This is a genomic window from Desulfonatronum sp. SC1 (genome assembly GCF_003046795.1).
In the GTDB taxonomy this organism is placed as follows: Bacteria; Desulfobacterota; Desulfovibrionia; order Desulfovibrionales; family Desulfonatronaceae; genus Desulfonatronum.
Genome location: NZ_PZKN01000013.1, coordinates 57,184 through 98,222 on the forward strand (window position 1 = coordinate 57,184; position 41,039 = coordinate 98,222).

General features: G+C 61.2%; 36 protein-coding genes and 2 pseudogenes (1 of these 38 running past the window's edge). 15 read left to right on the forward strand and 23 right to left on the reverse strand.

What is annotated here, in order from left to right:
- From C6366_RS08940 to C6366_RS08955, 4 genes are all read left to right on the forward strand, one after another.
- Window positions 1-39, forward strand: partial view of an amino acid ABC transporter substrate-binding protein gene (locus C6366_RS08940; protein ID WP_031387883.1) — the final stretch only. 975 nt of this gene lie to the left of the window's left edge; 39 of the gene's 1,014 nt are visible here — the last part of the coding sequence; its start codon lies beyond the left edge, outside the window; its stop codon occupies window positions 37-39.
- 205 nt (window positions 40-244) lie between these two features.
- On the forward strand, window positions 245-1,459 hold the full coding sequence (locus C6366_RS08945; RefSeq protein WP_107737180.1) for an amino acid ABC transporter permease: 1,215 nt from the start codon (window positions 245-247) through the stop codon (window positions 1,457-1,459).
- Between the two features lie 3 nt (window positions 1,460-1,462).
- Window positions 1,463-2,902 (forward strand): amino acid ABC transporter permease, encoded by a 1,440-nt coding sequence (locus C6366_RS08950; protein WP_107737182.1) that lies wholly within the window; start codon window positions 1,463-1,465, stop codon window positions 2,900-2,902.
- A 63-nt stretch (window positions 2,903-2,965) separates the two neighbouring features.
- A complete protein-coding gene (locus C6366_RS08955) occupies window positions 2,966-3,727 on the forward strand; it encodes an amino acid ABC transporter ATP-binding protein (protein ID WP_107737184.1) in 762 nt (253 codons plus the stop codon).
- Between the two features lie 161 nt (window positions 3,728-3,888).
- Here the strand turns inward: C6366_RS08955 and C6366_RS08960 are convergent, their stop codons facing one another.
- Window positions 3,889-4,791 (reverse strand): DMT family transporter, encoded by a 903-nt coding sequence (locus C6366_RS08960; protein ID WP_107737186.1) that lies wholly within the window; start codon window positions 4,789-4,791, stop codon window positions 3,889-3,891.
- Window positions 4,792-4,934: 143 nt separating this feature from the next.
- Between C6366_RS08960 and C6366_RS08965 the strand changes: the two genes are divergently transcribed.
- The gene (locus tag C6366_RS08965) at window positions 4,935-6,041 is read left to right on the forward strand and encodes an alanine dehydrogenase (protein WP_107737188.1); all 1,107 of its coding nucleotides are present in this window, start codon (window positions 4,935-4,937) and stop codon (window positions 6,039-6,041) included.
- An 86-nt stretch (window positions 6,042-6,127) separates the two neighbouring features.
- On the opposite strand, the gene C6366_RS08970 is transcribed toward C6366_RS08965, so the two are convergent.
- From C6366_RS08970 to C6366_RS09030, 13 genes are all read right to left on the reverse strand, one after another.
- Window positions 6,128-6,934, reverse strand: coding sequence for a class II fructose-bisphosphate aldolase (locus C6366_RS08970; RefSeq protein WP_107737190.1), 807 nt, complete (start codon window positions 6,932-6,934; stop codon window positions 6,128-6,130).
- A gap of 114 nt (window positions 6,935-7,048) precedes the next feature.
- Window positions 7,049-8,416 (reverse strand): ATP-binding protein, encoded by a 1,368-nt coding sequence (locus C6366_RS08975; protein ID WP_107737192.1) that lies wholly within the window; start codon window positions 8,414-8,416, stop codon window positions 7,049-7,051.
- Complete coding sequence (locus C6366_RS08980; RefSeq protein ID WP_107737230.1) at window positions 8,409-9,539, reverse strand: FIST N-terminal domain-containing protein; 1,131 nt, start codon at window positions 9,537-9,539, stop codon at window positions 8,409-8,411. The genes C6366_RS08975 and C6366_RS08980 overlap by 8 nt, the downstream gene beginning before the upstream one ends.
- Before the next feature lie 562 nt (window positions 9,540-10,101).
- Window positions 10,102-11,262, reverse strand: a complete 1,161-nt coding sequence (locus C6366_RS08985; protein WP_107737194.1) for a UxaA family hydrolase — start codon at window positions 11,260-11,262, stop codon at window positions 10,102-10,104.
- A gap of 3 nt (window positions 11,263-11,265) precedes the next feature.
- Window positions 11,266-11,550 carry a UxaA family hydrolase gene (locus C6366_RS08990; protein WP_107737195.1) on the reverse strand — a complete coding sequence of 95 codons (285 nt, stop codon included), beginning with the start codon at window positions 11,548-11,550 and terminating at the stop codon, window positions 11,266-11,268.
- Window positions 11,551-11,725: 175 nt separating this feature from the next.
- Entirely contained in the window at window positions 11,726-12,523 is a 798-nt protein-coding gene (locus C6366_RS08995; protein WP_107737196.1) for a ThiF family adenylyltransferase, read from the reverse strand.
- 6 nt (window positions 12,524-12,529) lie between these two features.
- Window positions 12,530-13,804, reverse strand: coding sequence for a nickel-dependent lactate racemase (gene larA / locus C6366_RS09000; protein ID WP_107737197.1), 1,275 nt, complete (start codon window positions 13,802-13,804; stop codon window positions 12,530-12,532).
- Between the two features lie 4 nt (window positions 13,805-13,808).
- A complete protein-coding gene (locus C6366_RS09005) occupies window positions 13,809-14,084 on the reverse strand; it encodes a MoaD/ThiS family protein (protein ID WP_199221471.1) in 276 nt (91 codons plus the stop codon).
- 94 nt (window positions 14,085-14,178) lie between these two features.
- Window positions 14,179-16,050: an aldehyde ferredoxin oxidoreductase family protein gene (locus tag C6366_RS09010; protein WP_107737199.1), complete on the reverse strand. Its 1,872-nt coding sequence runs from the start codon at window positions 16,048-16,050 to the stop codon at window positions 14,179-14,181.
- A gap of 48 nt (window positions 16,051-16,098) precedes the next feature.
- The gene (locus C6366_RS09015) at window positions 16,099-17,409 is read right to left on the reverse strand and encodes a TRAP transporter large permease (protein WP_199221472.1); all 1,311 of its coding nucleotides are present in this window, start codon (window positions 17,407-17,409) and stop codon (window positions 16,099-16,101) included.
- Between the two features lie 17 nt (window positions 17,410-17,426).
- Window positions 17,427-17,933 carry a TRAP transporter small permease gene (locus C6366_RS09020; RefSeq protein ID WP_199221473.1) on the reverse strand — a complete coding sequence of 169 codons (507 nt, stop codon included), beginning with the start codon at window positions 17,931-17,933 and terminating at the stop codon, window positions 17,427-17,429.
- Window positions 17,934-17,964: 31 nt separating this feature from the next.
- On the reverse strand, window positions 17,965-18,963 hold the full coding sequence (locus C6366_RS09025; RefSeq protein ID WP_107737201.1) for a TRAP transporter substrate-binding protein: 999 nt from the start codon (window positions 18,961-18,963) through the stop codon (window positions 17,965-17,967).
- A gap of 104 nt (window positions 18,964-19,067) precedes the next feature.
- Window positions 19,068-19,928, reverse strand: coding sequence for an NAD(P)-dependent oxidoreductase (locus tag C6366_RS09030; RefSeq protein ID WP_107737203.1), 861 nt, complete (start codon window positions 19,926-19,928; stop codon window positions 19,068-19,070).
- A gap of 283 nt (window positions 19,929-20,211) precedes the next feature.
- Here C6366_RS09030 and C6366_RS09035 point away from each other — a divergent pair, with 283 nt between their 5' ends.
- Both C6366_RS09035 and C6366_RS20025 read left to right on the forward strand, forming a co-directional pair.
- Entirely contained in the window at window positions 20,212-21,828 is a 1,617-nt protein-coding gene (locus tag C6366_RS09035) for a sigma-54-dependent Fis family transcriptional regulator (RefSeq protein ID WP_233248439.1), read from the forward strand.
- Entirely contained in the window at window positions 21,825-22,136 is a 312-nt protein-coding gene (locus C6366_RS20025; protein ID WP_233248440.1) for an ORF6N domain-containing protein, read from the forward strand. The genes C6366_RS09035 and C6366_RS20025 overlap by 4 nt, the downstream gene beginning before the upstream one ends.
- Window positions 22,137-22,160: 24 nt before the next feature.
- Here C6366_RS20025 and C6366_RS09045 read toward each other — a convergent pair whose 3' ends face one another.
- On the reverse strand, window positions 22,161-23,897 hold the full coding sequence (locus C6366_RS09045) for a cation:proton antiporter (RefSeq protein ID WP_107737207.1): 1,737 nt from the start codon (window positions 23,895-23,897) through the stop codon (window positions 22,161-22,163).
- A 369-nt stretch (window positions 23,898-24,266) separates the two neighbouring features.
- Here C6366_RS09045 and C6366_RS09050 point away from each other — a divergent pair, with 369 nt between their 5' ends.
- The 5 genes from C6366_RS09050 to C6366_RS09070 all read left to right on the forward strand — a co-directional run bounded on the left by C6366_RS09050 (window position 24,267) and on the right by C6366_RS09070 (window position 30,271).
- A complete protein-coding gene (locus C6366_RS09050) occupies window positions 24,267-25,784 on the forward strand; it encodes a lipopolysaccharide assembly protein LapB (protein ID WP_107737209.1) in 1,518 nt (505 codons plus the stop codon).
- Between the two features lie 229 nt (window positions 25,785-26,013).
- Complete coding sequence (locus C6366_RS09055; RefSeq protein WP_107737210.1) at window positions 26,014-26,571, forward strand: hypothetical protein; 558 nt, start codon at window positions 26,014-26,016, stop codon at window positions 26,569-26,571.
- A gap of 100 nt (window positions 26,572-26,671) precedes the next feature.
- Complete coding sequence (pgl, locus tag C6366_RS09060; protein ID WP_107737212.1) at window positions 26,672-27,409, forward strand: 6-phosphogluconolactonase; 738 nt, start codon at window positions 26,672-26,674, stop codon at window positions 27,407-27,409.
- Window positions 27,410-27,579: 170 nt separating this feature from the next.
- Complete coding sequence (locus C6366_RS09065) at window positions 27,580-29,823, forward strand: NADP-dependent isocitrate dehydrogenase (protein WP_107737214.1); 2,244 nt, start codon at window positions 27,580-27,582, stop codon at window positions 29,821-29,823.
- A gap of 82 nt (window positions 29,824-29,905) precedes the next feature.
- On the forward strand, window positions 29,906-30,271 hold the full coding sequence (locus C6366_RS09070; protein ID WP_199221474.1) for a DUF4258 domain-containing protein: 366 nt from the start codon (window positions 29,906-29,908) through the stop codon (window positions 30,269-30,271).
- A 6-nt stretch (window positions 30,272-30,277) separates the two neighbouring features.
- On the opposite strand, the gene C6366_RS09075 is transcribed toward C6366_RS09070, so the two are convergent.
- The 8 genes and pseudogenes from C6366_RS09075 to C6366_RS09115 all read right to left on the reverse strand — a co-directional run.
- The gene (locus tag C6366_RS09075; RefSeq protein WP_031386998.1) at window positions 30,278-30,625 is read right to left on the reverse strand and encodes a DMT family protein; all 348 of its coding nucleotides are present in this window, start codon (window positions 30,623-30,625) and stop codon (window positions 30,278-30,280) included.
- 34 nt (window positions 30,626-30,659) lie between these two features.
- The gene (locus C6366_RS09080; RefSeq protein ID WP_107737216.1) at window positions 30,660-31,163 is read right to left on the reverse strand and encodes a GNAT family N-acetyltransferase; all 504 of its coding nucleotides are present in this window, start codon (window positions 31,161-31,163) and stop codon (window positions 30,660-30,662) included.
- The gene (locus C6366_RS09085) at window positions 31,160-32,179 is read right to left on the reverse strand and encodes a D-alanine--D-alanine ligase (protein WP_107737217.1); all 1,020 of its coding nucleotides are present in this window, start codon (window positions 32,177-32,179) and stop codon (window positions 31,160-31,162) included. The genes C6366_RS09080 and C6366_RS09085 overlap by 4 nt, the downstream gene beginning before the upstream one ends.
- The gene (locus C6366_RS09090) at window positions 32,176-33,297 is read right to left on the reverse strand and encodes an ATP-grasp domain-containing protein (protein ID WP_107737219.1); all 1,122 of its coding nucleotides are present in this window, start codon (window positions 33,295-33,297) and stop codon (window positions 32,176-32,178) included. The genes C6366_RS09085 and C6366_RS09090 overlap by 4 nt, the downstream gene beginning before the upstream one ends.
- The gene (locus C6366_RS09095; RefSeq protein ID WP_233248441.1) at window positions 33,294-34,637 is read right to left on the reverse strand and encodes a KamA family radical SAM protein; all 1,344 of its coding nucleotides are present in this window, start codon (window positions 34,635-34,637) and stop codon (window positions 33,294-33,296) included. Before C6366_RS09095 ends, C6366_RS09090 begins: the two co-directional genes overlap by 4 nt.
- A gap of 530 nt (window positions 34,638-35,167) precedes the next feature.
- Entirely contained in the window at window positions 35,168-36,361 is a 1,194-nt protein-coding gene (locus tag C6366_RS09100; protein WP_107737221.1) for an ABC transporter ATP-binding protein, read from the reverse strand.
- A gap of 242 nt (window positions 36,362-36,603) precedes the next feature.
- The gene (gene serS, locus C6366_RS09110; protein WP_107737224.1) at window positions 36,604-37,884 is read right to left on the reverse strand and encodes a serine--tRNA ligase; all 1,281 of its coding nucleotides are present in this window, start codon (window positions 37,882-37,884) and stop codon (window positions 36,604-36,606) included.
- Between the two features lie 130 nt (window positions 37,885-38,014).
- Window positions 38,015-38,530: pseudogene (locus C6366_RS09115) on the reverse strand (hypothetical protein); the annotation flags it as partial.
- An 11-nt stretch (window positions 38,531-38,541) separates the two neighbouring features.
- On the opposite strand from C6366_RS09115, the pseudogene C6366_RS09120 reads away from it, so the two are divergent.
- From C6366_RS09120 to rpe, 3 genes and pseudogenes are all read left to right on the forward strand, one after another.
- Window positions 38,542-39,272 (forward strand): annotated as a pseudogene (locus C6366_RS09120) (fructose-bisphosphatase class II family protein); the annotation flags it as partial.
- A 180-nt stretch (window positions 39,273-39,452) separates the two neighbouring features.
- Complete coding sequence (locus C6366_RS09125) at window positions 39,453-40,268, forward strand: phosphoribulokinase (protein ID WP_233248444.1); 816 nt, start codon at window positions 39,453-39,455, stop codon at window positions 40,266-40,268.
- 18 nt (window positions 40,269-40,286) lie between these two features.
- Window positions 40,287-40,958 (forward strand): ribulose-phosphate 3-epimerase, encoded by a 672-nt coding sequence (rpe, locus tag C6366_RS09130; RefSeq protein WP_107737228.1) that lies wholly within the window; start codon window positions 40,287-40,289, stop codon window positions 40,956-40,958.
- Window positions 40,959-41,039: the final 81 nt, after the last annotated feature.

Sequence of the window (41,039 nt, forward strand, 5' to 3'; positions counted from 1 at the left end):
ACCCGCGGCGGCCTGCTCTACGCTCCCCCGATCCGTTAATACCGATGCGATAATCCGCTACTAAACGTACACGTGCCCGTACGCGTACTCGTACACGAAAAGAGTTTTTCGATGACCATGAAAAAAGATCCATTCCGTGAACGAAAACGTGAACGGGTACGTGCACGTTAAAATGAAACCTCTTCTTGCGGCAGGGGCGAGGCACCTGTCGCCCCTTTGCCTCGTACTTTGAGCTCCGCCCCATATGTCCGCCCCCGCGCCCAAGACAACCCTTAAAACGGTCCCCCCTTCCCGGCTCGCCGCTTTAGCCGGGCTCGCGAACAACCCCGCGTTCCGGTCCGCGCTGGTCCAGTTGCTGGTCTTTGCCGCGGTGGTCGCGGGGCTGATATGGGTGGTCTCCACCACGGCGGACAACCTGAAGCGGGCCGGAATCTCCTCGGGCTTCGGTTTTCTGGGCCAGACCGCGGGTTTCGAGATCAGCCAGACCCTGATCGAGTACTCCCGGTCCAGCACCTATGCCCGGGTGTTCTGGGTGGGCCTGCTGAACACCCTGCTGGTCTCGGTGATCAGCATCACGGCTTCCACCCTGATCGGCTTCGTGGTGGGCGTGCTCCGGCTCTCCTCCAACTGGCTGGTTTCGAGCCTGGCCGCGGCCTATATCGGCCTGATCCGGAACATTCCCCTGCTCCTGCAGATTCTGTTCTGGTACATCGCCATCCTGATGCCGCTGCCCGGCCCGCGTCAGTCCTACAGCCTCTGGGAGACCTTCTTTCTCTGCAACCGGGGGGTGATCCTACCCCGACCCGAATTTCATCCCGGATCGTGGCTGATTCTCGCCTTCGCCCTCCTGGCCGTCCTGTCCGTGATCGCCCTGGTCCTCTGGTCCAGGCGCCGCCAGCGCCTGACTGGCCAACGATTTCCGACCTTCGCGGCCTCCCTGGGCCTGCTGGCGGTCCTGCCTCTGCTGGGCGCGTCCCTGGCCGGATTCCCCCTGACCTGGGTGATTCCGGAACTGCGCGGCTTCAATTTTCAGGGCGGCATGACCCTGCTGCCCGAACTGATCGCCCTGATCCTGGCCCTGACTCTGTACACCGCCGGATTCATCGCCGAAAACGTCCGTGCCGGGATCCAGTCCGTGGACAGGGGTCAGGAGGAGGCCGCCGCGGCCCTGGGGCTGCGGCCCGGCACGATCATGCGCCTGGTGGTCATCCCCCAGGCCATGCGGGTGATCATCCCGCCCCTGACCAGCCAGCACCTGACGTTGGTCAAGAATTCCTCCCTGGCCGTGGTTATCGGCTACCCGGATCTGATCTCGGTCTTTGCCGGCACGACGTTGAACCAGACCGGGCAGGCCGTGGAAATCATCGCCATGACCATGCTCTTCTATCTGACCGTGAGCCTGCTCATTTCCCTGTTCATGAACTGGTACAACAAGCGGATGGCCCTGAAGGAGCGGTAGTCCATGTACGTGAAGACCACCCGTCATCCGGACCTGCCGCCGCCCCTGTCCGAGGTCGGGGTTCTGGGCTGGCTGCACAAGAACCTGTTCTCCTCCTGGCTGAACTCGCTGATGACCCTGGCCGCGGCCGGCCTGCTCCTGGCAGCCCTGCCGCCGATTCTGAACTGGGGCCTGTTTTCGGCCAACTGGATCGGCCAGACCAAGGACGCCTGCCTGCCGCCCCAGGGCAATCCGGACGGAGCCTGTTGGGTGTTCATCCGGGTCCGCTTCGACCTGCTGATGTACGGCTTTTATCCCTTGGCCGAACGCTGGCGGGTCGTTTTGACCTTCTTGCTGCTGGTTGGGCTGGGCGGACCGTTGATCCTTTCCACTCTCCTGCCTTTCCGGGAGCGGATCAAGCAAAGCCTGTTGCTGCTCTTGCCGCTGGCCGTGGCAGCCTACAGCCTCGTGTTCCACGGCATTCTCCCCGGTCTGGCGGCCTTGGGTTTGCTCCTGGTTCCGGAACTCCTCGGCCGGGCGTTCAAACGCAAGCTGCTCCCGCCGACCATGCCCCCCTGGCTGCGTCAGGCCGTGCTCATCGGTGTTCCGATCCTGGTCTGGTTTGTCGTGAGCAGGTCGATGCAGAGCCTGGACCCCGGCGCGGCCGGCCCCATGGCTCTGGCCGCGGGAAGCCTGGCCTTTCTCATCTTTGCCCTGTCCGGCCGGTCCGTGACCTCCTGGCGGTTCGCCCTGCTGTTCACCCTCTACCCCTGCGCCGCGTATCTGCTGCTCCTGGGCGGAGGGCTGGGCCTGCCCCTGGTGGAGACCGACCGCTGGGGAGGCATGTTTTTGACTCTGGTCATCGCCGGGATCGGCATCGCCGTCTCCCTGCCCGTGGGCATCCTCCTGGCCCTGGGGCGGCGCAGCCGGATGCCGGTGATCAAAGCCCTGTGCGTCAGCTTCATCGAGTTCGTACGCGGGGTACCCTTGATTTCAGTGCTGTTCATGGTCTCGGTGATGCTGCCCCTGACCCTGCCCCAGGGCGTACATTTCGATAAATTGCTGCGGGCCCTGATCGGGGTATCCCTGTTTTACGCGGCCTACATGGCCGAGGTGGTCCGGGGCGGTCTCCAGGCCATTCCCAAGGGCCAGTACGAGGCGGCCGAAGCCCTGGGCCTGCGCTACTGGAAATCCATGCGCCTGATCATCCTGCCCCAGGCCCTGCGGCTGGTCATTCCGGGGATCACCAACACGTTTCTAGGCCTGCTCAAGGACACCACCCTGGTGGCGGTGATCAACCTGATGGACATTCTGGGGATACTGAAAAGCGCTCTGGCCGACAGCAACTGGCTGGGCTACACCAAGGAAGCCTATGTCTTCGCGGGCTTGGCCTTCTGGCTGCTCTGCTTCGCCCTGTCCCGCTACTCCATGCACCTGGAGAGGCGTCTGAAGACCGACAGATGACGGGCAGATGACGAAGCGAACCGTCGTCGCGGAAGATGAAACGTTGAGGAACGGAAGAACGCAATGAAAATGAACGAACGTGGGACAGCGGACATGGTCATCCGGATCGAAGGGCTGCACAAGTGGTTCGGACCCTTTCACGCCCTGAAGGACATCCATCTGGACGTGGCCCGGGGCGAGCGGGTTGTGATCTGCGGTCCCTCGGGCTCCGGCAAGTCCACCCTGATCCGGTGCATCAACCGCCTGGAAATCCATCAGCGCGGTCGGATTCTGGTGGACGGGATCGAGTTGACCGACGATCTGAAACGCATCGACCGGGTGCGCCGGGAAGTGGGCATGCTGTTCCAGAACTTCAACCTTTTCCCGCACCTGACGATCATGGAAAACTGCACCATGGCCCCGCTCTGGGTGCGGCGCATGCCCCTGGAAGAGGCCCGGAAACAGGCCATGCACTATCTGGAACGGGTGCGCATCCCGGATCAGGCGGACAAGTATCCGGCCCAGCTCTCCGGCGGCCAGCAGCAGCGGGCGGCCATTGCCCGCTGTCTGTGCATGAGTCCGAAGATCATGCTCTTCGACGAGCCCACCAGTGCCCTGGACCCGGAAATGATCAAGGAGGTTCTGGACGTAATGGTGGATCTGGCCAAATCCGGGATGACCATGCTCTGCGTGACCCACGAAATGGGCTTTGCCCGGGAAGTGGCCGACCGGGTGGTCTTCATGGACGGCGGAGAAATCATCGAGGCCAACACGCCGCTGGAATTCTTCAGGAATCCGCGCACGGACCGGGCCAAGCTGTTTCTTTCCCAGATCCTTTCGCACTGAGGCAATTTTGCTTTCAAGAAGATATCTCTTGGGCCAATCGACATTTCGAAATCGGTATCGAAATCGGAATCTATCAAAAAAAGTCAGTCATCACTAGATATTGAAATGTTTTTGTTCAAGAGCGATTTCGATTTCGAGCAAGAGCCCGCCGCGAATCTCCGTCAGAACGCCTGGCCGTTGAAAATGCAGGCCGCTCCGATCACCGCCAAAATCGCCCCCAGCCAGGCCGGACCGGCCGGGCGTTGGCGAGTGGCGACCCAGAGAATTGGCAGGATCAGCACCGGGGAGGTGGCGGACAGGGTGGACACCACCCCGGCCGTGCCCCGGGCCAGGGCGGCCAAAAGGAAGGTCATGCCTAGGGCCATGCCCACCAGACCGCTGAGCGCGGTCAGACCGGCTATTTTGGGCGTGATTTTGGCCGGGGAATGGAACATGGAAGACGGTAGAAGCAAGGTTGCGGAGAGGGCCAGGGCAGCGGTGCCCACGCGCAGGGCCGAGGCCGCCACCGGGTCCACGCCCGAGGCCAGAACCGGCTTGGCGATGATCGTGGACACGGCCTGGCACAGGGCGGCCCCCAGGCCGATGAGCACGCCCACGGCCAACCGGCCGCGAACCTCCTCGAAAGCATGCCGCGCCGCCGCCTCGCTCCTGAAGTGGATGGCCATGACCACCCCGATCATCACCAGGATGCATCCGACCAGGGTGAGCGGGGACATTCGCTCGCCCAGAATGAGGATGCCCAGCAGCGCGGTCATGGGGGCGTTGGTGGCGAAAAGGATTCCGGAACGCCTCGGTCCCAACCGGCGCAAGGCCGCGAACAGGGCCGTGTCCCCCAGGAAGATGCCCACCATGGCCGAGACAACCAGCACGGAGGAGTGTTCCAGGGTCAGGCTCCACCAGCCCCCGGTGACCAGGGCGGCCACGGCGAGCATCACGAAGACCATGGACATCCGCAGGCGATTGAAAGGCAGAGCACCCAATTCACGGGCCGGAACCAGGGCGATCAGTCCACCGAAGGACCAGCACAAGGCGGCGCAGAGCGCCAGAATTTCAGCGGGAACCATGTCGATCCTTTTCGGGCCCGAGAAGCTACGGGGGAAGCCGCCGGGGTAGCAGCGGGGGGAACCGCGTTACATATCAGACTTGAAAATCCGGGCTTCGTACGCCCAACCACATCAACCGTCAACGACGCTTTCGCGAGGAAACAATGCGGATCGGCATTCCCAAGGAAATCAAACCCCAGGAAGGACGGGCGGCTCTGCTGCCCAGACAGGTTCAACGACTGACGCGGGCCGGACACGCCGTGCTCGTGGAATCCGGCACGGGCTTGCTGGCCCGCGCTTCAGACCAGGATTACGAGGCGGTCGGTGCCACGGTGCTGCCGACGGCCAAGGAAATTTTCGACTCGGCCCGGTTGATCGTCAAGGTCAAGGAGGTTCTGCCGCCGGAGTACCCGCTGCTCCGGCCTGAACATATCATCCTGACCAACATCCACGCGGCCATGAACAAGGAGGAGCTGGACGTCTTTCTCCGGGTCGGCCTGATCGCGATATCCGCGGAGAACACGCACCGCTTCGGCTCGCCCAACTGCGTCCTGGCCGGAGAAGTGGGCGCGTTGGAGGCCGTGCGGCTGTGCCTGGCGACCTACGGCGGCACGGGGCGGCATTTCATGGGCCACTTCGGAGAACCCGCTCTGAAGGCGTTGGTTCTGGGGCTGGGCAACGTGGGACGCGGGGCCGTGCGCACCCTGTTGGGGCTGGGGGCCACGGTGATCGGACTGGATGTTTTCGAGGGCGCGCGCAAGGCCGCGGCCCTGGACTGGCACGACCGGAACCTGCTTGTGGGGGATGTGACCGAGCTGGAACGCCACCTGGAGGATGTGGACGCGGTGGTCAACTGCGTGCTCTGGCCCAAGGAGCGGCCCGACCACCTGATCACCCGGGAAATGCTGGGCCGACTCAAGCCCGGGGCCGTAATCGTGGACATTTCCTGCGACCGGGCCGGGGCCATCGAGACCAGCCGCCCCACCACATGGGCCGATCCGGTCTACGAGGTGGACGGGGTGCGCCATTTCTGCGTGGACAACATCCCGGGCGCTGTCCCGGTCACGGCCTCGGCCGGGTACGGCGAAGCCCTGCTGGACAAAATATTGGCCATCGCGGGCAAGGGCGTGGTCCAGGCCTGCAAGGACGACCCCTGGCTGGCCCGGGGTCTGACCTGCGCCGGGGGAACGCTCCTGTTGGAAGAAGCGGCCCGCTACCAGCAGCGGGACTTCACCCCGGTGCAAACCTGGCTTGAGGCCCAACCGGCGTAATCCCGGCCCAACGAAGCAGACGCCCGGCACGGACTCGGAGCGCCATCCAGCGGCGCTCCGAGTCCGAAGTAGACGTCAAGCAGGGCTCATGGCCCGGAAAGACCGGAATAAAGTCGGATACGCTCGCGCACCACGCATTGGACTTCCTCGGCGGCCGCTTCCAGCCAAACCAGGGGATTCTCCGCGCTCTCCCGGCTCTGTCCCCGCCGAATCCCCCGAGCCAGGGCACGCAGTATTTGCGTATGCACGTTGATCTTGCGCACTCCCTGGCGCAAAGCTTGAAGCAGCAAATCTTCCGGCAAGCGGCTGGCTCCGTGCAGGACCACGGAGGCGGGCGTCCTGACGGCGAGTTCGGCCAGCAGGGAGATGCGTTCGGAGTATTCGGAATGAGGGAGCCCCTTGGGGACCGAAAAGGCCAGAAAGTCGACTTTGGTCCGCTCCAGAAAATCCAGCACTGAAGGCAGATCCTCGAATTGAACGAGGAGTGGGCCGTATTCGCCTTCGATCTCGGCCCCGGCTTCGTGGGCCAGTTCACCGGCTTCGCGGGTCAGCCGAACATTCTCTTCCATGGCCAGGCCGGAACCGTCGAACATCACCGTCGGCAGGCCCAGCTCCAAGGCTTCCCGAATTCCGGCCAGACTCCGGCCGTGGTTCAGATGCACGGCCACAGGCACGACCGCGTTCCGGGCCATGAACAAGGCGGCGTGGGCCAGGGGACCGAATTTGCCATGCCCCAGGTCATGCCCATCCAGGGAAGCAACGGCGGGCTTGCCCTCCGCCTCCGCCGCAGCCACCACGGCCAGAAGGCTTTCCAGATTATAGACGCTGAAACAGCCTACCGCCGCTTCCGGGGGGAGGGTGTTCAGGCATTGGCTGAGATTGCAAAGCGGCATGAACTACCTCGTGCAGAGGGGAGTGGAAATCCAGGTTCCGAGGGCCTGGGGGGGCTTGGCACCTTCATGGTGCCGGGGGGGATGACGTAGAGCGGCAACTCCACGTTCCAGCGATTAAAAATGGCCTGTATGGCCCCATCCTGGCGCATCTGGGCCAGAGTAGTCCAGCACCTCCCGGACCTTGGCTTCCAGTTCTCGAAGCCGATACGGCTTGCCGATGTATCCCTTGGCTCCGGAGGCCAGGGCTTGCTTGGCCTGTCCATGAGCCGAGTAGCCGCTGGCGATGAGCACGCAGGCCGCCGGGTCGAGATGCAGGAGTTCGCGCAGGCATTTGTGACCGCCCATGCCGGGCATGTTCAGGTCCAGCAAAATCAGGTCAATGGTCGGCCGGTGCTTATGGAACGCATCCAGAGCCTCTTCCCCGCTGGCCACGCCGAGCACGGTGAAGCCCATATCCTCCAGGGCCTCTCTGGTCAGCTCCAGAATATCAGCCTCGTCGTCCACCACAAGAATTGTCTCACCGCCGCCTCGGAGAGGAGGTTCGGGCTCCTGGTCCTTGGGCGTCTCTTCGACCGGGTCCGCGACCGGAAGATAGATTCGGAACGTCGCGCCCCGGCCCGACTCCGAGCAGCAATGGATATGCCCCCCGTGCCCCTTGACGATCCCGTAAACCGAAGCCAGCCCCAGACCGGTGCCCTGGCCCACTCCTTTGGTGGTGAAGAAGGGGTCGAAGACATGCTTGAGCGTCGCGGAGTCCATGCCGCATCCCGTATCCGTGACGGTCAGCAACACGTGTGGACCAGCGACCGCGTCGGCGTGGAGTTGGACAAAGTCCTGGTCCAAATCCACGCTGGAGGTTTCGACGACCAACCTGCCCCCCTCAGGCATGGCGTCCACGGCGTTGTTGATTAGGTTGAGCAAAACCTGCTCGATCTGCACCGGATCCCCTGATACCGGTCCGATTTTCGGTGCGAGATGAAGCTCCAGAGAGACCATCTTAGGGATGGTCCGCTCCAGCATCCGGACCACCTCACGCGCTTCCCGGTTCACATCCACCGCAACCTTGCAGGATTCGGCTTTGCGGCTGAAGAGCAGCAGCTGCCGGACCAGCTCGGCGGCGCGGTCCTGGGAGCGGATCACGGCTTTGAGGCGCTCCCTGCCCTGGGAACCTATGGACATGTCGCGAGCCAGCAGTTCGATGTTGCCGCGCATCACATGAAGCAGATTGTTGAAGTCGTGGGCCACGCCCCCGGCAAGAATACCCACGGCTTCCATCTTCTGGGCCTGGTACAGGTCGTTTTGTAGTTTCCCCAACTCGGCGGTACGCGCCTCGACATGCTTTTGAAGCAGAATATTGTGCTCAAAAAGGCCAAAATCGCTGCCGCTTTTGTCAACGGAGCGTTCCACGCGATCCATCAGAACCTGGTTGACCTTGCGCAGTCGCGCGACTTCCCGCTCCAGTTCATTGGTACAATCAGACACCGCCGCCTCCCAGGGCCAGACCGGTCAAGGTTTGGTTGACGTGAATCCCGTTGAACTGTTCTCCATACGTGCAAAACCCGATGTAGGGAAAACGGCTTAGGAGTTCAGCGAGATGCCGGTCCTCCTGGCGCTGTTGCACCTCGATGCGCCGCAAAATGCAGTCGCACCCCAGAATAAGCTGGATGTCCGGAATGTCTCGGGCCAACTCATGCAGTTGAATTTCCAGGTTCTCCAGGAGGTCCACTCCCCTGGCCAGGGTCAGCACCAGGCCGTTGTCTATGGCGCAAAAGAAGGTCAGGCTGCCGTCCGAATTGGCCCTGCAAATGGACCGGACAAAATATTCGCCCCCGATGCGCACCATGACCGGATTCGCGGCAAAGACCTCCGGCGACAACTCAGCCGCCGACACGCCTACAATTCGGGCGTATTCCTCGGCTGCCGGCACCCCGTTGATTTCCATCACCGTGCGCGAGCCGGGGTCGGCCTCGGTGATCACCAGCTTAGCCTCGGACGGCACGAAATGCTGGATACGAAAGGCCTTGAAAGGCAATGTAGTCGTGAACAGAGCCACGGTTGCGGCATTGTCATGAAAACGGCCCTCGTGATAGACGTAGGTCCGTCGAAAATTGAGCCCGTCCCCGGCCGAGCCCCCGATCAGCGGAACGCCGGGCAGATGTCCCTGCACAGCGGAGACCACACGTTCTTCAAGCAACGACAACCCGTCAATGAGCATCAAAGCGAAACGCTTGCCCATCCTGGCCGATCCGAACTGCTGAAAAGCCGTGGGATCGCCCTGGCCCAAAAAATCCGTGAGCGAGGGGATGAACACGGGGGTCATGGCGATATCCGGCGAGGCAAAGCCGACGCCCACCAGGCTGTCCCGGACGTACCCCTTGTCAGCGACAATCTCTCCGGCAGTGGTGCAGCCGACCACCGGACAGTCAAAGCGCTCCCGCACGGACCTGCCCAAGACGTCCAGGTCGTAGGAAGGGCTGCAGAAAAAAGCCACCGCGTTCAACTCCACTCCACCCAACTGACCGGCCAGATCGTCAACAGCCCGACGTGCGTCGGCGTGAACGCTAAATCCTCGACGAACGGCCCTGTTCCAGTGATTCTCAGGCATTTTTTGATCCCCCTTTGGTTCTGCCTCCATCACCGTTTCCGGATTTTAGTGGAAAAGAATGATTTTCCATAATCCCAAGAGATTTCGTCGTATAGCCGGTGGCTTCAACCACCGGTAAAGGTGCTCCAATTCGGTGAGAACATCCACCAAGAGCGAGTCAAATGCCGAATTGATCAATTCGAGATCGTTATGGATGAAGGTGGGCATTGAGGAAAAAACTTGAAAGAGAAGTGATGAGGATCTCAAAAACGTCAATTTTCAATCTATATACAGACACTTACAGACCTAAGGGCACTGCTGAATATCTCAGGCGCGAGATAATGACAAGTCAAAATTGCCCACTAGGGGGCCATTGGCTATGGTTCGGCGAACGTTCGTGTTTCTTTTGAAAATCGGTTCCATGGCTCCATGCTGCATCCCCACTGCGGGTCTCTTCAACGTTCAACACTTCCGGGGGGAAGGCGTTGGGAGAGTTTGCAAAGCGTCATGCAGGGCCTCAATAAAAAACGGGGCGACGGTATAAACCGTCGCCCCGTGCTGATTTGAACTGATTATAGGCTGGTTACGCGCTCTCGTACAACCGGGTGAAGATAAACTCCCGGTGTCCCAGGGCTTCGGCGGCGGTCAGGCGGCCATTGGCCGTGCGCAGGGTCATGTCGATGAGTTTGTCTCCGGCCTGATCCATATTGATCTCCCGGCGCACCAGGCCGGACACGTCCACGTCGAAGTGTTCGCTCATGGTCCGCAGGGTCCGGGGGTTGGCGCAGAGCTTGATCACCGGGAGGATCGGGTTACCGATGATGTTACCCTGGCCCGTGGGGAAGTGATGGACCACGAAGCCGGCGGCGGCGCACAGGGTGACCATTTCCGCGGCCGCGGAGGAGGAGTCCATGAACCAGAGGCCGGGGCCGGTGGGCGTCTCAGCCTTGTCCAGGCAGCCGACCACCGGAGCCTTGGTCCCGATCTTTTGGATGTTGCCCAGGGCCTTTTCCTCGATGGTGGTCAGGCCGCCCTCGATGTTGCCCTTGGTGGGCTGGGAATCGGACAGGTCGCTGGTCTTGTTGTCGTCCACGACCTTGGCGTAGCGGTCGAAGAAGTACTGGAACTGCTTGCGCACCTCGTCGTTGGCGCAGCGCTCCAGCACCAGGTGCTCGCCGCCGGTCAGCTCCGTGGTTTCGCCGAAAAGCAGGGTCGCGCCCTGTTCGTAAAGCTTGTCGTAGGCATTGCCCACCGTGGGGTTGGTGGCGATGCCGGACGTGGTGTCGGACTCGCCGCACTTGGTGGAGACCCACAGCTCTTTTACGTCGCACTCGGTGCGCTGGATTTCGCTGGCCCACTGCACGTATTCCATGGCCTTGCGGGACGCGGCGCAAATGGTGTTGAAATCCCCGTTCTGCTCGATGGCGAATCCGGTCACGGGCTTGCCGGTCTTGGCAATGCCTTCCACGACCCGGTTGGTCCACTGGGGCTCAATGCCGATGACCACCACAGCGGCCACGTTGGGGTTGGAGCCGGTACCGATCAGGGTCCGGAAGTGCAGTTCCAGATCCTCGCCGAACTGCAATCGGCCGTAGGCGTGGGGCAGGGCCAGGGTGCCCTTGACGTTGTTGCCCACGGCCTCGCAGGCCGAATTGGACAGGTCGTCCAGGGGCAGGATGATCACATGGTTGCGCACTCCCACCCGCCCGTTTTCACGACGATATCCGAGAAACTTGGTCTCCATGATTTACCACCTTTTGGTTTTGATGTTGTGAACGTGGGCATGTTCGCCTTTCTTGATGGGCGCGACCACTTTTCCGATGTCCGTGTTGTACTTGATGACCGTGTCGCCCACGGCGAAATCCTTCAGAGCCAGCTTGTGGCCGATGGGGATGTCATTGAGGACCTTTGTCTTGACAGTCTGATCTTCCTTCATCACCCAACCGGTGATCTCCTGACCGGCCTTCACTCCCTCCACCACAACGACGCCCACGCCGTCCGCGGCTTCGTGCACAAGATAATCGATAGCCATACTGGCCTCCTTCAAGTGGTTGATACATCATTCCCGCGAGTAGGGCGTTACGCCCCACTCTCCTGCCGGCCATCCGGCTCCATCCTTTCCATAATGTTCCAACGCCTCACCCACCGGTGAAGCCGCGTCGTCTCGCGACGCCCTTGGCCGTGCCCTGGGTCTGGCCAAAGAAATATCAACTGTCCCGGGTATGCAGGCTGACCGTGGAGAAACGCATTTCAAGCAAGTCGGCCATCAGCAGGTTGCCGCGCAACGCGGAGGGAATCCCGAGCAGGATATGAATCAGCTCCGTTGCTTGCAGGGAGGCGGCCAGGGCCACTGTGGAGCAGGGATTGCCCTGAAGCTGCTCCACCGAAGGCCCAGCGCCGTTGCTCATGAATTCACCCAGCCCCGGTTCACCGGGCCATGTGCTGCCCACCAGCACGTTCCAGCCGGACACCGCGCCGGAAACCAAGGGGATCTCGGCTTGAGCGGCCATGGTTTGCAGAGCGCAGCGATGCAATGCCCCTCCCAGACAATCGGCCACGGCCTGAGCCCCGTGCAGCCGGTCCAGGGTCACTTCCTCGGTCACGGCCAGAACCTCGACCAAGGGGTTGATCTCCCCGGCTCGGGCCTGGGCAGCCTGAGCCTTGGACCGGCCCATGGTCCGAGTTGTGGCCAAGAGTTGGCGATTGGCATTGCTCGGTTCAAAAACGTCCGGGTCGATGGCCGTGATCCGGCCCACTCCGCTCCGAACCAGGGATTCCAGGACGTGGCCGCCCAATCCACCGCAGCCGACCAAAACCACATGCGCCCGGGCCAAGGTGGCCTGATCCGAAGGGCTCAGACACTGACCGTTGCGCTGGTAGCGCAAGGGCATTTCTCCGTGCTCCAGGGCCAGCAGCACTTCCTGGCGGATCGTTCGACCGGACGCACGGGCGCGATCCAGAATGACGCTGTCCGTGAGCTGGATTTGCGTGTCGGATCGCGTCATAGCCTCTTACTCCTCCCCCGCCGTGGACCGATAAAAGTAGGTGGTGTTGGCGTTGGGCACCACGGCAATGCGTGGAAATAGGCCTTCCGGATATGTTGCCAGCCACCCGTCCAACGCGGCTTGCGCCTCGCCCTTGGTCAGGTGGCACGCGGCCAACGTCTCGGCGTCCAGTTCCGAGTGCACCACTACGGTGAACCGGGTCAGGGTGCGGCTGAACAGAAACGCCTTGTGCGCGCCCATGCGAAATCCCTGTTCCGCGAACTCGCGCATCTGTTCCACCGGACACGAAAATCGCCGGACGTAGTTCTCGTAGTGCGGGTCCCCCACGCCTTGGCTGCAAGCGGCCAGAAGCAGGATTTTTCCGCCAACCTCCGCGCACTGGGAGGCCATGTTCAGCCCTTTTTGAGCCTGATACAGACAGATGTCCTTGGGGTCCCCGCCGCAGGATGCGATGACGATCTCAAAGGGCCGGTCCAGGGGCAGACCGTAAACCTGCTCCGTGACAGCGGCTCCGGCCCGCAGCGCGGCCTCGCATTCTCCCACGAACAGGCCCACGGCCTGTTTGGCCGGATTCAGACAAATGTTCACGGCCAGGTCGATCCCGATCATCCGCCCGGCCTCGTTCAGGTCCAGCCGGGTCGGATTGTCCGCGATGTTCCCGACCCGGGCCGCGGGATCGGCCATCAGGGAATGGTTGCGCTCGATCATGGCCTTGGACGCGCAGCCGATCGTGATGCCTTTGGAGCCGCCGGTCATGCCCTGGAACTGGTGCGGATCGACCATGCCCACCACGATCTTCAAGTCCGCCTCGCCGATGGCCGCGTTGACCTCCACCGGTGTTCCTCTGGAGGTTGTCCCGAAGGAGGTCATGGGCGAGGTCAGGGCGTCGTGGGCCACTACGGCACAGCCGTGCAGATCCTCCGGCAGGATGCGGGCCATCTGAGCCTCGTCCGGGGCCGGATGCAGCCCGCCGCCCACCACCACGGACACGTTCTCCGAGCGCAGTTCCGGCCAAACTTGAAAAATCCGCTTGAGCAGCACCGGGAGCAGCTTTTTCAACGGCGCGGGGCGGGTCTCATCCGGAACGGCAATGGCCACACTTGAGGGCATGGGCCGTTGCTCCAGGGGCAGGGCGTCCATTGGGGCATCCAGGGCTTGGTGCAGGGCCACGGCTGAATCGCCGATCACCGGCAGATCCCGGGGGGTCATCACCACCACTTCGGCTTGGTCCGGCAGCCGAAGCGTTCTGGTTCCTTTTCCGTACTTGAGCTGAATCTCCATGATCTCATCCGCCGCAAATGTACGGGCAAAGCGAAACAGAGGCCTTGTCCGGAAGTCTGGTTTGCAATGTGGCCATGTGACCGTTGACAAAGGCGAACATCACCTGATCCTCACGCAGTCCCAACTGGTGAATCAGCTCCGCTAGGGTGCAGCCTTCCGGAATCGGATACGCTTCCGGATTCGCCGGAGCATGATCCGCCAGAATCGACTCCAGCCGCACCCTGACCGTCACCTCCGCTTCACCGGCTCGCCCTGCTCCTTGTCCAGTATCGCCCATCATTCCCTTTCCTCCGCAGAGACGCACTCCATACTCCCCCACGCCTTCTCAATCCTGACTCCTGAGTTCTGACTTCTGTTTTCTGAACTCTCTCCCCTCACACCAGCCAATCCAAACTCAGCCTGTACAGCGTCCCCTTGCTCGGCACACCGTTCTCGTCCCAGCCCATCATGGCGTAGTAGAGATCCACGGCCTGCTGGAAAGAATCCGGGTCAATGGTCTGGCCCTTAAGCACGCCGTCGGGCAGCGGCTCGAACATCCGCCGGAAGAGCTTGTCGTCCTTGCTGGTCATGCCCTCGCGGACATTGAACATCCGGGCCAGGACTATGGAGCGCTCGGCCACCAGCATCAGTTCATGCAGGCTGGTGCGCCAACCGGTGATGGCCTCCACGGCCTCGCCCAGCTTGTCGTAAGTCATGGAAAACAGGGGAGCGACCACGAAATTGCACAGACCCAGGGTGTTGTTCATGGCCCAGGTCTTTTCCCCGGCAATGAAGTAGCGGACCTTGTCCGGCCCGTTGTCCAAAGCCTGAGGCGCGACGAAGATGCCCAGCGGGTTGACCAGCTTCACGCCCTCGCCCTGAAAGGGCACTTCATGTGGGGCTTCGATGTGGTCCGCTCCGGTGGGAGACAATGCGAAACCCAAACCCACGCCGGTCTTGCCCCGGGGATCGTGAAAGGCCGGTTCCTGGCCCTTGACGTGAAAGGCGTATTTCTCCGCGCCCTTGCCGATGCGCTGGGCCGCGCGCTTGACGCCTTCGGCCAGAATGTCGCCGATCCCGTCACGAGACGCGATCTTCTCCACCAGCTCCAGCATGCCGGGGCCGTCGCCAAAGGTGATGGCCCTACCGCCCAAGTCATCGGCGGTCAGAATGCCCTTTTCCGCCAGTTCCATGGCCATGGCCACCACCGCGCCCGTGCCCACGGTGTCCAGCCCCAGAGCGTTGCAGCGTTCATGGCCCTTGCAGACCGCGTCCAGATCGCCCACCCCGCACATGGAGCCCAGGGCGGCCAGGGTTTCGTATTCCGGTCCGCCGTAGCGCTTCTCCGAGGTGTTGTTCACCTTGCGCTTGCAGGCCACGGAGCATTTGTAGCAGGTGTGCGTACCGTCCTGGATCTTTTCGTAGCCGTCCCAGCCCAGTTTGGCCGCGTCCTCGAACTGGCAGTCCTTCCAGTTGCGGGTGGGCAGAATGCCGGAGTTCTGCTGGGCCATCAGGTGCTGGACAGTGCCGAACTTACGCATGTTCACCGAGGGCATATGCTCGACGATGCGGGCCCGGTGCCATTTGTTCAGTTCCTTGAGAGCCTCCGGGTCGGCCAGGGTCATGTTTTCCACGTCCCCGCGAACAACCACGGCCTTCAGGTTCTTAGAGCCCATCACCGCGCCCATGCCGCAGCGGCCGTTGGCATGGGCCAGCTCGTTGATCACGCAGGCCAGGCGGACCATGTTTTCCCCGGCAGGCCCGATGGAGGCGATGCGGACCTTCTTGCCTTCCGATGCTTCTTGGAGCTCCTCACGGATGGCATCCAGGGCCGGAGCATTTTCCAGCCCCCAAATCCCACCGGCGTCCCGCAGCTCCACCTGGCCCTTGTTGATCCACAGATAGACCGGTTTGGGGGCTTTGCCGGTGAAGACCACAGCGTCGAATCCGGCATGCTTCAGCTCCGGTCCGAAGTACCCGGCTGCCTCGGATTCACCGAAACCACTGGTCAAGGGGTTCATGGCCGAGACGGTGTAGCGGTTGAAGCCCGACAAGCCGGACCCGCACAGCACGGATGCGGCGAAGACCAGGACGTTGTCCGGTCCCAAGGGATCAGCTTTGGGCGGAATGTGCTTGAGCATGTACCAGGATGCGAGGGCTCCGCCGCCCCAGTAAGTGCGATACCAGGCCTCGTCATGCTCATCCACGGACCAGGTTTGATTGGTCAGATCCACGACGAGAATTTTTCCATTGTAACCAAACGGCATGTGCGGACTCCTTGAGTATTGTTTTCGTTCCGGGTTCGTTGCGTACTGTTATCTGGCGACGTACCCCAGGAAGATTTCGGGCAAGATGGTGGAGATTTTCGGGAAAAAGGAAATCAACAAGATGCAGGCGAACAGAGCCACCAGATACGGCAGCACCCCCACCGCGATCCGCTCCACCGAAACATTGGCTATTCGCGAGGCCACAAAGAGGTTCACCCCCAGTGGCGGCGTGGACAAGGCCACCTGGTTGGTCAGCACGAGGACCACCCCGAAGTGAATCGGATCAATGCCCAGCATGTGGATCATGGGCATGAGCACCGGCACGAGGATGATGATCGTGGACAGCGTTTCCATGAACATGCCCAGGATGACCAGCACGCCGACGATCATCATCAGAACCATGAACGGATCTTCGGAAACCCCCAGGACCAATGCGGCAAGACGCTGCGGCGCCTCTTCGAAGGTCAGGATGCGACCGAACAGGGTGGAGGTGCCCACGATGAGCAGCACCGCGCCGCAGATCAGGGAGCCTTCCAGCAGTGATTTGTAAACCGCGGAGAATGTCAGGGCGCGGTTGATCACGAATCCGACGAACAGGGCCCAGGCAATGGCCAGGACCGAGGCTTCCACGGGCGTGGCCAGCCCGGTGTAGATGGAGCCCAGGATGATCACCGGCGTGATCAGGGAGAAAAAGCTTTTCAGGCAGGTGCGCAGAAAATTGCCGAGATTGAAGGGTTGAATATCCTCATTGCTACCGAACCCTTTTCTTCGGGCCACCAGCCACGCGGTCATGCACATGGAAAAGCCGACGATGAATCCGGGCAGAAAGCCGGCGGTGAACATGGCCGTGACCGAGACGTTGCCCAGGATGGCGTAGATGATCATCGGGTTGCTGGGCGGGATCAGCAATCCGATGGTTCCACCCGAGGAGGCCACGGACGCGGCGTAATCCTTGCTGTAGCCGCTCCGGATCATCGCTGGGACCAGGATGGTGCCCACCGCGGCCACCGTACCCGGACCGGACCCGGAAATGGCCGCGAAAAAGGTGCAGGCCAGGATGGTGGTCACGCCCAGGCCGCCGTGCATCCGGCCCACCAACTGCTTGACCACGTCCACGATCTGTTTGGTGATATTGCCATATTCCATTAGGGTTCCGGCGATCACGAAGCAGGGAATGGCCAGCAGAGGGAATATGTTCAGGCCGTCAAAAATAGAGTTGTGGATCACGGACATGGGCAGATACCCGCCGTAGATCAGGGCCACGGCCGAAGCCACGGCCAGGCTCATGAACACGGGCATGCCCAACAGGAACATGGCTCCCAGGGACAGGAGGACCATTGCCAAGACACTGATTTCCATGTCGTCTCCTCCTTATCCTATTGAACCTGTTCCACCAACGACAGGAGCGTCCCCCGCCGCCAATGCGTGATGTAGCCTTCAATGATCCGCCAGCTCATCAAGACGAAGCCGAAGGGAATGATCATTTCCACATAGGCCCGGACAATGCCCAGGACCGGCGAGAGTTCCGGAAACAGCAAATTGCCCTGGATCACGTTCCAGCTCAACCAGGCAATATAAAGGTTGAAGCAGACCCAGAGCAGGTCCGTGAACATCCGAAACGCCAAGCGGACTTTCAGGGGCATGAGCAGGTACTGGGCCGTGATCCGCACGTGGGTGCCGTGCTTGGCCACCAGGGCCGCGCCCACGAACACCGTCCACAAAAAGGAATACCGGCTCAGCTCTTCGGTCCAGGCCATGCCGGACCCGGTGGCCCAGCGCACCCCGACCTGGATCATCAGACAGGCGACCATGGTCCCCACGCTCAGGGCGCAGAATACTTCCTCGAAATTGTCATAGACGTAACGTAGACTTTTCAAAAACATGGCCGCCTGCCTCCTTGTTCGACGATTTTGATTAGTCGGCCATGACCGCCAGGGCCTCGTTGATCACTTCCTCGCCGCCCACCTGTTCGTGGAACTTGGGCCACAAACCTCGGGCTCGCTCCATCCAGACGTCCTCGTCTTCCAGCTCATGGAATTCCATGCCGTTGTCCAGGCACGCCTGCAAAGCGAGTTGATCCTGCTCCGCGGCCCATTCCCACTCATATCGAGCGGCATCAGCGGCAGCCTTGGTGATCAGGTCTTTCACGGGCTGATCCAAACCCTGAAACCAGGCCTCGCTGACCAGCATCGGGCCGACCCAGAGCAGATAGTGCAGTTGAGTGATGTACTTCTGGACTTCCCAGAATTTCTGATCCCGGTTCACGGCGTGAGGGTTTTCCTGGCCGTCGATGACTCCCTGCTGCAAGGCGTTGAAGGTCTCAGTCCAGGCCAAGGGATGCGGCTCCACGCCCCAGGAGCGGAAGCTCTCCATCTGAATTTCCACCGGGGGGGTCCGAATCTTCAACCCCTGAAGGTCGTCGATGGTGGTCACCGGGCGCACGGAGTTGGTCAGATGCCGATACCCGCCGATCAGCCAGGACAAGGGCCGGGTGCCGCTCTGCTGGGCGATCTTGTCGGCCATCTTGGCGTTGAATGCTTCATCGCTGAGCAGGGTGTAGGCCGTGTCGATGCCCGGGAACATGTAGGGCAGGTAGTAGATATTTGCCTGAGGAGCGAAAGGGGTCAGATTGCCCACGGCCAACACGGCCAAGTGGATTTCCTGGGTCCGCAGCTGGCGGACATTGGCCTGCTCGTCGCCCATGGAGCCTCCGTAAAAGGTCTGGACCTTGATCTTGCCGTCGGATTCGGCCTCCACGATTTCCTTGAATTTGTTGATGGCCGTGACGTGCAGGCTGCCGTCAGGGTTGGCCGTGGCCGCCCGGATGGTCATGCTCGGGTAGTCGGCCGCTGACGCCGGGAATGCGCCAAACAACAGGGCCAGGGACACGATGGTCAGAAGCACTCGTTTCATTCCGTCTCTCCTTCGGTTGGGGGGTTGCTATGCCTTTCCACCGGACCGGCACGCGCCGATCCGGAATTTCGCCATTGTCAGCAAGAGACAGGCGGGGCAGGTCCCTACTTGCCGACGGCCTTGATCACCGCATTGCAGTCCTCTTTGCCGAATCCCTCGGCGCTGGCCTGCTTGTAGTATTCCAGGGCCGCTTCCATGGCTTTCAAATCCTGACCCCAGGCCCGAGCCATTTCCAGACCGAGGCGAACATCCTTCAGGGCCAGATCCAGGCCGAAGCGCGGCGCATAGTCGTCATTGGCAATCCACGGGCCGCGGACATCCATCTGAAAGCTGCGCGCGCCGGTGTCCGTGAGCAGTTCCAGCAGCAACTTGCGATCCAGTCCGGCCTTGTCCCCGACCCGGATGCCTTCGGCAAGGACGGCCAGATTGGTCATCCCGATCATGTTGGAGATCAACTTCACGGCACAGGCCGCGTCAACGGAGCCCACGTAACTGGGAATGCCGATGATCTTGAAAATGTCGCCGAGTTTGTCCACCAGGGCCTTGTCCCCGCCGATGAACATGGGCTCCTCGGCCTTTTCGGCATGGGCCGGGGTCTTGCCCAGGGTGCACTGGATGTAGCCCAGGCCGTGCTTCTCAGCCGCGGCCTTCAACTCGTTGGATGTGCCGGGATCGATGGTGGACAGCTCAATGTGCGTGGCCCCCTTTTTCATTTTGGCGTACAGGCCGCCGTCTCCGAGCATCACGCCCGTGACGTGTTGGGGCAGGGGCAGACTCGAGAAGACCACGTCGCAACCGCTCAGATTCGAAATATCCGTGGCGGCCTTGCCGCTTGGCCCCGCGTCCAGGGTCCGTTGAATGGCCTCGGCGCTCAGGTCGTACACAAGAACGTCCTTCCCGGCGCGAATCAAGTTCCTGGCCAAGGGACCTCCCATGAGGCCGGCACCGATGAATCCAATCTGCATGATACTCTCCTTTGTCGGATGAAATGGTTTATTTCCGTGATAAGCGCACTGGACTCCGGGCGTCCACGTCACATGCATTTACGAAAGCATTACAGCAAAGACCATTCCAAGCTGAACCTTTTGTAATATTTCTATTAACAGCTTGATATAAAAAGATAAAAACAATTAACAGCGCAACAACTTCATCTTTTTTGTGCCCACATATGGACGAGACAGCCCATTTATGGGTAGGAATGGGCATCCATTCAGGACAATCCGCCACATTGCAGCAAAAAGAGGCAGCGTGCAGAAAAGCAAAACCCAGCGTCTCGTCGTTTCCCACGTCTTGAGCAAGGAACTGGTCATGGAACTCGCCCGGGCCACCTCCCGATCGACCTTTTTCCAATCCCTCTCCCGCCTTCTCCAACAGCAGTTCAACTTTGACCGGCTGTGCATCAATCTTTATGACCCCAACAGCGAAATGCTCAGCTATTTTTCCGCGGCCGAGGGCACGATGGTCAACTCCCTGTCTCCGGTGCGCAAGGCTGAGCAAAACACCGTGGCCGGACACGTGATCGCCACGCGTAAGCCAGTGGTGATCACGGACATTGCCCAGCATTTCGCCGAATCCGTGCTCCACCCCATGGCCGAGGCCGGGCTAACCACGACCATGGCTTTTCCCTTGCTCCTCAACGATGAAATCGTCGGCACCCTGCACTGCTCGTTTGTGCGCAAGCCGGACAATCTTTACGGAATCATGGAGTTGTTTCTGGAACTCAGCCCGTATGTGGCCGTCTGCTTAGGAGCCTTGCTGGCCTTGGAACTCCTGGAACAGGGAGGAGTGCCAAGCCCCTTGCACTTGTCCTGTCCGCTTCCCGAAGCCAACGAGACCTTCATTTTCGAGAGTCCAAAGATGCGGCGATTCATGGCCATGGTGAACAAGGTCGCCCAACTGGACATCCCGGTGTTGCTACTGGGCGAAACCGGGACCGGGAAAACCCATCTGGCCCGGTTCATTCATGCGGCAGGCAAGCGGGCAAAACAGAATTTTGTTCGGGTCAACTGCCCAGCCTTGTCCACGAGCCTGTTTGAAAGTGAGATCTTCGGGCACGCCAAGGGCGCGTTCACCGGCGCGTCCACCAAGCGGATCGGCAGGATCGAACTGGCCCACGACGGGACCCTGTTTTTGGATGAAATAGCGGAATTGAGCCAGGAGATGCAGAGCAAGCTCCTGCATGTTCTGGATGAACAGTGCTTCGAACGGGTGGGGGAAAGCGTGTCCCTGTCCGTGGACGCCCGCCTGGTGACCGCGACCAACGTGGACGCCAAACAGGCCGTAGCCGAGGGCAAACTGAGAGGGGATTTCTACTACCGGCTCTCAGCCTGCACCCTGGAACTGCCGCCTCTGCGCGAACGACGAGAGGACATTCCGGTGTTGGCCACTTTCTTCATCAACCAGCTTTGCGCACAGCACGGACTGCCTAAACCGCGCCTGACCACGGAGATGACGGACTGTTTGCTGGACCACGGCTGGCCGGGAAATATCCGCGAACTGCGCAACGCCCTGAGCAAAATCCTGCTCCGGAACTGCATTGCCGGAGAATTAACCACAGAGGACATCCGCAAAATCCTGCCCGAAGAGAGCGACGGCATTCAGAAGCGGGAAAGCCTCCAACCTTCCTCCGAGGAAGCCGCTTCCGGAAGCGATTCACCCCGGACGGCATCGGAGTCCACCCGTTCCGCGCTGGACGGTCCGGCACGACTGGAAGACCTGGAACGTCAACATATCCTGGAAACGCTCCGCCGAACCCGCGGCGTGGTCTCCGGCCCCAAAGGCGCCTCCGCCCTGCTCGGCCTGCCACGCTCCACCCTCCAGCATCGCATGCGCAAGCTGGGGATTGATTTGAATAAAATGCGGTGAGTTGGATATGTCGTGGATGGAGCGCGGAAGACCGATCTTTGCCTTGGCCAACTTTCCTGAGGCGGATAACCAGGGATAACGGTTACCCCCTGGCCGAGCTTTACAAGGCCGAAACCAGGGCATTGAAACAGGCCGTCAGGAGAAACATCAAACGGTTCCAGAAGATTTTTTGTTTGAATTGTCACTCGATGAGGATTTTGTGGGGGGGGCAGGCTCGCTCCTGGCGTGATCTTTCCATGGGAAGAAGCGGACCCGAAAGCCAAGCGCATGGACATGTCCACCTCGCAACACCTGCCGACCCTACGTGAGTGGGATTTACTGGCAGACCGCGGCTACGGCAGGACCTCGTGGCGTTCCCGCAGTTCGCGGGCCTCGTCAGCCCCCTGGGCGGCCATATCTCCGTTCAATCCGGCCAGGACGGCCAGGGCCGCCTGCCTGGCCGAGTGCAGGCGGGGCAGGAACACGTAATCCGCGCCCTTGTCGTAGAGCTTCAAGGCGCCGGGAATGGTGACCGCGGCCAGCATCACCTGAGCCCGAGGGTACAGCCGTTTCAGGGAACGCAGAAGCCGGAGGTTGGTCGTACCATGAAGCAGGGTGTCCGGAGTCGTGCCGATCAGCGTCTTGGCCTGGGAAAAATTGGCGTGGCTCAGGGTGTCCATGTTGGTTATGTCGCCGTAGACGCAGGCCACTCCATGTTTTTTCAGGAGGCCATGGACGCGGATGTTGGCATCCATGACCAGCACCCTGTCCAGGACACTGGGGATGCCCGCGGCAGGGGCTGCCCTGACCAACTCTTCCAAGAGGGAGCTGGTCACGGAAGAAAACCCAAGGAAAACAATGTCCTTTTGGGCGACGTCCTTCGGGGGGGCCTGCTCGTCATGCAGGTCTCTCAGCCCCAGGGCGCGTAAAGCCCTGGCCAGCACGCCCTGCACCTGATGGCTGTACTGGATGGCATAGGTGGACAGCACCGAGGTGAGGGCAAAGACGATAATCACCAGGCTCAGCAGACGTTGATCCACATGGCCCAGTCCCAGGCCCAGGGCCAGGATCACCAGGGAAAATTCGCTGATCTGGCTGAGGTTGACGCAGGGTATCAGGCTGGTGTGCAGGGACCTGGTCATCCCGAAAAGGACCGGGAAAATCGTAACGAAGCGAATGAACACCAGCCCGGCCGAGGCGGCCAGGGCCGTCAGCAGCAGTTGGGCGTCAGGCATGGGAATCAGCATGCCCAGGCCCACAAAAAAGAGGATCACGAAAAAATCCCGAACCGAAGTCACCTTGGCGATGACATCCACGTTGTACGGAAACGTGGACAGGCTGACTCCGGCGATGAGCGCTCCCATTTCCATGGACAATCCCAGTACTTCGGCCACTCCGCTGACCAGAAAACACCAGGCGATGGCCAGCACCAGCACCAATTCCGGCTTGTTCGCCGCGGATGCGAAAACCCACGGCAGGATAAACCGGCTAGCGGCCAGGCTCACGGCCACCAGTAACACGCCCTCGGTCAGGGACCAGGCCAGGACGCCCAGCGCGGGATTGCTCAGGTTCGGAACCAGTGCCAGGAAGACTATGGCCCAGATGTCCTGAAAAACGAGAATGCCCAGGGTGATCTGGCCGGGCAGGGTGGTCATTTCGAACTTGTCGTAGAGCAGCTTGACCACGATCATGGTGCTGGACAGGGACAGGGACACGGCCAGGTACAAGGCGTCGAAACGTCCGCCGCCCAGGGTAAAACCCGCCAGCAGCGCAAAGCCCAGGGCCAACGCGACGCAAAGCAAAAACTGCGAAATACCCGCGGCGATAATAATCCGGCCCGAGGCCAGGAGCTTTTTGAGATCGATCTCCAGACCGATGACGAATAGCAGCAGGATCAGGCCGATATCCGCGATGGTCTCGATGGTGTGCTGACATTCCAGCAAGCCCAGCCCCAGATTCGCCCCCAGCATCACCCCAGCGGCCAAGTAGGCCAGAATCAAGGGTTGCCGCAAAAGGTTGGCGACCAGGGCGAACACCCCGCCCGTAATGATGTACAGGCCGATTCCGGTGACGACGTTGATTTCGTTCATGGCGGTCAGGCTTCAGGTTAAGTTGACTTCACGCACCGGCGTGGGCAGACGTACAAGCCCACGATCCCGTCCCGGCGCTTCGGGCGATTTACGCTGTCATGTTCATCGTATCCCGTCCATTCTTGCCCATCCACTTGTTTGGAGCAAGCCGTTTTGACCGGCCATTCGCCTGGCGGTCGATTGCAACAGCAGACAACGATCCATAATCTGGGTTCGAGGACAGGGCCATGATTATCGCTACAGCGCAACTTTCGGGAGCAACCAAGCCAGCAAGGCCACTTGATGCCGCTCAAAACGTCCGGGCAGGCCCGACCTTATCGAGCAATTGCACCACACGCCGCCAACATGCCTCAATGCCTGGAGAAAACTATGAAACGACATTCGCTTTGGCTCATCCTGGTCACGGTACTGTGCCTTCTTGGGTGTTCAGCTGAAAACAGGGTCGAGCTTGACGACGAGTTGCCGCCACCGCTGACGACCGCGATGACGCTGGCTTATCGGGCCGGCAGCGATTACGACCGTGTGGAGGGTTTCTTGCTGGTCTCCGGAGTCTTGCTGGACGGAGGCAGGGTGCGACAGGCAACGACCCTGCTGCACCATGCCCAAGGAGTCGCTGAAAAGATCGAGATTGCGGAAATCCGGGCAAGACGATTGAGCGGGATAGCCCAGCAGTATGCGCAAGTCGGGGAGATTGACCTTGCAAGAGCCACTCTGGAGAGCATTGATCCGTCACCTGCATACATGCGGGGGGTCGGCGACGTTGTCGAGGTTCTGGCGAAGGCTGGGGAAATCGAAGTTGGGCGTCAGGTCCTTGATGATGCTTTGTCGCGGATAGGCGAGGTGCATGAGCAGTCTCGGCCCGATGCGCTCAGAATCCTGGCCGCGGCATATCGTCAGGTGGGGGATGCAAAGACGGCAAGCAGCCTGCTCGACCGGGCGATTGCCGCGACCGTGGGGATCGAGATGCTGGACGTCCGAGCGTGGGCAAGGTTCTGGATCGCATCCGAGTACGTTCATCTGGGCGACCTTGGCCAGAGCCTTGCCGTGGCCAAGGGGATCGAGGACGACAATGTCCATGGCAACACTCTGTATGAAATTGGTCGTCTGCACCTCGCGTCCGGTGACCCCGACCTTGCCCTGGATACGCTGGGTCATATGACGGGAGAGGGGCGGATACAGTATTGGCATGCCTACCTTTTGGCCGAAACCGCGATAAGGCTGGCGGAACTGGAAGACTATTTTCAGGCGTTCGCCCTGCTCAAGCAATTTGACATGGCGTATGACTGGCATGCGGCGCGAGCCATGGGACAAGTCGCCGCCATTGCCTGGAATGAACCGGCGTTCAGGGCGCAAGCGGTTCTGGCGTTGAACGACGCATCGGCTATCGTGCGGAACTTGGCTCCCAACAGCCAGGCGTTGGCGTACGCCGCGATCGCGAAACGCTTCGTAGAAATCGAGGATCATGCCCAGGCCGCAAAGCTGCTGGACAAGGCGTTTGAAAGCGCCGCACGGCTGACCAAGCGCACGGAGCGCAACACCGTTTATCAGCTCCTGGCCACGACCCATGCCGATATGGGCGACTATTCCCGCGCCCTTGCTGTTGCCAGCGAGCTGAAACCGGGAGCGTCCGGCCACTCGAGAGCATTGCTTCGCACAGCCACTCTCCAGGCCGGGTCCGGCGACTTTGTTGCCGCCCTGAAGTCGGTTCAGCGGATCGACAGTACCGTGTATCGCATTCGGGCTCTGACGCGACTGGCCCCATATTATGCCGAATGGGAGCATGCGCCTGACCAGGAGGAGGCCGCCATCCTTCGCGGTCTGGAGCGGAGCGCCCTGTACAGGCACTGGGGATTCAGGCTGTTATACCTGCTTGATCTGTTATTCTGACGTAACTACTCAGCACAGAGTAATTCTGATGCCGGGGTCGGAATCGGGATCGGGATCGAGATCGGGATCGAAAACGTTGCTATGCGTTCAAAAATCTTCCTGTTCCGACTCCGATACCGATAGCGAAGCGCCGACTCCGACCCCGATTGCCGGAGCAAGAGCGGACACAAAATGTGCTGAATAGTTACATTCTGACAACGAAACAGACGCACCACAAGGAGAACGGAACTTGGAGACCAACAACGACCAGCACGATACCGGCGGCCCCCAGGGCCATGTCCAACGGCTGTGCGGCTTCGCCCTGGAGCGCGAGGACATCAAATGGCTGGTGCAGGGGCTGCCCAAAGACGGAGCCGTGGACCCGAACACGGCGGAATATGAACTGCAACTGCTCAAGATCGTGAGCATCGGTTGGGGCATCTCCTATTTTTTACAGGAGGACCCGCTCAAGGACGAGATTTTGGAGCCGTACTGGCGGGCAGTCCGGGAATTCGCCGAAAACCTGTCCCAGACCACGTCCCTGCTCATCGGCAAGGACATCGAGTATTTCGAGGCGATCAAGGCCCGGCTGAACACCTATGTCCAGGCCATGACCGCACTGACCGGCGACGCCGATCCGACCCAGGCCATCGGTCCGGCCTTCGCGCGGTGCTGCGGCCGCGAGGACGATCCCTTCGCCGTGCTGGCCGGCGCCAAGCTCTTCGCCAACACCATGGCCCACACCCGAACCTACCTGGCCAAGGCGGTCAGTGAAGACGAGCAGGCGAGGGCGGAGCAGACGCAGTAGCCCCCCGCCCGGTTGAACGAGATTCACTATCCGAGGTCGGTGCGAAATAATACATCCCGTTGACGCATCGACCGGATCTCTTCTCGATTTAGGAGGACGAATGATTCCCCGAGACACGGTCCATGACTTCCCTAGCGCAGAAGCGGCCTACGCCCATGCGGCCGAGCGCATCGCCGCCGCGCTGCACGTTCCCGGTTCGCGACGGATCACCCTGGCCTTGAGCGGCGGGCGCTCGCCCATCAAGCTCTTCGAACTGCTCCGTTCCGATTCCCAGAGTCTTTTCAAGAACATCCCCTGGGAGCGAGTGGTCGTCTGCTGGGTGGACGAACGCTTCGTTCCCCCGGACCATCCGGAAAGCAACTTCGGCCTGGCCCGCAAATGGCTGCTGTCCAGTCTGCCCATTCCCGAGGAGCAAATTTTCCCCATGCCCACGGATCGGCCCTCGCCGGAACAGGCGGCCCAAGACTACGAGCAGACCCTGGGTCGGCTGTTCGCCTCACAGAATGACCCCATCAACTCCTTTCCCCGCTTCGATCTCGTGCTCCTGGGCATGGGTCCTGACGGCCATGTGGCCTCCCTGTTTCCGGGCAAGCCGGCCCTGGACGAACGCGAGCACTGGGTCACCGACGTGCCCGAGCCGGGCATGGAGCCGAACATCCCGCGCATCACCCTGACCCTGCCCGTGCTCAACCACGCCCGCTCCACCGTGGCCCTGGTCACCGGAAGCAAAAAACAGCCAGCGTTCCAGGAAGCCCGGACCGACCCGCGAAGCACCCTCCCCGCGGCCCTGCTGGCCCCTCAAGGGAGCATGGCCTGGGTGACCTGCTTTTCGGACTGAACGGGAGGAGGTTCCGCGCCCGACACCGCGACCTTCCAGCTTTTCAACCGCCCCCTAGTCATGTACATCCGGCCCTTTGCCGCGAAACGGATATCGTGTCCGCATGGCGGCATTTTTTCATTGCCCGGCCGACATGCATCAAGAGAATCCATTCTTCAGGAGTACGGAATATGACAAAGGCAAAAAACGCAGAAATCATCTACACCCTTGTGGATGAGGCCCCGGGATTGGCCACGCGGTCTTTCCTGCCCGTGGTCACGGCCTATGCCGGGGCGGCCGGGATCAATGTCGCGATCCGGGACATTTCCCTGGCCGGACGCATCCTGGCCAAGTTCCCGGATCGGCTTTCCGAGGAGCAGCGCATCCCCGACGACCTGGCCGAGCTGGGCACCCTGGTGCGCGAGCCCGATGCCAATGTGATCAAGCTGCCGAACATCAGCGCCTCCATCCCCCAGCTCAAGGCCGCGATCAAGGAACTGCAAGGCAAGGGCTACGACCTGCCGGACTATCCGGAGGAGCCGAAGACGGACGAGGAAGTTGAGATCAAGGCGCGGTACGACGCGGTCAAGGGCAGCGCGGTGAATCCCGTGCTGCGTGAAGGAAACTCCGATCGCCGGGCCCCGGATTCGGTCAAGAGCTTCGCCCGCAAGCACCCCCACTCCATGGGCCAGTGGTCCGAGGATTCCAAGTCCCACGTGGCCGCCATGCGGGACGGGGACCTGCGTTCCAGCGAACAATCAACCACCATCACCGAGGAAACAGCCGGGAAGGCCCGGATCGAATTCGTGGCCCCCAGCGGCGAGGCGACCACCTTGAAGGGCGGGATGGCGCTGACCGTCGACGACATCGTGGACGCCGCGGTGATGCGCCGCAACGCTTTGCGAGCATTCCTCGCGGAACAGATCGCCGACGCCAGGGACCGGGATCTGCTGTTCTCGGTCCACCTGAAGGCCACGATGATGAAGGTCTCGGACCCGGTGATCTTCGGTCACGTGGTGTCCGTCTTTTTCCAGGACGTCTTTGCAAAGCACGCCGAGACCTTCGCGGCCTTGCGGGTGGTTCCGGACAACGGCCTGGGCGACCTCCTGGCCAAGGTGGCCACCCTTCCGGAAGACCAGCGAGCGGCCATCGAGGCGGACATCCGGGAAGCCCTGGCCAAGGGGCCGAAGCTGGCCATGGTGGACTCGGACAAGGGCATCACCAATCTGCACGTACCCAGCGACGTGATCATCGACGCCTCCATGCCCGCGGCCATCCGTTCCTCGGGCCGGATGTGGGGGCCGGACGGCACGTTGCACGACACCAAGTTCGTCATTCCGGACAGCAGCTACGCCGGGGTCTACCAGGCCGTGATCGACGACTGCAAGGCTCATGGGGCTCTTGACCCCAAGACCATGGGCACGGTGCCCAACGTCGGCCTGATGGCCCAAAAGGCCGAGGAATACGGAAGCCACGACAAAACCTTCCTGGCCCCCGATGAGGGCGTGATCCGGATCGTCGCCCCTTCGGGCCAAGTGCTTCTGGAACAGCAGGTGAAACAAGGGGACATCTGGCGGGCCTGCCAGACCAAGGACGTTCCGGTGCGCGACTGGGTCAAGCTGGCCGTGAACCGGGCCCGGGCCACGGGCTGGCCCGCGGTCTTCTGGCTGGACGACCAGCGGGCCCACGACCGCGAACTCATCGCCAAGGTCCGGGACTATCTGCCCGAGCACGACACCACCGGTCTGGACATCCGGATCATGGCTCCGACACGGGCCGCCGCGTTCAGCGTTCAGCGGATGCGAGCCGGGGAGAACACCATTTCCGTGACCGGAAACGTGCTCCGGGACTATCTCACGGACCTGTTTCCGATCCTGGAGGTGGGCACCAGCGCGAAAATGCTCTCCATCGTCCCGTTGATCAACGGCGGCGGCCTGTTCGAGACCGGGGCCGGCGGGTCCGCGCCCAAGCATGTCCAGCAGTTCCTGGCCGAGGGCCATCTGCGGTGGGATTCCCTGGGCGAGTTCCTGGCCCTGGCCGCGTCCCTGGAGCACCTGGGTCTCACAGCGGGTGCTCCCGGTGCCAAAATCTTGGCGCAAACCCTGGACAAAGCCAACGGACGTTTCCTGGAAAGCAACAAGTCACCCTCCCGCAAATGCGGCGAGATCGACACCCGGGGCAGCCATTTTTACCTGGCCTTGTACTGGGCCGAGGAACTGGGTCGGCAACGGGAAGACACGGCCCTTGGAGCCACGTTCGCCCCTCTGGCCGCGAAGCTGAAAGAAAACGAAGCCGGGATCAACGAGGAACTGCTCGCGGCCCAGGGCCGGCCCGTGGACATCGGCGGTTATTACCGCCCCGACGATAAGCTGGCGAACGCGGCCATGCGCCCGAGCCGGACCTTCAACGCCCTGCTGGCCTCGTTCACGGGGTAGACTTTTTTGAGCACAATCCTTGCATGGAAGAGGGTGCAGGCTGAACACAAAATGCCCACCCTCAACCATGAAGGAGGCGCTCATGCGACAGCCAACCCTCAACCGGTCCTCCCGGCAGGACTCCCGCTCCCCCCAGGCTCACCAGCCCCACCAGACATCCCGGGCCCCGCTGACCCGGCACGCCTGGCAGCGGATGACCGCCCGGGGCATTCCTTCCGACGCCGTGGATGCCGCCTTGCAGTATGGACGGATCGTCTACACCCGGGGCGCGGCCATCAGCGTCATCGGCCGCAAGGAAGTCGAGCAGTGCCGCAAACTCGGGGTCAACCTTGCCGCCTACGAAGGCGTCCAGGTCGTCTGCTCTTCCGACGGGGCGGTGATGACCACCTACCGCAACCGGAATTTCCGCGGCCTGCGCACACCGGGCCGCAAGAAATCACGGCGCTGATCTCCACTACTGCACCGGCCCTCCGCCCCTGAACATGAAGTACACCGCGCCCACCAGGCACAGGGCGGCCCAGAGATAATCCAGGCGCAACGGCTCCTTCATGTACACGAAGGCAAAGGCGGCGAACACGCTCAGGCTGATCACTTCCTGCATCACCCGCAGTTGCCCCAGGGTGTAGAAATTGATGCCGATGCGGTTGGCCGGGATCATCAACGCATATTCAAACAGGGCGATACCCCAACTGAACAGGATCACCAGGACCAGGGGCTTGGCGGCCATGTGCTTGAGATGGCCATACCAGGCGAAGGTCATGAACATGTTGGAGAAGAAGAGCAGGATGATGGGTTTGAACATGGCGGATGGTTCGCGAAGGAGGACGGCCGACGACTCAGGCGCGAGCCGCGGGGAGGGATTTGCAATAGATCAACTTGTCGTCCCCCGGAGCGTAGAAATCCTTGAGCACGGCTTCCAGGGCGTAGCCGCACCGTTCGTAGAACCGCCGCGTGGGGTGGTAGAGATCGCGGGAGGACGTTTCAATATAGACCCTGGTGCCGCCCAAGGCCTGAATTTCAGCTTCGGCCAACTGGATAAGGCGCTTGCCCAGGCCGTGGCCCTGCCGACGTGGATCGACGATGATCCAGTAGAGATCAAAGCTGGCAATCGTGCAGGGAATGGGGCCGAAGCAGGCGTAGCCCATAAGACCCTTGGCCGCGTCCTCGGCGAATAGAAAATGATACCCGCTGGCCGGGCCCTTGTTCAGGCGCTCCTCGGCCAGCTCCGCTGCCACGGCCACCTCCTGGGCGGTAAAGAAGCCCGTGGCCCCGGCCAGGCCCGCAATGGCCGGAATGTCCTCGGCCCGGACCTCGCCGCGCAACGCGACGAGATCGTTCATGGAACCTCCAATTGAACCATGGCGGCCCGGAAGATGCGGCCCAGGGCCGTGTCGAAGGTCAGGCCCGAGGCCGACAGCGCGGCCTGAAACCCGGCGTCCGGAGAAAGGCAGGGGTTGGCGTTCACGTCGATGATCCAGGGCCGACCTTTCCTATCTACTCGAAAGTCCACACGGGCGTACCCCTCCAGGCCGAATACCCGCCAGCACTCCAGGGCCAAAGCGCTCAGTTCGGCCAACAGAGGCGCGTCCTGCTTCGGAAATTCCAGCTCCCGCACGGTGTTTTGGTACTCAAAGCTCTGCTCCAGCCATTTGGCCCGAAAGCCCACCACCTGGGGCTGGTCCGCGGGGAAGTCCAGAAAACGGATTTCCGCCGGAGCCAGGACCTGAACCGACGTTTCGTCCGCGTCGGGGTTTGCCAGCAGGGCCAGATTAAATTCCCGGCCCGGAACATAGGCCTCGGCGAACCATTCGCCGCCCGGATTCCGTTGCCGTTCGCGCATGGCGGCCATGAGTTCCTCCGGGCCGATCACGGCCAGGACGTTGTCCGCGTCCAGGCCGTGGGAGGCGTGTTCCCAGACGGACTTGACGATGTACGTGCCGGGGAAGACCTCGTTGCCCCGGCCCTGGTGGTCCAGCCAGACCGGCGTGGGCAATCCGGCCCCGGTCAGATCGGCCTTGGCCAGCAGCTTGCTGGTGGAGCGCTCCAGGGCTCTGGCCGGGCTGCCGGTGCAGGGCAGACCATGCCGGACCAGGATGTCCGGGATGTGATGCACGTGCCGGGCCGAGCCCTGAATGCTCTCCACCAGATTGACGACCAGATCCGCCGCGACGTCCGGGAACGGGCCAGGGGCATTGGAAGCGCCGGGCGTGAGCGCGACGTCGGGCCAGGGCCGGACCTCCACGTAATGGCCCAGCCGGGTCGCGGCCTCGGCCACGGCCCGGACCTGGGCCAAAACATCCGCGTCGTCCAGCGAGGCCGCCTCTTCCAGCGGGCTGTGCGCCACCAGGATCTTCACGCGGCCCGGACCAGCGGCTGATCGTGTTCTCTCAGGTCCATTTTTGAGACGTCGCCAGATTCCTGGGGATGGAAACAGTCCGGCGCAAGCCGGACGGCGGATACGACCCCGTGGTCCGGTTCTTGGCCAAGGGCCTCATTTCGCACCTTCAGCCGTTCCAGGGCCGACTCCATGATCATCCGGATCAAATCCCGATGGGCGATGCTTTGAAAGCCGCACAGAATGGACAGATCCGAACGCACCGGGTGCAGGCCGGGCAGGGGGTTGATTTCCAGGATCTGGGCCGCGCCGTGTTCATCCAGGCGGATGTCCACTCGCCCTCCGTCCCGGGCCCCCAAACCGCGCCAGGTTTCCAGGGCCAGCAGGGACAGCATATTTCCTTCCACGCCCTCCACCAGCCGGTAGCGGACCCGCTCCTCGTACTCTTCCTTGTTGTCCTGAGAGTAGATCAGTCGGTCCGCGCCTTCCAGAAGCAGCACCTCCATCACGCCCAAGGATCTGGCGCGCTTCCCCGTGCCGACGACGCCCACGGTGAACTCCCGGCCGGACAGAAAGCGCTCCACCAGTACCGGCTGGTCAAAGCGGCGCAGCAGGTCCGCGCAGGTCCGGGACAGCTCTTCCCTGGTTTGGATCAGGCTGGCGCACTCCACGCCCTTGCTGGTGCCCTCGGCCACGGGCTTGGCGAATAGGGGGAACGCCAGGTTCACGGACTCCAGATCAGCCAAAGATTCCACCAGGGCAAAGTCCGGCGTGGGTAGCTTCAGGTCCCGGAGCACCCGCTTGGTCATGGCCTTGTGCAGGCACAGGCCAAGCAGCAGCGGATCGGAAAAGGTGCAAGGAATTCCGTATGCCTCCAGCAGGCCCGGCACCTGGGACTCGCGGCTGAAACCGCGCAGCCCCTCGGCGATATTGAAGACCATGTCCCAGTGTCGCCCCGCGCCCAGGGCGCGCATTACCGCGTCCAGATTGCCGATGCGCTCCGTTTCCAGGCCCATGGAGCGAATACCGGCCTCGATGGCTTCGATGGTTTCCGGGCTGTCGAACTCCGCGGTCTGTTCCAGCGTATAGCCCTGGGCCAGATAGTCCCGGCGCAGGTCGTAAGTCAGTCCGATTTTCATGCTCCACCTCCTGATTCCCGCGAGGCGAACGGCTCCGGATCATGCACGCGGAACGTTGCCCCCTCGAAGTTCCTGAACACCAGATCTTCCCCGACTCGACCTTGGAGATACTCCGGGCATAATGGTGTCTTGCCTCCGCCGCCGGGCAGGTCCACCACGAAGTGGGGCACGGCGTAGCCCGAGGTGTGGCCGCGCAGGCCCTGGATCATCTCCAGGCCTCTGGTTGCCGGGGTCCGAAAATGGCTGGTCCCCACCACCTGGTCGCACTGGTAGAGGTAATAGGGTCGGACGCGGTTGCGCAGCAGGCCCTGGAACAGACTGGTCAGCGCGGGTACGGAGTCGTTCACGCCTTTGAGCAGCACGGTCTGCCCGCCCAGGGGAATGCCGGCGTCCGCCAACCGGGTGCAGGCAGCGGACGCCTCCGGGGTCAACTCCTCGGCTTGGGTGCAGTGGATGCTTATGAAAAGCGGATGGTAGCGCTTGAGCATCTGGACCAGGCCGGTGGTGATCCGCTGGGGCAGGACCATGGGCACCTTGGTCCCAATGCGGATGATCTCCACATGCGGGATGGCCCGCAGCCGCTGGAGCAGGTACTCCAGGGCGTGGTCCGTCATGGTCAGGGGATCGCCGCCGGAAACCAGCACGTCGCGCACCACGGAATTGCGGGCGATGTAGCGCAAGGCCGATTCCCAACGGCCCGGACCTTGCGCCAGATCCTGGCCGTGACCCGATCCCTGTCCAACGCGCCGGGAGCGGGTGCAGTATCGGCAATACGTGGAGCAGAAATCCGTGGCCAGGAAGAGCACCCGGTCCGGATAACGATGGACCAGTCCCGGCACCGGACTGTCGTGCTCCTCGGCCAGGGGATCGCCCTGTTCGCAAGGAAGGACATGGTGCTCCGCCATGGTCGGGATCACGCACCGCCGCAAGGGATCGTGGGCGTCGCGGGCATCCACCAGACTGAGGTAGTAGGGCGTCGCGGCCATGGGCAACATGCTCAGGTCCGGACGCAAAGCTTCGCGCTCCGCGTCGGAAAGTACGAGCATCCGTTCCAGCTCATCAAGAGAGGTGACCCGGTGCTTCAGTTGCCAGCGCCAGTCGTTCCATTGGCCGGGCTTGGTTTGAGGATAGTGCTTGGCCAGAAAGGCCGCGGAGCGAGGATTGAGGGGAAAGGAAGGTTTCGTGGATTTGCGTGTCGCGAATCCACCCCAGGGACGGCCAAAAGTTTGGCCGATCACGCCGTCCAGCAGTCCGGTGAATCCGGACTCCGGTCCAGAGCCGATGCCCGCGTCGCGCAATAAAGCGGGAGGCTCGCTGTCCATCTCCAAGATTTCTTCCATGAATTGGCCTCGTGATGCTCCGGAAGGTCGTCCCGGAATAATACATCAATATGCGCGACTCCCAAAAAGTAACCACCTGACATCAAGAAGTTACCTTGACATCACCACGGGTGACGTCCGAGGGAGACAAAAAAGAAGAGGCCATTTTCAACGAAACTTTGAAAAAAACAAGAGGGGATGGATGGAAAGGAGGGGTGCTTGCCCGTCCCGGGCATGGAGAGAAATTTATAACACTTAGAAATAAATAAAGAAAAAAATTATGCCGGAATGAAAATTAGTCCATGAAACCATGGTCCGAGGACGAATACGACGGGTAAAACGCGAGATGAGGGGCCATTTTGATGCAAAAAAACAAACTCAAAAAGACAGGGCGAGAACGACTAAAAAACGCAGTATGCTGATTTACAAAGAGAATACACTTCAACAAGTAGCAACGAAGTCGTCGTCAAAAGCCTCCGCGATTTCCCAAAAACCGTTTTTTGGGTTCAAGGTGACGAGATGGCGGAAAAGGCGCGGATAAGTTCAACAATTCACCCGCCCGTCGCTTCCGGCTCCAACTCCCACTGCGTGTTCAAATGCACCAAGCCCGGCGATTCGCTGGCATCCCGGATGATGAACGGATACCAGTCCTCCAGGCGGTGGAACTGGGTGGCGTGGTCCCAGGAGTGGATGGAGAGGGAGAGGAAGAAGTTGCCTCTTTTCAGGGTCAACGGCGCGATGCGCAGGCGCATGGTTCCCCGTCCGTCGATGAATTCGATGGAAGTTTTGGAAATCTGGGTGTTGGAACCGAAGACGTAAATTCCGTTACCGGTCTTGATGTTGAAGCCGAAGACCGGCTTGTCGATCGGCTTCTTGGCCTTGTAGTGGACCTCCACGATCATCTCCCCGCCGGCTTCGAAGATGTTCGTTTCCGTGCCGGTTTCGTCCAGAAGCAGGGCCTCTTCGATCTCCACGTCACGGGTGCCGTGCTCCTCCACGTTGAGCATCCCGATGCGCACCATGTAGGATTTCAGGTAGCTGAGGATCACAGTGGACGGATCGCCCTGGTCCAAAAGTTGCCCGTCGTGGATCAGCATCACCTCGTCGCAGAACTCGCCCACGGTTTCCAGGGCGTGGGAGACCAGGAACAGGGTCTTGCCCTTTTTCTGGAACTGTCGGACCCGGTCCAGGCACTTCATCTGAAAGGCCGCGTCGCCCACGGCCAGAACCTCGTCGATGAGCAGGATGTCCGGGTCCATTTCCACGGCCACGGCAAAGCCCAGGCGGACGTACATGCCACTGGAGTAGTGCTTCACCGGCGTGTCGATGAAATCCCGCAGCCCGGCGAATTCCACGATGTAGTCGAAGCGCTTCTGGACGTAGTCCCGGGGGATGCCCAGGATCGAAGCGTTCAGATAGACGTTCTCCCGTCCGGACAGGTCCGGATGGAATCCGGCCCCCAGCTCCAGAAGCGAAGAAATCCGGCCCTGGGTACGGACCACGCCCTCGGTGGGGGTGATGGTCCCGGCCACCAGCCCCAGCAAGGTACTCTTGCCCGAGCCGTTGGGGCCGACCACGCCCACGGTCTTGCCCTTGGGAACCTTGAAGTTCAGGTTGCGCAGGGCCCAAAACTCCTTCTTTGCTCCCCCCCTGAACGCCCCGGCCAGGGAATTGAACAAGGTCCGCTGCCCCATGCCCTGGACATAATATCGCTTGCCCACGTTTTCAGCTTCAATGGCGTACATGTCTACCTTTCATGTCCTTCTGTTCCAGGACATTATTGTTCTCGAACCGCGGAAGCTCTAGATCGGTATCGAAATCGAAATCGTGATCGAAATCGATTTCTGGCAACTTTCCGATTTCGATAGCGATTTCGATTTCGATGGGTGTCGCCCCTCCCTGGGGGTTTCCCTTGAGCACTCTGCAATCTACATCCATGAAATCATTGCGATTCTAAAGAGAACAAAAATATCCTGCCTTCTGTTCGCTATGCCCTCGGCTCCACGACTTCCACCCCGCCCATGTAAGGCCGCAGCGCCCGCGGAATGACTAGGCTGCCGTCCTTCTGCTGGCAGTTCTCCATAATGGCCACCAACGTCCGACCCACGGCCAAGCCCGAGCCGTTAAGGGTATGCACGAACCGGGGCTTGCCGCCGGCCGTGGGCTTGAAGCGGATGTCCGCCCGTCGGGCCTGGAAATCCTCGAAGTTGGAACAGGAGGAGATTTCCCGGTAGGTGTTCTGACCCGGCAGCCAGACCTCGATGTCGTAGGTCTTGGCCGCGGAAAAACCCATATCTCCGGTGCACAGGGTGATCACCCGGTAGGGCAGTTCCAGTACCTGCAAAATGCGTTCGGCATGGCCCAGAAGCAGTTCCAACTCCTCGTAGGAGGCGTCCGGGTGGGCGAAGCGGACCAGTTCCACCTTGTTGAATTGGTGCTGGCGGATCAAGCCTCTGGTGTCCCGACCATGGGAGCCTGCCTCGGAGCGAAAGCAGGGCGTATAGGCGACGTAGGCCAGGGGCAGAGCGTCCTCAGCCAGAATTTCATCGCGGTGAATGTTGGTCAGGGGCACTTCGGCCGTGGGGATCAGGAAAAAGTCCGTCTCTTCCAGCTTGAACAGATCCCCGGCGAATTTCGGCAAATTGCCGGTGCCGGTCAAGCTGTCCCGGTTGACGATGAACGGCGGCAGGCATTCCAGATAGCCATGTTCCCCTGTGTGCTGGTCCAACATGAAGTTGATCAGGGCCCGCTCCATCCTGGCGGCCCAGCCGGTCAGCAGGGCAAACCGGGCTCCGGTGATCTTGGCGGCGCGCTCAAAATCCAGGCCGCCCAAACGCGGTCCCAGATCCCAGTGCTCCAAGGGAATGAAGTCCGGACACGCGGGCTCACCCCAGGTACGCAACACGGGGTTATCCGCCTCGGTTCGGCCCAAAGGCACGGAATCGTGGGGTACGTTGGGCACGCCCAGCAGCCAGTCCTGGACGCGCTGGTCCAATTCCTTCAGTTCCGAGTCCAGGGACTTGACCCGATCGGACAGGACGGACAGTTCTTCGATCAAGCCCGAGGCGTCCTCCTTGGCCCGTTTGAGCCTGGCCACCTCGCCCGAAGCCTGGTTGCGCCGGGCCTTGAGCGCCTCCACTTCCCGCAAGAGCATGCGGCGTTGTTCCTCCAGGGCCAGAAAGGTCTCCAGATCAACCCCGGCTCCCCGGTCTTCCAGGGCCTTGCGCACCCGGTCCGGAGACTGACGGATCATTTTGACATCAAGCATGGGCTTTCCCTCTTTACGGTAGTAACGTCACGGCATGGAAGAACCAGCGTCTACCACCCCGGCACCCATGCCGCAACCGCATCACCCCCCCCATGCCCTCATGATTCATCCATCTCCGGCCCGACGCGCCTCATCCCAGACTGTTCGCCACCATCCTGGTCAATCGCAACAACTGATTGCTGAATCCGGATTCGTTGTCGTACCAGATGATCACCTTGGCCAACCGATGGCGCAAGACCGTGGTGCATGGACCGTCCACCACTCCGCCGAAAGTGCTGCCGTTGAAATCAACGGAAACCAGCGGATCCTTGTGCGAACCGTCCAGGATGCGTTGGCTCATGGTGTAGGAATGGATTGTGGTCATCAGGCCGTGTTCGATGCCGAACCGCTCCTGGAGCACTTTGGCCACCGGCGCCAGACAGTTGGTGGTGCAGGAGGCGTTGGACACGATCCGGTGTTCCCCTGGTTGATAGGCGTGGTGATTCACGCCCATGACGATGGTGGCATCCGCGTCCTTGCCCGGAGCGGCGATGAGCACCTTTTTGGCGCCCTGGCCCAGATGCCGCTGACAGTGTTCACGGGATGTAAACTTGCCCGTGGTTTCCAGAACGATATCCACGCCCAGGTCGCTCCAAGCCCACTCACCTGCCGGATGAAGTGGGGCCGGTGGAAGGCACCCGCCTGCTGGCCTTCGGCCGACCCAACGCCATTGCCGTGGTTGCCCTGGCACCCCGCGGCACCATGTATGACCCGGGCCCGGCGTTCTACATGAAAATATGGCCGTTCCCGCGGAAGCCAAGTACCAGATGGACATCAAGGCACCGGTCTCCGATAATCTGCGTCGCGTGGCCCAGGCCCTGGAGAAAACCGTGGACGACCTGGTCGTCTTTGTTTTGGACAAACCACGCCATACCGAGCTGATCTCGGAAATTCGGGAGGCCGGGGCCCGCATCCAACTGCATACGGACGGCGACGTTGCCGGGGCCCTGATGGCCACCACGCCCGACGGCGAAGTGGACATGATGATCGGGACCGGCGGCACCCCGGAAGGGATACTGGCCGCGGTGGCAATCCAGATCATGGGCGGAGAAATGCACTGCCTGCTGGATCCCCAGTCCGATGAAGAACGACAAGCCGTGCTGCAAGCCGGCTACAGCCTGGAACGGGTGCTGACCGTGGACGACCTGATCAAAAGCGACGACGTCTTCTTTACCGCCACCGGGATATCCGGAGGCACATTTCTCAACGTCGTTCAGTTCACCGGTAATGGCGCGATACCCCATTCCATGGTCATGCGCGGCAAAACCGGAACCTTCCGCAGGATCGAGGCCCGGCATTCCTTCGCCAAGCTGATGCGTTTCAGTTCCATTGCCTACCTCACGCCTTAATCGCGAAGAGAAACAGGCCGCGAAGCCGGAATCATCAATCAATTTCATAAAACCACTTCCCGGAGGAAATATGCGACGATCACGTTCCATCATGCTCGGCATCGTTGGGGACAGCGGAACCGGTAAAACCACCATCAGCCAGGGGATTCAAAAAATCTTGGAACGGACAGGGTCACGAACATCTGTTCCGACGACTACCACCGCTACAACCGGTGCGAACGGAAGGAAAAAAACATTTCCGCCCTGCATCCGGACTGCAATTACATCGACATCATGCAGAGCCATTTTTACCAGTTACGCCGGGGCGAGGCCATCTTGAAGCCCAACTACAACCATTGTACCGGGGACTTCGACGCGCCGACCTACATCGCTCCCAAGGAGTTCGTCATCGTGGAGGGCTTGCTGGGCTTTTCCACCAAAAAGATGCGTGATGCCTTTGACGTCAAGATATATCTTGATCCGGAAGAGGAACTGCGCATCATCTGGAAGATCAAGCGCGACATGGGCAAACGCGGCTATACCCGGGAGCAGGTCATTGAATCCCTGAACCGGCGGACCGAGGTCTCCACCCGATACATCCGTCCCCAGCGCCAATACGCGGACATCGTCTGCTCGTTTTACCGGCCGGAAGGCTATGAGGAGGAGGCCGGAGGCCACCTGAGCAACAAGTTGATTTTACGGCCCATCATCCAACACCCGGATTTCTCCGAATTCATCGACGAGCGCCCGGAGATCAAGGAGCGGTGCCTTTCCTTCAACCTGAGCCGCGACTGCGGCCAACCAGTTGACATTCTTGAAATTACCTGGAAGATTAAACAGATCACCGCCGAGACTCTGATGTCCATCATCATGGACTACCTCCCCGGGGCGGACGGGCTGACCACGGAAGGCATCGGCGAGTACTTCGACGGTCAGAGCACGCAGATCAGTTACCCCCTGGCCATTACCCAACTGTTGACCAGCTACCACTTGTACAAAGTCAAGATGAATCTTTAGCCCTCCAGGAGACGTGTCATGTCACGCGATTATCCGTTCATTCTCACACCGTCGTTATTATCCTCGGACTTCAGTCGGATCGGCGACGAGCTGGCCGCTTTGGAGCAGGCGGGCCTGGAGTGGGTCCACTGGGACGTCATGGACGGGGCCTTTGTTCCGAACATTACCTTCGGCCCCCCCGTGATCAAGGCCTGTCGACAAAAGAGCAAACTGTTCTTTGATGTCCACCTGATGATCGAACAGCCGGACCGGTATCTGGGCGACTTCGTGAATGCCGGGGCCAATCTGCTCTGCGTCCATGCCGAGGCCTGCACGCATCTGGAGCGAACCGTCTCCGAAATCACCCGGCTGGGCGCAAAGTGCGGTGTGGCCCTGAACCCGCATACCCCGCTGGATATGGTGGAATACCTGCTGCCACAACTGGACATGGTCCTGATCATGAGCGTGAATCCGGGTTTTGGCGGACAGAAGTTCATCCCTTTTACCAAGGGCAAAATGCAACGCCTGCGGGCCATGATCCAGGAGCAGGGAGGAACCACGCACATTCAGGTGGATGGTGGAGTTACGCCGGAAAACATCCGCGACCTGGCCGACCACGGCGCGAATGTCTTTGTTTCGGGATCAGCCTTTTTCGGTTTTCCGCCCTATGCCCAGCGCTACCGGACATTCATGGACGCCCTGGACCACTGACCCCTGCTGGGCGGGAGCCCATCCGCTCCCGCCCCCCCCACGAAAGAACGGGGCAATGACCGACTCACCCCGGTCATTGCC

What these genes read in the sequence shown, in the direction of transcription:
- C6366_RS09045 (WP_107737207.1), bottom strand. Translation starts at nt 23,897, where the DNA reads ATGAACGAAATCAACGTCGTCACCGGAATCGGCCTGTACATCATTACG.
- serS (WP_107737224.1), bottom strand. Translation starts at nt 37,884, where the DNA reads ATGCTTGATGTCAAAATGATCCGTCAGTCTCCGGACCGGGTGCGCAAG.
- C6366_RS09020 (WP_199221473.1), bottom strand. Translation starts at nt 17,933, where the DNA reads ATGTTTTTGAAAAGTCTACGTTACGTCTATGACAATTTCGAGGAAGTA.
- C6366_RS08985 (WP_107737194.1), bottom strand. Translation starts at nt 11,262, where the DNA reads ATGGAGACCAAGTTTCTCGGATATCGTCGTGAAAACGGGCGGGTGGGA.
- C6366_RS08970 (WP_107737190.1), bottom strand. Translation starts at nt 6,934, where the DNA reads ATGCCGCTTTGCAATCTCAGCCAATGCCTGAACACCCTCCCCCCGGAA.
- C6366_RS08950 (WP_107737182.1), top strand. Translation starts at nt 1,463, where the DNA reads ATGTACGTGAAGACCACCCGTCATCCGGACCTGCCGCCGCCCCTGTCC.
- rpe (WP_107737228.1), top strand. Translation starts at nt 40,287, where the DNA reads ATGTCACGCGATTATCCGTTCATTCTCACACCGTCGTTATTATCCTCG.
- C6366_RS08990 (WP_107737195.1), bottom strand. Translation starts at nt 11,550, where the DNA reads ATGGCTATCGATTATCTTGTGCACGAAGCCGCGGACGGCGTGGGCGTC.
- C6366_RS08965 (WP_107737188.1), top strand. Translation starts at nt 4,935, where the DNA reads ATGCGGATCGGCATTCCCAAGGAAATCAAACCCCAGGAAGGACGGGCG.
- C6366_RS09065 (WP_107737214.1), top strand. Translation starts at nt 27,580, where the DNA reads ATGACAAAGGCAAAAAACGCAGAAATCATCTACACCCTTGTGGATGAG.
- C6366_RS09100 (WP_107737221.1), bottom strand. Translation starts at nt 36,361, where the DNA reads ATGTACGCCATTGAAGCTGAAAACGTGGGCAAGCGATATTATGTCCAG.
- C6366_RS09070 (WP_199221474.1), top strand. Translation starts at nt 29,906, where the DNA reads ATGCGACAGCCAACCCTCAACCGGTCCTCCCGGCAGGACTCCCGCTCC.
- C6366_RS09030 (WP_107737203.1), bottom strand. Translation starts at nt 19,928, where the DNA reads ATGCAGATTGGATTCATCGGTGCCGGCCTCATGGGAGGTCCCTTGGCC.
- C6366_RS08955 (WP_107737184.1), top strand. Translation starts at nt 2,966, where the DNA reads ATGAAAATGAACGAACGTGGGACAGCGGACATGGTCATCCGGATCGAA.
- C6366_RS08995 (WP_107737196.1), bottom strand. Translation starts at nt 12,523, where the DNA reads ATGACGCGATCCGACACGCAAATCCAGCTCACGGACAGCGTCATTCTG.
- C6366_RS09090 (WP_107737219.1), bottom strand. Translation starts at nt 33,297, where the DNA reads ATGAAAATCGGACTGACTTACGACCTGCGCCGGGACTATCTGGCCCAG.
- C6366_RS08980 (WP_107737230.1), bottom strand. Translation starts at nt 9,539, where the DNA reads ATGCCTGAGAATCACTGGAACAGGGCCGTTCGTCGAGGATTTAGCGTT.
- C6366_RS09050 (WP_107737209.1), top strand. Translation starts at nt 24,267, where the DNA reads ATGAAACGACATTCGCTTTGGCTCATCCTGGTCACGGTACTGTGCCTT.
- pgl (WP_107737212.1), top strand. Translation starts at nt 26,672, where the DNA reads ATGATTCCCCGAGACACGGTCCATGACTTCCCTAGCGCAGAAGCGGCC.
- C6366_RS09005 (WP_199221471.1), bottom strand. Translation starts at nt 14,084, where the DNA reads ATGATGGGCGATACTGGACAAGGAGCAGGGCGAGCCGGTGAAGCGGAG.
- C6366_RS09095 (WP_233248441.1), bottom strand. Translation starts at nt 34,637, where the DNA reads ATGGAAGAAATCTTGGAGATGGACAGCGAGCCTCCCGCTTTATTGCGC.
- C6366_RS09080 (WP_107737216.1), bottom strand. Translation starts at nt 31,163, where the DNA reads ATGAACGATCTCGTCGCGTTGCGCGGCGAGGTCCGGGCCGAGGACATT.
- C6366_RS09075 (WP_031386998.1), bottom strand. Translation starts at nt 30,625, where the DNA reads ATGTTCAAACCCATCATCCTGCTCTTCTTCTCCAACATGTTCATGACC.
- C6366_RS08945 (WP_107737180.1), top strand. Translation starts at nt 245, where the DNA reads ATGTCCGCCCCCGCGCCCAAGACAACCCTTAAAACGGTCCCCCCTTCC.
- C6366_RS09010 (WP_107737199.1), bottom strand. Translation starts at nt 16,050, where the DNA reads ATGCCGTTTGGTTACAATGGAAAAATTCTCGTCGTGGATCTGACCAAT.
- C6366_RS09015 (WP_199221472.1), bottom strand. Translation starts at nt 17,409, where the DNA reads ATGGAAATCAGTGTCTTGGCAATGGTCCTCCTGTCCCTGGGAGCCATG.
- C6366_RS08960 (WP_107737186.1), bottom strand. Translation starts at nt 4,791, where the DNA reads ATGGTTCCCGCTGAAATTCTGGCGCTCTGCGCCGCCTTGTGCTGGTCC.
- larA (WP_107737197.1), bottom strand. Translation starts at nt 13,804, where the DNA reads ATGGAGATTCAGCTCAAGTACGGAAAAGGAACCAGAACGCTTCGGCTG.
- C6366_RS09025 (WP_107737201.1), bottom strand. Translation starts at nt 18,963, where the DNA reads ATGAAACGAGTGCTTCTGACCATCGTGTCCCTGGCCCTGTTGTTTGGC.